Consider the following 56,170-nt stretch of genomic DNA (forward strand, 5'->3'; position numbering starts at 1 on the left):
AGCAGCTCCGCCAGCCCCTGCCCCAGCTCACCGTCGAGCCCGTCGAGAACCCGGGCGACGCCGTCGCGCTCCTCCTCGCTCAGCGCCTCGCCCAGCCACCCCCAGAGCACGGTCCGCAGCTTGTCCTGCACATGGAACGTCAGCCCGTGGTCCACGCCGTGGCGGTGGCCGCCGGGCATGGCGAGGATGTGGGCGCCCTTGCGGTCGGCGTTGTTGACGAGCACGTCGAACACCGCCATGCGGCGCAGCGCCGCCGAGTCCTCGTGGGCCAGGACCAGCCGATTCCCGCCCTCGTCCTCACCCTCCAGGACCGTGAGCCATCCCGAGGCCGGCACTTCGTCCGCCGGGAACAGGTCCACGGCGTCCTGCTCAGGATCCTGCTCCTGCCAGAGCTGCACCATGCCCTTACCGAACGGGCCGTCGCGCAGCCAGGTGCGCGGCACAATGTCCCACCCCAGCGCCTCGGACACCAGGGACGCGGCCACCTCCCGGCGGGCCAGGGTGCCCGCGGGGAAGTCCCACAGCGGGGCCTCGCCGGCCACCGGCTTGTAGACCACCGGGGTGTCACCGATCGCGCCGAGGAACGTGGCGTTGGACGCCGTCGTGATGCGGCCGGTGAGCGTCAGCTCCCCGGCCACCAGCTCGCCGGCGGGCACGTCCGCGGCGCTCATCAGGAGTCGGGGAGGGTGCAGTCGTGGCCGTCGGGGTCGATGGGCTGGCCGCAGTCCGAGCAGAACGGACGCCCGGCGTCCACGACCTCCCGGGTGCGCCGGGCGAACGCCCGGGCCGCGCCGACGGGCATGCGCACGCGCACGGCCTCGGCGTCCGCCTCGAGCGCCGGGTCGGCGTCGTCGTCGGAGAGGGGGTGCGCGTCGATGAGCACCTGCGCGGTGGTGGGGTCCCAGCCCAGGCCGATGGCCCCCACCCGGAACCACTCCTGCACCGGGTCCAGCGGATCGTTGTCCACGAGTTCCACGGGCGTGCTGGCCGGGACGCTGTGCGGGTTGCCCTCCAGCGCCATGAGATCGTCGAGGATCTCGTCGATCATCTCCGCCATCAGGGCCGACTGCTGCTTCTCCAGCGCCAGGCTCACCAGCCGGGGCCCGGTGCGCACCTGCAGGTAGAACGTGCGGGCGCCGGGACGCCCGAGCGTCCCGATCACGACCCGATCCGGCCAGTCGAACTCATGGGCGGGGGCAGGTGCATCAGTCATGCCACGATCCTAGGCGTCCGCTCGTCCACCGCACCGGTGCCCGTGCCTGCGCCGCCGCCCACCGGGGCGTCGTCGGACGGGCCGAGGGTCGCCAGCCAGGACAGGTCCCCGGCGTCGGTGTTCATCGCCCAGACCCGCGGGCGGGCCGGACCGTAGCTCACGATGGACACGGAGGCGGGCCCCACCTCGATCCGCTGGAACAGATCCAGGTGCGTGCCGAGCGCGTCGGCCAGGATCGACTTGATGACGTCCCCGTGGCTCACCGCCACCCACACCGCCCCGGGCCCGTGCTCGGCCTCGACCGCGGCGTCGTGCCGGCGGATCGCCGCCACCGCGCGGGCCTGCATGCCCGCCATGGACTCCCCACCGGGGAAGACGACGGCGGACGGCTGGGTCTGCACCGTCGCCCACAGGGACTCGGTGGCCAGGTCGCTGAGCGCGCGCCCCTGCCACTGGCCGTAGTCGCACTCGGTGAGGTCGTCGTCGACCAGCGAGGGCACCGTCCCCGGCTGGCGATCGAGGAGGGCGCGGGCCGTCTGCGCGCACCGCTCCAGGGGACTGGCCACCACCGCGGCCACGGGCACGGCCGCGATCCGGTCCGCGGTGCGGGCCGCCTGCTCCCGTCCGTGATCGTCCAGGCTGACCCCGGGGGTGCGGCCTGCCAGCAGTCCCGTCGCATTGGCCGTGGTGCGGCCGTGCCGCACGAGAAGTACCGTCGCCATCACTCCACCCTACCGACGGGGCGCGAGGGCCTCAGCGGGACGGGTCACGGGGCAGGGGAGTCCACCGCAGGGTGAGGCCCCCGACGGCGGCCAGCGCCGCGTGGGCGTCGTCCGCGGCGTCCTCCAGCCCGTCCGCCACGTCTTCACCCGCCGAGGTGAGCAGCAGGACGGCGTGGTCGTCCGCGCCGGGCTGCTCGCCCGGGTCGGCACGCCAGCCGCCCCTGCCCCGCACGCCGTCCTCGCCCCCGGGCAGGGAGCCCAGCCACGCGGCGGCCGCCCGGGCCGCCCCGGGGCCGACGACGTCCAGCCGCAGGGTCGCGGGGGAGCCGTCGTTGCCCGGCGGGGTGCCCCACAGCCAGTCCAGGTCAACCTGCCACGGCGGGGCGCCCGCGGGGCCGCCCGGGGACGGAGGCTGCATCACGCCTCGGCGTCCGACTGCTCGGAGGTCCAGCCACCCTCACCGATCCACCGCAGGGCGCTGAGCGAGGGCATGAAGAGGTACTCGCCCCCGGCCATCCGGTTGAAGGTGGTGATGCCGTCGATGCGCTTGCGGGCCGGCTCGGCGGGGATGGTGAACCGTCCCTGCGTCGGGTCGTCCTCGTGCAGACCGACGATCGGATCCCGCTCGGAGCCGAGGTCGACGAAGTTGCCTCCGTTGATCCACTCCTGCTGCATGAACTCGATCGTGTCGAAGGCCCGGGCGCTGATGAAGATGAAGTAGATCCCGCGGTCCTCCTTCGCGTCGTCGGCCGAGGTCACCTCCGGCGACCACCCGGGACCGTAGGTCGAGGAGCGCCGGATGATCCGCTTGATGTTCACGTCCGTCATGATCGACAGGTCGCTGTCCCGCGGGTTGAGGCGACGCATGTGGCTGGAGTGCGGGCACATCAGGCCCTTCGGGTCGTCCTCGAAGGTGAAGTCGTTGCGCCGCTCCGGGTCGTTGCCCAGCTCCTCGTCGTCGTGGTCCGGGGAGAGCACCAGCGGGGCGCCGCTGCGCCACCGGCCGAACATCTTCGCGGCGATCCGGTGCTGCTCCTCCGGGTCCGGGCTCTGCGAGGCCAGGTACTCGTTGAAGGCGCCCACCCGACTGGCGAACTTGCGCAGCACCACGTAGGTCCCGTTGCGGCCCAGCACATCCGGCTGCGGCACGGCCAGCGGGGAGCCGGTCTCGCTGTTCTCGCCCAGGATGAACTCGCCGGCGGAGATGGAGCGCTCCTGGCCCGGCTGTGGCCGCACCCCGCTGCCGGCCACCGTCGGCTGCGAGATGGAGTCCCGGAAGCCGAAGGGGTTCTTGTTCAGCTCGTCCACCCCGAAGCGGTGGGTGGCCACCAGGGTCACTCCGGTGGAGTGCTCCAGCACCTTCTCCGCCTGGTCCAGGGCGGCGTCCAGGGCATCGGCGTCGGCCGCGTAGATCGTCAGCGCGATGTGACAGGCGTCCTGGGTGAACGCCTCGTCCCAGTGCTCCGGGGCGTTCGGCCCGGTGTCCATGAGCTGCTGAGCGCGGGCGGCCATCCCCTGCTGGTAGGGCAGCGGGAAGCTGGACAGGGAGTCCTCGGGCAGCCCCAGGGCGCGCAGGCCGGCATAGCTGATCGCCACGCCGGTCCAGGACTGCAGGTCGTCGGCCCAGTCCTGCGCGGAGGTCACGTACTCGGCCAGGCGACGGACGAAGTCCCGACCGCCTTCGGCCTCCTCCACGGTCAGCATGGCGTGGGCGCCGACGTAGGGCTCAGGCCGCGACCGCAGCACCAGGCCCTGGATGTCGTCCAGGTCCAGCTCGACCCGCTCCCGATCGAAACGTTCCTTCAGGTCCTTGAGCACGCCCATCTCAGTAGTCCACCGCCTCGGGGGTGGAGATCGTGTCGGTGAGCTGCTTCAGGGCGGCCGCGGTGTCCTCGTCCAGGTCGGTGCGCCCGGCCATCTGGTCCAGGAAGGTGTTCACCGCGTCCTCGGTGCGCTGCAGTCGACGCGTGTCCACCACGGTGACCTGCGGGTTCGCCACGAACCACCCGGAGGCGGTGATCTGGTGGTCGGCGATGAAGTCCTTCACGGTCGGGCTGTCGATGCCCGGCCACCCCTCCACGTTCTGGAAGAGGAGGTCCATCAGCTCGGGGATCTTGGTGGCGAAGTCGTTGATGTACGCATCCCAGTCGCCGTCGTAGGCCGTGGCGAAGAGGATCCGGGTGTTGTCGTCGAAGAAGACGAAGCGCATGTCGTGCAGCGTGGACACGCGCTGGGCGCCGTCCATGTTGCCGCGGGTCAGGTCGAAGATGCGCTGCAGCCGTTCGGCGCCGCCCGGCTTGAGGCGGGCGATCGCGGTCAGCTCCGAGACCTTGCCCGAGCGCATCCCCACGCGGCCGGCGGAGTCGGCCGTGCCGGACAGGTCCGGGTTGTGCTCGCGGATCATCGCCTCGAGGGCGATCTTGGCCAGCGTGGGGGCGTCCTGGGCGACGTCCTCGACGGCGCGCTTGACGGCGTCGAGACGGCTCTCGTCCTGGAGCCGGGGGTCTGAGCGGTCAGTCATGAGGTCCTCCTTCGAGAATCCTTTGGGGTGAATGGTGAGGGGTGGGGCCGGGATCAGTCCGGGATGTCGTCGAGCGACGACGGCTCGGGGGCCGGGCGGTCGTTGAACTCGTGGCGGAAGCGAGTGGACTGCTCATAGGCGCGCTTGCGGACGCGCATGATGGAGCCCAACGGCTGGTGCTCGACCACGCCGTTCCAGGGGTTGAAGGTGAGGGCGTCGTCGCCGTAGACGCGGCGGGGATGGCTGTAGCTCTCCTGCGCCTCGATGCGCAGGGTGGCGACGGGCTGGTGCGGGGCCTCCTCCTCGTCCCACAGGACGGAGGCGTCCTCCACCGGCATGCGCTCCGGGTCGGTCGCCAGCTGCGCCCGCAGGACGTACTCTGCGCTCTCACGCGAGAAGAAGTCGGCGACGATCTCGCTGATCGAGGAGAAGTCCTCCACCTTCATGTCCTGACCGGTCAGGGCGCGCACGTTCTCGGACGCCGGGGCCAGCGAGATCTTCGCGACGTGGTCCCCGTAGCGCAGGGCGCCCTGGGTGAAGTACGTCTCGCCGAGGACGTGGGCGTTGTCCCGCCCCAGGCCCTCCAGGGTGGCGCTGGGGGTCCCCCCGACGGTCTCCACCGCACCCCGGACCACGCGCGCGGCGCCCGTCGTCAGGCGCTGCAGCAGCTCGGGGGACTGGGAGTTCTTCTCCAGCAGGCTCAACATCTCCTTGTAGCGGGCCACGGTGCCGAAGGCGAGCGTCGGGAAGTTCACCATGAGGAAGTCCTGATTGTGGCTGTCCAGGTCCGGCAGCAGCCGCTTGCCCTCCACCCCCAGCACCTTCAAGGCCCAGCCCCGCGGGGCGGGAGTGCGGTCGGTGTGGATGTCCCCGGGTGCGGAGGAGAGCCGCGCCACCGCCTCGTAGGTGCCCGGACGGGCGAAGATGCCCTGCGCCAGCTCGGGAGCCAGGCCCTCATGGACCTCCAGCGTGGCCTTGAGGACGGCGTGGCTCTTGGCGTGGGCGTCGCGGTGGGCGTGCTTGTGCTCTCCCGCCGCGCGGCGCTGTGCCGCGCCCATCTGGGCCAGGATCTCGCGGGTCAGGTCCTCCTCGCGGTCGACCGAATGCTCGATGTCGGGCGTGTACTTCACCGGTTCAGTCATCAGTGCTCTGCCTTCTCTCTGGAGCGCCGTGTGCGCCGCGCGGAGCCGCGCACCTGACCCTGGCGACGCTATGACCCTCCCCATGTCAGGGCAAGGAAGGAAGCGCGCCGCAGGTCTGGGAGTCGGGGCCCGGGGGCGGTGCCCCGGGGGATCTGTGACAGTGTGGCGGTGACCCGCCCCAGGGAAGCGCACTCGAGCCAGGAGAAGCATGACCGCCACCCTCGTCGCCTCCGGCCTGGCCGGCGGCCACGGCCATCGCACGCTGTTCGACGCGCTCGACCTCACCGTCGCGCCGGGGGACGTCGTCGGCGTCGTGGGGGCCAACGGCGCAGGCAAGTCCACGCTGCTGCGCATCCTCGGCGGGGACCTGGCCCCGCAGGCCGGCACCGTGTCCCTCGCCCCCTCGGACGCCTTCGTCGGCTGGCTCCCGCAGGAGCACAAGCGCGTGTCGGGGGAGACGGTGGCCGGGTACATCGCCCGCCGCACCGGCTGCGCCGAGGCCACCCGCGAGATGGACGCCTCTGCCGAGGCACTGGCCGACCCGGACGTCACCGACGCCGCCGCGGACCGCTACAACACCGCCCTCACCCGCTGGCTGGCCTCCGGCGCCGCGGACCTGGAGGAGCGCATCCCCGCCGTCCTGGCCGACCTCGGCCTGGACCTCTCCGCCTCCCCGGAACAGGTCCTCATGACCTCCCTCTCCGGTGGGCAGGCCGCCCGCGTCGGCCTCGCCGCGCTGCTGCTCTCCCGCTTCGACGTCGTGCTCCTGGACGAGCCCACCAACGACCTGGACCTCGACGGTCTGACCCGCCTGGAGGCCTTCGTGCAGGAGCTGCGCGGCGGCGTCGTGCTGGTGAGCCACGACCGCGAGTTCCTCGCCCGCAGCGTCACCCGCGTCCTGGAGCTCGACCTCGCCCAGCGCACCAACCGCGTCTACGGCGGCGGCTACGAGGCCTACCTCGAGGAGCGGGCCACCCTGCGCCGCCAGGCCCGGGAGAAGTACGAGGAGTTCGCCGAGCAGAAGCAGGACCTCGTCTCCCGCGCCCGCGTGCAGCGGGAGTGGTCCAGCCAGGGCGTGCGCAACGCGATGAAGAAGTCTCCGGACAACGACAAGCTGCGCCGCAAGGCCAACAGTGAGTCGAGCGAGAAGCAGGCCCAGAAGGTCCGGCAGATGGAGAGCCGCATCGCGCGCCTGGAGGAGGTGGAGGAGCCACGCAAGGAGTGGAGGCTGGAGTTCACCATCGGCGCGGCGCCGCGCTCCAGCTCCGTGGTCGCCACCCTCAACGATGCCGTGTTCCGGCTGGGTGGCTTCACGCTCGGCCCGGTGTCCCTCCAGGTCAACGCGGGAGAGCGGATCGGCATCACCGGGCCCAACGGGGCCGGCAAGTCCACCCTGCTGCGCGGGCTGCTGGGCCGCCAGGCCCCGGACGAGGGCACGGCCGCCCTGGGATCCAGCGTGCAGATCGGGGAGATCGACCAGGCGCGCTCACTGCTGGCCGGGACCGTCCCGCTCGCCGCGGCCGTCGAGGCGCTCGTGCCCGAGATGGCCTCCGGGGAGGTGCGCACCCTGCTGGCCAAGTTCGGCCTCAGGGCCGACCACGTGAACCGCCCCGTGGACGAGCTCTCGCCCGGCGAGCGCACCCGGGCATCCCTGGCCCTGCTCCAGGCCCGCGGGGTGAACGTCCTGGTGCTCGACGAGCCCACCAACCACCTGGACCTGGAGGCCATCGAGCAGCTCGAACAGGCCCTGGAGACCTATGAGGGCGCCCTGATGCTCGTCACCCACGACCGCCGCATGCTGGACACCGTCCGCACCGACCGCCGCTGGCAGGTCCAGGACGGGCGGGTGACGGAGCGCTGATGTCCTGGGCGCGGCGGCCGCGGCGTGAGGCCGGTGGGCACCGTCACCCTTGCCCGAGATTCGGTTGCGTACGACCATGAGAGTGCAGTCCCCACCGACGAAAGGCCCCCAGACATGTCCCGCATCCTGATGATCCTCACCTCGCACGACCAGCTGGGCGACACCGGCCGCAAGACCGGGTTCTGGCTCGAGGAGTTCGCCTCGCCCTACTACGTCTTCACGGACGCCGGCCACGAGGTCACCCTCGCCTCGCCCCGCGGCGGCCAGCCGCCCATCGACCCGACGAGCTCGCAGCCGGAGATGCAGACCGACGCCACCCGCCGGTTCGACCAGGACGAGGAGGCCAAGGCCGCCCTGGCCCACACCACGCCCCTGGCCCAGGTGGACGTGGACGGGTTCGACGCCGTCTTCTACCCGGGCGGTCACGGCCCGCTGTGGGACCTGGTGTCCGACGCCGACTCCACGCGGATCATCCTCGACAGCGACGCGGCCGGGCGCCCGCTCGGCCTCGTCTGCCACGCGCCCGGGATCCTGCACCCGATCACCGCCGCCGACGGCACCCCGTTCGTGCGCGGCCGTCAGGTCACCGGGTTCACCAACGGCGAGGAGGAGGCCGCCCAGCTGACGGACGTCGTCCCGTTCCTCGTCGAGGACGCGCTGATCGCCGCCGGAGCGGACTACCGCAAGGGCCCGGACGGGGAGAGCTTCGTGGTCACGGACGGCACCCTGGTGACCGGTCAGAACCCGGCCTCCTCCGCCGACGCCGCCCGCCGCGTCCTCGACCTGCTCGCGCGCTGACCCCCCTCCGCCGAGCCCACCACTTCGACCCCGAGGAGACCACTCGATGAGCACCCCCACCCACACGCGCGAGATCCACCTCGCCTCCCGCCCCCACGGCGCCCCGACGCCGGAGAACTTCCGCCTCACCGAGGTCGAGCTCCCCGAGCTCACCGAGGGCCAGGTCCTCGTGCGCAACACCGTGATGTCCGTGGACCCGTACATGCGCGGCCGCATGAACGACGTCGAGTCCTATGTGCCTCCGTTCCAGCTCGACGCCCCCCTCGACGGCGGCGCGGTGGGCACCGTGATCGCCTCGCGCCACGCGGACGTGCCGGAGGGCACGTCCGTGCTCCACGGCCTCGGCTGGCGCGAGCACGCCGTCCTCGACGGCGACGCCGTCCAGGCCGTGGACACCTCCCAGTTCTCGGACAGCACCTACCTGGGCGTGCTGGGCATGACGGGTCTGACCGCCTACACCGGCCTCGTGCACGTGGCCGAGATGCAGGAGGGCGACGCCGTCTTCATCTCGGGCGCCGCGGGGGCCGTCGGCTCGGTCGCCGGCCAGATCGCCCGCCTGCTGGGCGCCTCGCGCGTGGTCGGCTCGGCGGGCACGCCCGAGAAGGTGGCGCGGGTGAAGGAGCTGGGCTTCGACGCCGCGTTCGACTACCACGACGGCTCGCCCACCGATCTGCTGGCCGAGGCGGCGCCGGAGGGCATCGACGTCTACTTCGACAACGTGGGCGGCGACCACCTCGAGGCCGCCATCGCCGCGATGCGGGTCGACGGCCGCGTGGCGATGTGCGGCGCGATCGCCCAGTACAACTCGACGGAGCCGCCGGCCGCCCCGCGCAACCTCGCCCTGGCGATCGGCAAGTGCCTGACCCTGCGCGGCTTCGTCCTGCAGAAGTACGCAGCGCAGGTCCGCCCCGAGTTCCTGGAGCGCGTGGGCCCGTGGGTCGCCGCCGGGAAGATCCAGTGGGACGAGACCGTCCGGGAGGGTCTGGAGAACGCACCCCAGGCGTTCATCGACCTGCTCGAGGGTGCCAACACGGGGAAGATGCTCGTCCGGCTGTGACGGGCGACGGCGCACTCGGGGGCGGCATGGACACCTTCCGGCATCAGGGCCTGACCTTCGATGTCCGCGACGGCGGGCCGGCCGAGGGGGAGGTGGTCCTGCTGCTGCACGGCTTCCCGCAGGACGCCACGTCCTGGAGGCACGTCGAGCCGCTGCTGCACGCCGCGGGGCTGCGCACCCTCGCGCCGGACCAGCGCGGCTACTCCCCGGGGGCCGCGCCGCGGGCGACGGCGGCCTACCGCCTCCCGGCGCTCGTGGGGGACGCCGTCGCGCTGGCGGACGCGGCGGGGGCGCGGCGCGTCCACGTCGTGGGCCATGACTGGGGCGGCGCCGTCGCCTGGGCACTGGCCACCGCGCACCCCGAGCGCGTCGCGTCCCTGACCGTCCTGTCCACGCCGCACCCGGCCGCCCTGGCCCGCGCCCTGCGCGGCCCGGACCAGCTGCGCCGCAGCTGGTACATCGCCGCCTTCCAGGCACCGTCCCTCCCCGAACGGATCCTCGCGCGACGGCTGGGCTCCCTGCTGCAGCGGGGGCAGGTCCCCGGGGCGGAGCACTACGCCCGCCGGTTCTCCACCCCGCAGAGCCTGCGCGGTCCGGTGAACTGGTATCGGGCGAACCCGGATCTGGTGACCACCACGCGCAGCGCGCCCGTGTCGGTCCCCACCACGTACGTGTGGGGCACCCGGGACGCGGCCCTGGGGCCGCGGGCCGCCGAGCTCACGGCCGGGCAGGTGGCGGGGGAGTACCGGTTCGTGAAGCTCGACGCGGACCACTGGCTGCCCGAGCGCGAGGCGGACGCCGTCGCCCGGGCGATCCTGGACCGGGTGCGCTGACCGCGCTCCGCGCGCGGGCCGCTCCCGCCGTCTCAGCGCGGCCCGACGGCCTCGGTGATTCGGTTCAGCTGGTCCATGAGGACCTGGCGCTCGGCGACGTCGAGGGGGATCCGGGTGAGGGCGTCCACCGGGACCGTCCGGGCGGACGCCCGCAGCGCCCGCCCCTCGTCCGTCAGCCGCACCAGCACGCGCCGCTCGTCGCGGACGTCGCGCTCCCGCGTGACGAGCCCCATGCCGGCCAGGCGCCGCACCAGAGGCGTGATGGTGCCGTTGTCCATGCCGAGCCTGTCCCGCAGCGCGCCGACCCCCAGTGCCCCGGCGGTCTTCGGCGTCGACGCATCCGTCTCGGCCGAGGCGTCACCCTCCGCCTGCCACAGGGTGAGCATCACGAGGTACTGCGGGTAGGTGAGGCCGAGGCGGGACAGCAGGGGGCCGTAGCCGCGCGTGACGGCGCGCGCCGCCCGGTGCAGGGCGAAGCAGAGCTGGTCCTCGAGGGCGAGGCTGGGGGTCGGCGCGGCATCCATGGGAGCGATTCTAGTGGTCGCTGGGGAGCGACTTGGTTGCGCGCGACCTAACAGGGTGGCAGGCTGGAGCCGACTCGTCCCGCACGGGGCGGGCGGATGAAAGGACCTCCCATGGAGACCATCTACACCGCCGAGGCGCTCAGCACCGGCGCCGGCCGCGACGGCCATGTCCGCACCACCGACGGGCGGGTCGACCTCGACCTCGCCGTGCCCACCGAAATGGGCGGCTCCGGCCAGGGCACCAACCCCGAGCAGTTGTTCGCCGCCGGCTACGCCGCGTGCTTCCACTCGGCCCTGCAGATGGTCGCCCGTGCCTCCCGTGCCGACATCACCGACTCCTCCGTCGGCGCGCGCGTGGGCATCGGTCGCCAGGGTGAGGGCTTCGGCCTGGAGGTCACCCTCGAGGTCGTGCTGCCCCATGTCCCCGCGGACCAGGCCCGCGCCCTCATGGAGCAGGCGCACCAGGTGTGCCCCTATTCGAACGCCACCCGGGGCAACATCGACGTCGTCCTCGAGCTCGGGGAGGCGTGATGACGAAGCGTCGGCAGTCCGTCCCCCTCTCGCAGACCGCCGCCCGCCTCGGCCTCGGCGGGTTCATGACCGCCGCAGGGCTGTCCCACCTCACCGTGGCGCGCCGTGAGTTCCGCGCCCAGGTGCCCTCGTGGGTCCCGCTCCCGGCGGACCTCGTGGTGCTCGGATCCGGCGTGGCCGAGATCGGCCTCGGGGCCGCTCTGCTGGCGCTCCCCGGGCAGCGCCGCCTGACCGGCACCGCCCTGGCGGCCTTCTACACCGCGATCTACCCCGGGAACATCGGGCAGTACGCCGAGCGCAAGGACGGCTTCGGGCTGGACACGGACGGTCGCCGCCTGGCGCGGCTGTTCGGCCAGCCCGCCCTCATCGCGGCCGCCCTGTGGGCCGCGGGAATCCCCGAGCGGGAGCAGGGCGGGCGCGGCTGACGCCGTCGCCGGCCCCGCGGGCCTGTGCCGGCTCCGGGCACGTGCCCGGAGCCGGCGTGATCTCACCCCGCCGCGAGGCGCGGCCCACTGTAGGGTGTCCCGTCGCAGGTGTACCGCAGGTGCCCGGTCCGGCGGGCCGTCAGCCTTGACGCATCGTCCCGGTCTCGAGGAAGCGCTGGTGCCAGGACAGGGCCTCGCCCAACAGGTGCGGGGTGTGCAGGCCGTCCGACTCGCGCATCGCGCGGTCGAAGTAGTCCCGCAGCTGCTCCCTGTAGTCCGGGTGCGCGCACGTGTCGATGATCGTGCGGGCGCGCTGCTTGGGGGAGAGGCCGCGCAGGTCGGCCAGCCCCTGCTCGGTGACCACCACGTGCACGTCGTGCTCGGTGTGGTCCACGTGCGAGACCATCGGCACGATGCAGGAGATGTCCCCGCCCTTGGCCGTGGACGGGGTGAGGAAGAACGAGGTGAACGCGTTGCGGGCGAAGTCGCCGGAGCCGCCGAGGCCGTTCATCATCTTCGTGCCCATCAGGTGCGTGGAGTTCACGTTGCCGTACAGGTCGGCCTCGAGCATGCCGTTCATGGCGAGGATGCCGAGGCGGCGCACGAGCTCGGGGTGGTTGGAGATCTCCTGAGTGCGCAGGATCAGCTTGTCCCGATACTTCGCGGCGTTGTCGTTGAACCGTTCGGCGGCCTCGGTGGACAGGGAGAACGCGGTCGCGGACGCGGTCGCCAGCGTGCCGGAGTCCAGGGCGTCGAGCATGCCGTCCTGCACCACCTCGGTGAACGCGGACAGGCCCGTGAACCGGGACTTCACCAGCTCGGACATCACCGCGTTCGCGATGTTGCCCACGCCCGACTGCAGCGGCAGCAGCCGCTCGTCGTACCGGCCCTGGGCCACCTCGTGCTCGAAGAACTCCACGAGGTGCTGGGCGATCGCGATCGAGTCCGCGTCGGCGGGTTTGAAGGCAGAGTTCCGGTCCGGGGCGTGGGTCTCGACGACGGCCACCACCTTGGCCGGATCGCACCGCAGGTACGTCTCACCGATGCGGTCCGCGGGGTGGGTGAGCATGATCGGCGTGCGATGCGGTGGCAGCGCGGTGCCGTAGTAGACGTCATGCAGACCCTCGAGGTCCTCGCTCTGCCACGAGTTGACCTCGAGGATCACCTGATCCGCCAGGTCGATCCAGGACTTGTTGTTGCCCACGGAGGAGCTGGGGACGAGACGGCCGTCCTCGCGGATCCCGGACACCTCGATCACCGCGGTGGTCATGGGCCCGTAGAAGCCGTTCCACACGGTCTGCGCCAGGTGGGACAGGTGCGTGTCGATGTACTCGATCGCGCCCGCGTTGATCTTGGCGCGCATCGTCGGGTCCGACTGGAACGGGGTGCGCAGCGCGACGGCGTCCGCCTCGGCCAGCGCACCGTCCATCTCCGCGGAGGTGGACGCCCCCGTGTGGAGGTTGATGCGGAACTCCTCGCCGCGCGCGTGCAGCTCCTTGGCCCGCTCGGCCAGCGCCATCGGCACGGCCTTCGGGTAGCCGGACCCCGTGAACCCGCTCATGCCCACGGTGGTGCCGTGCTGGATGAACGCCGCCGCCTCCGCGGCGGACATCACCTTCGACCGGAGGCCGGGGTGGTGGATGCGGGACGACATGGGTGAGGCCTCCGTGCGGGTGAGACGAGTCGAGCGAGAGCGCTGTGACGTGGAACAGCGATCAGCGTACCCGCGTCACGGGTGGCCGTGGGGATGATCACGCCGGAGGTCGCCGAGCCCGACCTGCGTGATCGACGACGGCGAACAGGGCTCGGCACTCCGGGGCGGCGCGCCTAGGCTCGGCGGCATGCGAGCACTCGTCCTCCAGTCCTACGGCGGCCGAGAGGCCATGGCCCTCACCGACGTCCCCGCCCCCACGGCCGGCGCCGGCGAGGTGCTGATCCGCACCCGCGCGGTCGGCCTCAACCCCGTCGACGCGATGCATCGCGAAGGCGACTTCAAGGCCATCGCCCCCGACGACTTCCCCACGGTCGCCGGCAACGAGCTCAGCGGCATCGTCGAGACCGTGGGCGCCGGGGTGACCGCGTTCGCCCCGGGTGACGCGGTGATCACCCGCGTGGACCCCTCCGGCCACGGGGCATTCGCCGAGCTGGCCGCGGTGCGCGCGGACTGGGTGGCCGCCGCGCCCGCCCGCATGCCCCTGACGGACGCGGCCGGCCTGCCGCTCGCCGGCCTGACCGCTCAGCAGGCACTCGGCCCGGAGCACCTGGACCTGCAGCCCGGGGAGCGGCTGCTGATCACCGGGGCCGCCGGCGGCGTCGGGCTGATCGCCACGCGCCTGGCACACCTGCGCGGCGCGCACGTGACCGTGACCGCCTCCGCGGCGGGTGAGCCGTACGTCCGCGAGGCCGGCGCCGACGCGGTGATCGACTATCGCGCCCGCACCGTCGCAGAGGGGGGCGAACGCTTCGACAAGGTGTTCGACCTCATCGGCGGTGATCAGATGGCCGAGCTGCTCGGCTCGATCGAGCCCGGCGGCCGGCTGGTGACCATCGCGGGCCCGCCGAGCCCCGGCAGCCTTCGTGAGACCGCGCGCCCGTCGCGTCGGCCGCTGGCCGCCGTCGTCTCCCGGGTGGCCAGTGCGAAGGTGCGCCGGGCCGCGAAGAAGGCCGGGGTGACCTACGAGTTCTTCCTCATGCATCCGGACGGGGCGGGCCTGGCCGAGCTCGTCCGGCTCGTGGACGCCGGCGAGCTGGCCGTGACCGTGGACAGCCGCTACCCCCTGGCCGACTGGGAGCAGGCGTTCGAGCGTCTCGAATCCCACCATGCCAAGGGCAAGGTGCTGCTCGAGTTCTGACCGGCGGGCACCTGGCCGCCGGTCTGCCCGGGCCGGCACCGCCTCGTATCCTGGCCTCGTGCACCCGTCTGTGAGCGAGCCCCTCACCCGACTGCCGGACGGCACCGTCAAGCAGCGCAACCCCTTCACCGGCACCGAGGTCTGGACCGTGCCGGGCCGCGGCCACCGCCCGCTCGGCCTCGTCCGGCCCGCCCCGCAGCCGCTCGACCCCGCCCAGCACGGCCGGCACTGCGCCTTCTGCGAGCACCGCCTGCTGGAGACGCCGCCGGAGAAGTCACGCATCGTCTCCACGAGGGCCGACGACGTCGCCCCGGCCTGGCAGATCCTGCGGCACCCGGCCGTGGAGCGGCTCGGGGAGACGACCCCGGCCTTCCGCCGGGTCCCCAACCTCTTCGAGATCCTCAGCTACGACTACTGGCGTCTCAACCACGGCTACGAACTCCCCCCGGACGCGCGCCGCCGACGTGACGAGTACCTGGCCACCGAGGCCGGCCGCGCCCACGTGCGCGCCGTCGTCGCCGCGAAGCTGCGCGCCTCCGGCCGCTCTGCGGAGGAGGCGGCGGCGATGTCCGAGGCGGAGCTGATCGCGGCGTCGGCCGCATTCTTCGGCGGCACGCACGACGTCGTGATCGCCCGGCGGCACTTCGTCGACGGGGCCGTGGACGACCACCAGCTGGCCTCCTCGGGCACCCTGACCCCGGACGAGCACCACGCGTTCCTGGCCCTGACCGCCGACGCGATGCGGGACCTCTACGCGACCACGCCCGCCGTGCGGTACGTCTCCGTGTTCCAGAACTGGCTCAAGCCCGCCGGCGCCTCCTTCGACCACCTGCACAAGCAGCTCGTGGCCATCGACGAGGTCGGCGCGCAGAACGCGGCCGCCCTGGACCGGCTGCGCGAGGACCCGCAGGTGTTCAACCACGCCGCGCTGGACGTGGCCGTGGCGCACGACCTGATGATCGCCGCGAACGAGCACGCCGTGATGTTCGCCGGCTTCGGCCACCGGTACCCGACGGTCGAGGTCTACTCCACGAGCCCGGTGGGGCAGCCGTGGCGGCAGTCCGCGGCCGAGCTGCGCGCCGTCTCCGACCTGCTGCACGCCGCCCACGCGGCCACCGGGCCCGACGTCCCCTCCAACGAGGAATGGCACACCCGCCCGCCCGGCGTCGCGTCCCCGATGCCCTGGCGCGTGATGCTCAAGTGGCGCGTCTCCACACTCGCCGGCTTCGAGGGCGCCACCAAGATCAACGTCAACACGCTCAGCCCGTGGGACGTGCGGGACCGGGTGCTGGCGCGGCTGCGGGAGCTGCGGGCGGCGGGCGCGCTCGCAGACGGGGTGCGGATCGGGGCCGACGCGCGGGTCCGGCCGGGCGCCCTGCGGTACGCCGACGGAGCGGCGAGGCTCACCCCTCCGCGCGGTCGGTAGCGTGGGCGTCATGGCCCTCCACCTGCAGCGCTACCGCGAGATCGCCCACGTCATGGCCCGCAACGGCCTCAGGGCCACGGCCGTGCAGGCCGGGCTCTCCCGGTGGCTGCCCCTCGAGGAGGGGGAGCCGCACCTGGGCATCGACGCCGAGGCCCGCCCCGAGCTGTTCGTGCGCACGTTCGAGGAGCTGGGCGTCACCTTCGTGAAGCTCGGGCAGCTGATCTCGGCACGACCGGACCTGTTCCCCGAGGCCTACTGCGCGGCGTTCGCCCGCCTCACGGACAGCACGACGGCGGTGCCCTTCGAGGCCGTCGCCCGGACGGTCGAGGAGGACCTCGGCGCCGACGTCGACGCACTGTTCGCCTGGTTCGACCGCGCGCCACTGGCCACCGCCTCCATCGGTCAGGCCCACCGTGCGCGCCTGCATGACGGGCGCGCCGTCGTCGTGAAGGTCCGCAAGCCCGGTGTGGTGGAGCAGGCCCAGGCGGACCTGGAGATCCTGCGGACGCTGGCGGCCACGTGGTCGCGGGCCTCGCGGACCTTCGCCGATCTGGACGTGCCGACCATGGTGGATGAGTTCGACCGCTCCCTGCGCGCCGAGCTCGACTACGTGGTGGAGGCGCGGGCCTGCGAGGAGATCGCCGCCGGCTTCCGGGACACCCCGGGCGTGCGGTTCCCGTGGATCGAGTGGGACCTGACCACCTCGCGCGTGCTGACCATGCAGGAGCTCTCCGGGCTGCGCGTGGACGATCTGGCCGGACTCGACGCCGCCGGCATCGACCGGGAGGAACTGGCGTACCGGGCCGCCGACGTGCTGCTGGCCATGGTGTTCGAGCACGGCGTGTTCCACGCGGACCCGCACGCGGGCAACCTGTTCATCGAGCCGGACGGGACCGTCGGGTTCATCGACTTCGGCTCCGTCGGGAGGATCTCCCCGTCCCTCCGGCGCCGGTTCGCGGGCCTGGCCATGGCGCTGGCCCGGCAGGACACCGACGGGCTGGTGCGGGCCCTGCTGGACATTGCCCCGCCGCGCGGCCCGGTGGACCGCCGTCGGCTCCGACTGGAGGTGGCCCGGATCATCGGCCGCCTCGAGGGGCGCGAGCTCGAGGACATCCGCGTGGGGCAGCTGGTCTCGGAGATCTTCGCCCTCGTGCGGCGCCACCGGCTGTCCCTGCCGCCCGAGCTCGTGCAGCTGCTGCGGATGCTGATCATCGTGGACGGCATCGGCCGCCGCCTGCACCCGGGCTTCGACTACACCCGCGTGCTCGACCCCTTCGCCCTGCGCCTCGTGGGGGAGCACCTCGACCCCCGGCGGGTGGCGGGCCGGATCGGCCGGGCCACGATCGCGGCGGCCGAGCTCGGCATCGACCTGCCGGAGTACGCCCGCAAGGTGATGGAACGCATCGACGACGGCGGGATCGACGTCACCGTCCGCGCGAGCGAGCTCGAGCCGCTCGTGACGCGCCTCGAGCGGACGGGCGACCGGGTGGTGGCCGCCATGGTGGTGGCCGCGATGATCACCGGCGGCACGAACGTGCTCGTGGCGTACAAGGACCGGCTCGGCCGCTTCGCCGGGCCGGTGGTGGCCGCCGGCGGCGCCGCCCTGACCGGTGGCAGCGCCTATCTGGCCTGGATCAGCCGCCCCCGGCGTCGCCCCCGCTGAGGGCCGCGGGCGCGTTCCGTCGTCGGGATCATGCCCGCACCAGGCCGGCCGCAGCGCAGGCCGTCTCGAAGTCGTCGAGGCCGAACGCCTGGATCGGGCTGACGACGCCGGCCTCGCGGGCCCGGCCTGCGGCGAGCTGACGGGCGCCCCAGGCCATGAGGTCCCCGGTCAACGTGTAGGCGTTGGGGCCGCGCAGGTGCACGTCCGCCACGACGCGGCCGGCCGCGTCCCGCGCGATCGCCCCGACCCGGGAGCCCGTGCGGGCCCGGTCTGCGGCGTCGGGGCCACCCGGGTCCCCGGCCAAGGGCCGCAGCAGGGCCTGCACGCCGCGGGCGACGCCGGGGAGCCACCCCACCGCGCCGAGGGCGGCGGCGCCGATCTGCGTGGGCCGGGCCGGGAACCAGCCGTTGAAGACCTCGACCTCATCCAGGCCGGGCTGCATCCGCGGCAGGAACAGGGACTCCGTGCCGCCGAACAGCACGCCGCGGCGGTCCTGCCCGTCGACCCGGAAGACGGCCGACCGGCTGGCCGGGCCCGTGGTCGCCAGCCGCCCGCCGCGCCACGTGATCGTCCGCTCGGTGAGGGCGCCCACCATCGTCTGGCGCGTCCCGTGGCTGAGGTCGACGCGCGGGTCCAGCTCGCCGTCGGCGAAGTAGCCGATCTGCAGGGACCGTGCGCGTCCACCGGCCTCCGCCAGCGCGAGCCCGCCCGCGAGCATGCCCGGCGCGTAGTCGAAGCCGAGGGCGGGCAGCAGGGTGGCGCCCGTGCGTCGGGCGGTGGCGTCCAGGTCCGCCTTGAGGTCCTTCACGAAGCCGACCTCACCGGTCGAGTCCACGTAGTGCGCGCCCCGCTCCGCGGCGGCGCGGGCGACCGGTCGGCCGTAGCGTTCGAAGGGGCCGACCGTGGAGACCAGCACATCGCCCTCCGTGACCAGGGCCCTCAGCGAGGCGGGGTCCCCGGCGTCGGCGACGGCGACCTCCAGCCCGTCGTGCCGCCTCGCCGCGTGCTGGAGCGAGTCCCGGTTCCGGCCCGCCAGCACGGGCCGTGCGCCCTGGGCCACGAGGGCGTCCACGACGAGGGATCCGGCGTAGCCCGTCGCGCCGAGCACGATGATGCGGGGGGCGTCGGGGCGGTCGAGGTGCAGGGGAGAATCCGTCATGGTCCCACGCTAGGCCGCGCACGCGGAGACCTCACGGGCTCGGCGACGCCGATCCGCGTGGACCCCATCTCGCGCTCCCGGACCGGCGGACCCGGACATGGCGAGCCTGGCCCGGCACCCGCCTGCAGGGGCAGACTCGGGGGATGACCCGCACCCCGCCCGCCGTCGCCCCGCCCGCTCACTCCGCCTCGCCCGCCGCCGAGACCGGCGGCGAGAGCCTGCTGACCGTCCTGATCGCCCTCGGCGTGAACACGGTGATCGCCGTCGTCAAGTCGATCGTGGGCGCGGTCACCGGCTCAGCTGCGATGGTGGCGGAGGCCGCGCACTCCTGGGCCGACGCCGGCAATGAGGTCTTCCTGCTGTTGGCGGAGCGTCGGGCCGGCCGAGCCCCCGACGCGCGGCACCCGCTGGGCTACGGGCGCGCGGCCTACGTGTGGTCGATGGTCGCGGCCTTCGGCCTGTTCGCGGTGGGCTCGGCGGTCTCGGTCTGGCACGGGATCACGGCCTGGTCCGCCCCCGAGGAGGAGGCGGAGTACACGATCGCGTACATCGTGCTGGCCGTCGCGTTCGTGCTCGAGGGCATCTCGTTCCTGAACGCGCACCGGCGCCTCCGCCGCGACGCGGAGCGGCGGCACATCAGCGATGCCACGTTCCTGCGCCAGACCTCGGACCCCACCCTGCGCGCCGTGTGGGTGGAGGACGCCTCGGCCCTGATCGGCCTGGTCATCGCGGCGGCCGCCCTCGCCCTGCACCAGCTCACCGGGGACCCCCGGTGGGACGCCGCCGGCTCGATCCTCGTGGGCGTGCTGCTCGGGGTCGTCGCGATCTTCCTGCTCTCGCGGAACATGGCGTTCCTCGTCGGCGAGGTCGCCGACCCGGCGGTCCGGACCCGGGTGCTGCGCTGGCTGCTGGAGCGGCCCGAGGTGCTCTCCGTGAGCTACCTGCACCTCGAGTACGTCGGCCCGGAGAAGCTCTTCGTCGTCGGGGCCGTGGACCTGGCCGGGGACGAGCGGGAGAGCGAGGCCGCGGTCCTGCTCCAGCGCGTGGAGGACGCCCTCCTCGAGCACCCGCGCGTGGCCGCCGTCGTGCTCTCCCTGTCCAACCCCGCCCACGCGCCCCTGGACCCGGAATCGCAGAACGCCCGCGCCTGAGCCCGCGCGGCCGGCGGGCGGGCGGCCTCAGTCGAGGCCGGGGCGGCGGCGCGTGCGCTTCACCTCGGAGCGACGGCGCTTGGCCTCCAGGCGGCGCCGCCGGGAGCCGCGCGTCGGCGTCGTGGCCCGCCGCGGCGTCGGCGGGGCCAGGGCCTCGCGCAGCAGCGCCGCGAGCCGCTCGCGGGCGGCCGCCCGGTTGCGCCGCTGGGCCCGGTGCTCCGCCACGCTGACGGTGAGCACCGTGCCGGCCAGCCGGGGAGCCAGCCGCGCGAGGACGCGGGCGCGCTGGACGTCGTCGAGGGCGGAGGTGGCCGCCAGGTCCAGGCTGAGCTGGACCCGCGAGTCCGCCGTGTTCACGCCCTGACCGCCCGGGCCGGAGGCGTGGGAGAAGCGCTCGACGAGTTCGCCCGCGGGGATGACCAGCCCGCGGGGTGCGCCGGGGCCGGGGGTGACGCGCACGTCGCCGGGGCGGGGCTCAGCCACGGGGGGCCGCCGTCCGTGGTCCGCGCAGGTCGGCGAGTGCGACGAGGAGCGCGAGGGCCATGCACCCGGCCACCAGCGCGAAGGCGGCCATGAACGCCCCGTCCCAGTCGGCACCGGAGGCGACGCCCAGGAACACCCCCACGATCACGGCGGTGCCGACGGCCGTGCCGACGCGCTGGCCGGTCTGCAGGACGCCGCCGGCCGTGCCGGAGTGCCGCGGTGGGACCTCGGCCAGGCTGAGGGTCTGGTTGGGGGAGACCACCAGCCCCTGCCCGGCACCCAAGAAGGCGAGGGTGAGCAGCAGCCACCATGGACTCAGGCCGAACTCCCGGTTGGCCCACGCCACCCCGATGGAGCCCACGACGGCGAGCAGCGCCAGCGCGATGCCGAGGACGACGATCTTCCGGCCCGTGCGCAGCACCACGCGACCGGCCACAGCGGACATCACGCTCGACATGACCGCCGAAGGCAGGCCGATCAGGGCGGCGTGCAGCGCCGGGTAGCCCAGTCCGTTCTGCATGAACATGGCGATCACCACGAACATGCTGGTCGAGCCGGTGAAGTAGATGGCGATCAGCAGGGCGCCGCACGCGAAGCTGCGGGTCTGGAACAGGCGCAGGTCCACCATCGGGGCGCGGCCCCGTCGGGCGTAGCGGGCCTCCCAGCGTGTCCAGAGGGCGGTCAGGCCGATGCCGACGGGCACGAGCACGAACCGCCACGGCCCGAGCTCACGGTCCAGGAACGGGAGCATGACGGCCACGAGGGCGCCCGCCAGCAGGACGACGCCGACCGGGTCCAGGTCCGGACGCCCCGTCCGCACGGGGGCGGTGCGCGGCAGCCACTGGCGGGCCACGACCAGGGCGCCGAGGGCGATGGGCACGTTCACCAGGAAGGTCGCGCGCCAGCCGAGGTCGCCGCCGAGCCACGCGATGAGCCCGCCGCTGAGCAGCGGCCCCACCGCCACGGACACCCCGACGACGGCGCCGAGCGCCCCGAACGCCCGGGCGCGGGAGGCGCCGGAGAACTCGCCCTGGATGAAGCCGGTGACCTGCGGATTGAGCAGGCCCGCGCCCACGCCCATGACCAGGCGCGCGAGCACGAGCAGGACGCCCGTGGGCGCCAGGCCGGACAGGAGCGCACCGAGCGCGAACACGCCGAGGCCCACCATGAACAGCCGGCGGCGGCCGAAGAGGTCACCCGCCCGGCCCGCCGGCACGAGCACCATGCCGAACACGAGGGTGTAGCCGGAGATGGCCCACTGCAGCTCCGCGTCGCTGGCGTCCAGGCCCCGCTGCAGGGCGGGCAGGGCCACGTTGATGCTGGACACGGCCAGCAGGGACATGAAGATCGGGATGAGGAGCACCGCGAGGATGCGCTGCTGGTGCGGGGTGAAGACCGAGGACGCGGCGCCGTCGGACGGACGCGGGGCGACGGGCAATGCGGTCTCCTTCTCGGGGGTGTCTCGGGCGCTCTCCAGGATCGGCCCTCGTCCCGCATCGTGCCAGGTCCCAGGGTCCTCGGCCCGGTGCGGCGCACGGAGGCCATGACCGCGGCCGACGCGCGGCCGCCCCGTCCCGCCGGCGTCGGGTGCGGGACAGAGGCACCTCGGGTCCCCGGTGGTGGAGAAGGCGAACTGAGGGGGCCCGGAACTGCTCCGTCAGGCCGTAGTCTTCACGCATGAGCGAGACGCACGACGAGATGCAGGTGTTCGCGGCAGACCAGGGCCTGCTGGTCTGGGGCCCGTCCCGGGCCCTCGATCTGCTGGACCAGGCCGAGGACGTGCGGGCCAAGGTGGTCACGCCGTCGCTCGTGGCCAAGCTGAGCACGCTGGTGCAGGGGATCTCCCAGGCGCAGCTGGAGGGGGCACGCTATCTCCGGCTGGACGACAAGTCCTACGAGACGGTCAAAGCCCTGGGCGTGAAGAACCTGAGTTCGGGGGTGCTGCGGCGCAAGGACGTCGCCGGCGGCTCCGGAGGCCAGATCGTGAAGCACCTCTCGTTCACGGCGACCCCGCTGGCCAACCCCGCGGCCGTGGCCGCGCTGGCGGCAGCCAACACCCAGCTGCAGATCATGGCCGCGCTCGATGACATCCAGGACTATCTGGCCGTCATCGACGAGAAGCTCGATCGCCTCCTGAAGCAGCGGAAGCTCGAGATCGCCGGTCAGCTGGGCGGCATCGTCTTCGCGATCGAAGAGGCCGAGGCCGTCCACGGATCGACCGGACGGGTCTCCGCCGTCACTTGGTCCAAGGTTCAGCAGAACTCGCTGCTGCTGCAGCAGGTGCAGGCAGAAGCCGTCTCGCAGCTGGCCGCCGTCGCGGACCGCGTCATCGCGTCCAAGGCAGACGTGGACAAGCTGGCCAAGGTCGTCGGCGCGGCCGAGGAGGACGTCCAGTTCTGGCTCGGCATGCTCGCCCGCTCGATGGCCGTCCAGGACCGACAGCAGCTGCTCGAGCTGGCGCGTGTGGAGGAGGACGAACCCGAGCTGCTGGCCGAGCACCGCGAGGGCCTCGTGGCCGCGCGGGTGCACCGCACCGCGCGGATCGCTGAGGCACTCCGGCGGATCAACGAGTCCCTCGTCGAGGCAGGAACCCTGAAGAACCTCGGTTACGTCGCCAACCCGATCAGCTCGCGCCGCGTCACCCGGGGGTCGAATGCCGTGACCGATCAGGTGGTCGAGTTCGTGACGCACACGGACATCGAGCTCGACGCCCTCGGGCGCGTCGCCGGGAAGCGGTGGTTGGAGGCCGCGCAGGGGTTCGCGGGTGAGGTGAAGACGGCTGTCGAGACCAACGCCGTGGACGCCAAGCAGGGCGCCAGCCGATTGGGTCGGACCCTGCAGGCCAAGCGCGAGGAGCGCATGCTCGCCAAGGCCGAGGAGATCCGAGCCCGGCGGGCGGAGATTGAGCCAGCCGACGACGGCGCCTGACCCCCCAACGCCCCTCACTTCGCGTCCGCGTACGACCCCACGCTGGAGACGGTGAGCGGGAAGTCCACGGGGGCGGGACCGAACAGCAGGCGGCCGGCGGCGCTCGCGGACTCCGCCACGACCGTCCGCACGGCCTCGGCCTCCGCGGCCGGGCCGTGCAGGACGACCTCGTCGTGGACGAAGAACACGAGTTCCGTGCGCATGCCGGCCGACCGCAGTCGACGGCGGATCTCGCCCATCCAGCACAGCGCCCACTCGGCCGCGGTGCCCTGCACCACGAAGTTCCGGGTGAAGCGGCCCTGGGAGCGCCGCCGTCGCCGGGCCGCGGACTCGGCGGCCTGGGTGCCGACGTCGGACACGGACTCCTGCCACTTCCGCCCCGGTGCGGGGGACCAGCGGCCCAGCCACGTGGACACCTGGCCGCCGCCCTCGCCGACGGTGGCCGCCCGCTCGAGCAGGCCGATCGCTCGGGGGTAGAGCCGGCGCAGGTGCGGCATGAGCGCCGCGGAGTCGCCCGTCGTCGAGCCGTACATCGCACCCAGCAGGGCGATCTTCGCGCGCCCGCGGTCGGCCAGCGCGGTGCCGGCCGCCCGGCCCTGCTCCGCGACCTCCCGGTACAGGTCGGGCGTGGTCCCGGCACGGGCCAGCGCCTCGTCGGCGGCCATCGCGGCGAGGATGCGCGGCTCCACCTGGGAGGCGTCGGCCACGGTCAGCGTCCACCCGGGGTCTGCGCGGACGGCGTCGCGTACCCCGGCTGGGATCTGCATGGCCCCACCGCCGTGGGCGGCCCACCGCCCGGTCACCACGCCGCCGACCAGGTAGGCGGCGTGGAACCGGCCGTCGTCGCCGATCCACTGGTCCAGCCAGTGCCAGCCATTGGCCGTCCACAGCCGGGCCAGGGCCTTGTACTCCAGCAGCGGCGCGAGCAGCGCGGCCCGCGCCTCGCGTTCCGCGCCGCCGGCGTCGATCCAGTGCTTCAGGTCCCACTGCCGCGTGGACTCCACGGCCACGCCTGCCGTCTGCAGCGCCCGCAGCAGGCTGGGCTGCGAGTCGGGGCTCAGCCCGGGGGAGCCCAGGACGTCGGCGATGCGTTCGGCCAGGGTCTGCAGGCGGGCGGGACGCTCGCCCGGTGCAGGCCGGGGGCCGAGCTGCTCGGCGAGGAGCGCCTCGTGCACGCCCCGGTCCCACGGCAGACCCGCCGCCCGGATCTCTGCGGCCACGAGTGCGCCCTGCGACTCCGCCGCCGCGAGCAGCCGCAGCCGGTGGGGGTGGGCCGAGCCCTCGACGGCCGCCCGCTGCGCGGCCAGCTCCGCCGCGAGCACGGTGACGTCCAGAGCGGGGCCGGCCTCGTCCGGCAGGTCGAAGAAGGACTCCTGACCGGCGGGCACCCGCGCCGGGCGCTCGGGCTCCGTCGGGTCGGCGACCTCGAGCTGCGCCACGGGCGTGTAACGCACCCCGCTGCCCGGCGCCGTTGCCGCGTGCCGCAGGATCCGCTGGACGAGGGCCAGGTCCCAGCACCGATCCACCCGCACCCCCGCCACCAGCCAGGCGGCGTACTCCGTCCCGACGTCGGCGAGCACCCAGCGGACCGTGCTCGGGTCCACGCCCAGGCGGGCGGGCAGACCGGCCACGAGCCCGGCCACGGACCCGGCGGCGCAGGAGCCCAGGGGAGTGGCGTCGTCGCCTTCCCCGTCCAGGGCCCACCAGGCGCCGGGGCTGCCGACGGAGGCGGGGGCGGGGCCCAGGACGACGAACATGGCCCTCATTCTGCCCCGTGCCCCGAGGCGCCGTCTGCCGCAGCCCTGTGCGGCAGACCTCCCGGCACGGCGGCGACCACGGCGGGCACAGCGGGCACGGTTCCCCCTGACGTCCCGCCGCCTCCTCGGGGGGCGGGGAGAAGGGCTGTGCGACTTGCACGCCCGCCGAGCGGAGAACACACTGTGCGGACGCACCGGCGCGCAGCGGGCCGTCGGGCGCCACCCAGAGAGGACCCACCATGACAGCGACCCGGTCCGGCGGCGCCGCGACGTCTCGCCTCAACGCCAAGGTGGTCGGCATCTCGGTCGCCGCCGCGCTCGGCGGCTTCCTGTTCGGCTTCGACACCTCCGTCATCAACGGTGCCGTGGACGCCCTCGCCGGGGAGTTCGGCCTCGGCGCCGGTCTGACGGGCTTCGCCGTCTCCTCGGCGCTGATCGGCTGCGCGCTCGGCGCCTGGTTCGCCGGGCCGATCGCCAACCGCCGCGGCCGCGTGCCCGTGATGGTGATCGCCGCGATCCTGTTCCTGGTCTCCGCCATCGGCTCGGGCCTGGCGTTCGGCGTCGTTGACCTGATCTTCTGGCGCATGGTCGGCGGCCTGGGCGTGGGCGCCGCGTCCGTGATCGCTCCGGCGTACATCGCGGAGGTCAGCCCGGCCCATGTGCGCGGTCGCCTCGGCTCGCTCCAGCAGCTGGCGATCGTCCTCGGCATCTTCGCCGCGCTGCTCACGGACGCGCTCTTCGCGACGATGGCCGGGGGAGCGGCGCAGCCGTTCTGGCTCGGTGTCGACGCCTGGCGCTGGATGTTCCTGGCCGAGGCCGTCCCGGCGGTGCTGTACGGCCTGTTCGCCCTGAAGCTGCCGGAGTCCCCGCGCTACCTGGTCGCCCGCGGTCGCACGGACGAGGCGGCCGAGGTCCTGCACGAGTTCACCGGCGTGGACCGGGTGAACCTGATGATCGAGGACATCCGGCGCTCGCTGGACTCGGAGCACCGCGAGTCGTTGGCGGACCTGCGCGGGCCGTCGGCGGGCCTGCAGCCGATCGTGTGGATCGGCATCCTGCTCTCCGTCTTCCAGCAGGCCGTGGGCATCAACGTGATCTTCTACTACTCCACCACCCTGTGGCGTTCGGTGGGCTTCGGGGAGTCGGACGCCCTCACGGTCACCGTGATCACCTCGGTCACGAACATCGCCGTCACCCTCATCGCGATCGCCCTGGTGGACCGCGTCGGCCGTCGCCCCATGCTGATCGCCGGCTCCGCCGGCATGACGGTCAGCCTCGGCCTGATGGCACTGGCCTTCTCCTTCGCGCAGACCGGCGGCGCCGAGTCCGTGTCCCTGCCGCAGCCGTGGTCCACCGTGGCGCTGGTGGCCGCGAACGCCTTCGTGGTGTTCTTCGGCGCCACCTGGGGTCCGCTGGTCTGGGTGCTGCTGGGCGAGATGTTCCCGAACCGCATCCGCGCCGGCGCGCTCGCCGTGGCCGCCGCCGCGCAGTGGGCGGCGAACTTCACCGTCTCCACCACGTTCCCGTGGCTGGCGGACATCGGCCTGACCCTCGCCTACGGCCTGTACGCGGTCATGGCGGCGCTGTCCCTGGCCTTCGTGGCGGCCTTCGTCCCCGAGACCAAGGGCAAGACGCTCGAGGAGATGAGCGACGTCGTCGTGCGCTCCCCGGGGCAGCGGCGCGCGGTGCGCGCCGAGGCCGAGCGGGGCCTGCGCGGCTGACACCGCCCGTCCCGACGACGGCCCCCTCCCAGAGCTTCTGACAGGGAGGGGGCCGTGGTGTGTGCGGGGCGGGTCAGCCGGCGTCGGCGCCGGTGGCGACCTCCTCGTCGTCGCGGTGATCCAGGCCCTCGTCCTCGGAGTCCTCGATGAGACGGTCCCCGGCGATCTTGTCGACGATCAGCGCGATGGCGGCGTCACCGGTCACGTTGGTGGCGGTGCCGAAGGAGTCGATGGCGATGTACGTGGCGACCATGAGCGCGACCTGCGGCTCGGTGAAGCCGAGCATCGAGGACAGCAGGCCCGAGGCCGCCACGATCGCGCCGCCGGGCACGCCGGGCGCCGCGACCATGGTAACGCCCAGCATGAAGATGAAGCCCACGAACACCGGGATGTCGATCGACTGGCCCGAGAGGAACAGCACTGCGATGGAGAACGAGACGATCTTCACCGTGGAGCCGGCCAGGTGGATCGTCGCGCACAGCGGCACGACGAACGAGGCGATCGGCCGGCGCACGCCGAGCAGCAGGGTCTGGCGCAGGGTCACCGGGATGGACGCCGCCGAGGACGAGGTGCCCAAGGCCGTCGCGTAGGCCGGCAGCATCGTCTTCAGGGCCGTGAACGGGTTGCGGCTCGCGATCGCGCCCGCGACGACGTACTGGACGAGCAGCAGCACCACGGTGAGGCCGAAGACCAGCAGGATCACACCGAGGAACGTGGTGATGACCTTGAAGACCTCACCGGCGGCGGTCATGTTCAGGAACACGCCGAAGATGTAGACGGGCAGCAGCGGCACGATCAGGCCCATGACGACCATCTCGATGATGGATCGCAGCTGGTCGAAGCCCTCGTGCAGGGCACCGCGCGGCAGCGTCGTCAGGCCGATGCCGAGCACGAACGCGAGCAGCAGGGCCGTCATCACGCCGAAGGGCGGGTCCATCTGCACCTCGAACAGCGGGCCGAGCAGCGCGTCCTCGGGGTTGGCCATCGCCTCGAAGGACCCGGGCGTGAGGATCAGCGGGAAGACGAGCAGGCAGACCAGCAGGGCGCCGAAGCCGCCGAACAGGGTGGAGCCGTAGGCGATGCCGCCGGTCAGGGCCAGCAGCTTCCCCGCACCCCGGCCGATGTCGCCGATCGCGGGGGCGACGAGCGCCAGGATCAGCACCGGGACGATGAAGCCCAGGAAGTTCGAGAACAGCCCGTTGAAGGTGGCGAAGGCCTGCACGAGCCAGGTCGGCGCGACCAGGCCGACGAGGACGCCGGCCACGATCGCGAGGAGGATGCGGGGCAGCAGGCCGACGCGGCGGCGGGGCGCGACGACGGCGCCCCCGGAGTCGGGGCCGGACGCGTCGAGGGCGTCGGAGTGGGAGCGAGACATGGCCGACACGCTAGCGCAGGCCGTCCTGCCCGTCGCCTGGGCGTCGGGCCATCCACGGCGGCGTCGGCGACCCCCGTCGTGGTGCAGAACACAGGGAGCGCCACCGTCTCGGGTAGCGTGCAAGAGCATGCCCGCCCCACCCGGACCGAAGGAGACGATGATGACGGTCCTGCCCCGCCCCGCAGACGCCCGGGCCGCCCAGGGGCGCGCTGCCGGCGTGGAGGCCGCATGAGCGAGTTCCTCGCCTCACGCTGGCCGGACATCCTCTTCCGGGCGTGGCAGCACGGGTGGCTCGTGCTGCAGGCGCTGGCCATCGCCACCGTGCTCGCCATCGCGCTGGCCGTGATCGCCACGCGGATCAAGGGCCTGACCCCGATCGCGAACGCCTTCACCGCCGTCGGGCTGACCCTGCCCTCCTTCGCGCTCATCGGCGTCCTGATCCCCCTGGTGGGCATCGGGACCGTCCCCGCCGTCGTGGTGGTGGTCTTCTATGCCCTGCTGCCCATCCTCCGCAACGCGCTCGTGGGTCTGCGCGGCGTGGACCCGGAGGTGCTGGAGGCCGCCCGGGGGATGGGCATGGGGCCGGTGGCGCTGTTCACCCGGGTGCGTCTGCCGCTGGCCTGGCCCGTGATCCTCACCGGCATCCGGGTCGCAGGCCAGCTCGGCATGGGCGTGGCCGCGGTCGCGGCCTACGTCCTGGGGCCCGGGCTGGGCTCGTACATCTTCACGGGGCTGGTCTCCCTGGGCGGCGCCAACGCGTTGAACTACGCCCTCGTGGGCACCCTCGGCATCGTCGTCGTCGCCCTCGTCCTGGACGGGCTGCTCGTGCTGCTCGGCCGGCTCACCATCTCGAAGGGACTGCGTGCATGAGCACCGACCGTGACGCCGGGGCCGAGATCCGTCTCGAGTCCCTGACGAAGCTCTATCCGGGGCAGGACCGTCCCGCCGTGGACGCCCTGGACCTCATCATCCCCGCGGGGGAGACCGTGGTGTTCGTCGGCCCGTCCGGCTGCGGCAAGACCACCTCGCTGAAGATGATCAACCGCCTCATCGAGCCCACCTCCGGACGGATCCTGATCGGTGGGGAGGACATCACACGCCGCGACCCCACCCGGCTGCGCCGTCAGATCGGCTACGTCGTGCAGGGCGGCGGGATGATGCCCCACCTGTCCGTCGCCGAGAACGTCGGCCTGGTGCCGCGCCTGCTCAAGTGGGACCGCCGGCGCATCGCCGACCGCGTGGACGAGCTGCTCGACCTCGTCGGCCTGGACCCGGCGATCTACCGAGACCGCTTCCCGCGCGAGCTGTCCGGCGGACAGCAGCAGCGCGTCGGCGTGGCGCGGGGCCTCGCGGCGGATCCTCCCGTGCTGCTCATGGACGAGCCCTTCGGCGCCGTGGACCCCCTCACCCGCCAGCGCCTGCAGCAGGAGATGCTCGACATCCAGGCCAGGGTGGGCAAGACCATCGTGATGGTCACCCACGACGTGGACGAGGCCGTGCTCCTGGGCGACCGGATCCTGGTGCTCGAACCCGGCGCGCACGTGGCCCAGTACGCCACCCCCGAAGAGGTCCTGGCGCGGCCGGCCACCGAGTTCGTGGCCGACTTCGTGGGGTCGGGGGCGGGGCTCAAGCGGCTGGGGCTGCGGTCGGTCGACTCGCTGCCGCTGCGCCCGATCGCACAGCACCCGACGGGCACGCTGCCGGGCGGGCCCGTGCTCGACGCGGCCACCCCGATCAGCGAGGCCCTCGCCGTGCTGGTCACGGCCCCGGCGGAGGAGATCGCCGTGGTCCGTGATGGCACGGTCATCGGTCTGCTCGACTATCCGACACTGCGCGCGCACGCCCGCGCCGGCGACGAGCAGGCTCGGCCGTGATCGCCCGGCTGCGTGCGGCCTCCGCCGAGGACCGCCTGCTCCTGATCGGCCTGCCGCTGCTGGTGGCCGCCCTGCTGATCGGGTGGACCGTCTGGGTGCGCGGAGCCGCCCTCGACGACGTCGAGGCCCGGCTGCTGACCTGGCCCACCGTCCTGCGCCTCACCGCCGAGCACCTGGCCCTCGTCGGCGTGTCCACCGTTCTGGTCGTGGCGACGGCCGTCCCGCTCGGCGTGCTGCTGAGCCGCCCCGCCGCCCGGCGGTTCACCCCCGTCGCCATGGGGCTGGCCAACGCCGGCCAGGCCGCTCCCGTGATCGGTGTGATCGTCCTGCTCGCCATGGCGTGGGGGTTCGGCTTCCGGGTCGCCGTCCTGGCCCTGTCCCTCTACGCGTTCCTGCCCGTGCTGGCCAACACGCTGGCCGGGCTGCGGGGTGTCGACCCCACCGTCGTCGAGGCGGCCCGCGGCATGGGCATGTCGCCGCTGCAGACCCTGCTCCGGGTGGAGCTGCCCTTGGCCCTGCCCGTGATCATGGCGGGTCTGCGGACCGCCCTGGTGCTGCTGGTGGGCACCGGGGCGTTCGCGACGTTCATCGACGCCGGCGGCCTCGGCCTGCTCATCCAGACCGGGATCGTCCTGTTCCGCTTCCCGCTGCTCGTCTCGGGGGCGATCCTCGTGGCCGCCCTCGCCCTGATGATCGAGTGGATCGGCCGCCTCGTCGAGACGCTGGCCACGCCGAGGGGGCTCGCATGACCACCCCGCGCGCGACCCTCCCGTCCCGCCGCCGCGGCCGGACCCCCGCTCGTGCCGCGCTCGCCGCGCTCGGCCTGGCGGCCTCCCTGGTCCTGTCCGGGTGCGGGCTGAGCACCGCCGGCGGCTACCTGCCCTCGGGCACGCCCGCCGGCGACGTCGCCGGGATCGACCTCGAGGGCGCCCACGTGGCGGTGGGCTCCAAGAACTTCAACGAGGGCGTCGTGCTCGGCAAGATCACCGCGATCCTGCTGCGCTCCGCGGGGGCCGACGTCGAGGATCTGACCAACATGCCGGGTTCGCTCAGTGCGCGCCAGGCCCAGGTCGCAGGCGTCGTGGACGTCGAGTGGGACTACACGGGGACGGCCTGGATCACGTACCTGGGCCACACCGATCCGATCCCGGACGCCCAGGCGCAGTGGGCCGCGGTCCGGGACGAGGACGCGCAGCAGGGCCTGGTGTGGCTGCCGCCGGCCGAACTCGACAACACCTACACCTTCTCCGTGCGCCAGGACCGGGCGGAGGAGCTCGGCCTGGAGACCCTCGCGGACATCAAGGACCTCCCCACGGAGGACCAGTCCTTCTGCGTGAGCGCCGAATTCGCCGCCCGCAACGACGGGTTCCTGCCCATGCTCGAGGCCTACGGGATCGAACGGCCCACCGGATCCCGGCTGCGCCAGATGGACATCGGGGCGGTGTTCGCCGCGGTGGCGGACGGGTCGTGCACCTTCGGGGAGGCGTACTCCACGGACGGGCGGATCGCCGCGCTGGACCTGACGACCCTGCAGGACCCGCTGAGCTTCTTCCCGAAGTACAACGCGGCCCCCATCGTGCGCGAGGAGGTCCTGGCCGAGCACCCCGAGATCGCCGACCTGCTGGCGCCCGTGACCGCGCGCCTGGACAACGCGACGGCCGCGCGCCTGAACGCCCGGGTGGACGTCGACGGCGAGGAGCCCACCCAGGTCGCGTGGGACTGGCTCCGCGAGGAGGGCCTGATCACCGACTGACGGTCCGCCGACGCCGCCGGCACGGCGGATCAGGCAGCCGTCAGCGTGCGCGAGTAGACCGTCCGGCCGACGGCGTTGATCAGACGCACCCGGAACTCGCGGCCGTCCTCGGGGATCTCGACGTGGCCGAAGTACTGGTGCTCGCCGGAGCGCGGCGAGCCCATGACCGGCCCGTGCGCCTCGAAGTCCAGGCGCGGGCCGAAGGTGCCGTCCAGCGTGTTCGGGCCGGACGATCCGGCGTTGATGGGGCCGGCCACGAACTCCCAGAACGGCTCGAAGTCGGTGAACGCCGCGCGCAGCCCGCGGATGAGCCACTGCAGCTGTTCCTCGCCCAGGATCGGGGTCTCGTGGGTCTCGAGACGCTGGGTGTTCTCGCCCTTGTGGGTGCGCATGTCCAGGGCGAACACGTCGAGCGTCGCGCCGCGGGGGATCCTGCGGTGGATGCGGGTGGGCGCGAGGCCGGAGCCGCGGTGCAGGGCCGTGGAGTCGGCGATCGGCATGTACTCCTGCCACGCTCGCCGGGCGCCGTCGTGAAGCGGGCCACGGCCGACTCGCCCAGGCGGCCGGCCTCGTCCTCGAACGCGTACGTCACCTCGAAGCGGGCGCCGGAGGGCAGCGTGTCCGCGAGGATCTTCGCGGTGTGGTCGGCGGCCCCGTCGACCCAGCCGGAGCGCAGGGTCAGCCCGCGAGCGAAGCGGCCGCGCAGCACCAGCCCGTCCTCGTCGACCGCGCGCAGCGTGGCGTGCAGGCGCGAACGGCCGGACTCGGCCAGGCCCCCGGGTGTGTGGCCTCGGGCTGACCCCCGGGTGAACGTCCGACGCCGGCCCCCGGCGGCATCGGGGTCGACCGGCCCGGGGCCGCTCAGCGCAGGGCGGTGACCGTCCGGACGGCGTCGACGATCGCGTCCGCCGCGGCGTCGAGCAGCGGGGCGTCGGCGTCCGGGCCGAACGTGCAGCGCAGGGCCGTGCGGGCCTCGTCCTCGCTGAGGCCCAGCGCGAGCAGGGCCGGGGACGGCTCGGCGTCGTGGGCCGAGCACGCGGACCCCGCCGAGGCCAGCACGCCCCGGCGGGCCGCCTCCTCCAGCACCGACTCGCCGTTCACGCCGGGCAGCACGAACGAGGCGTGACGCGGCAGCCGCCGCGCGGGATGGCCGGTCAGCCGCGCGTCGGGCACGAGCGCCCGGACGCCGTCGAGCACGCGCGCCGCGAACCGGTCCCGCAGCCCGGACCACGCGTCCGCGGCCGCGGTGCGCTCCGCCTCGGCCTCCTCGAAGGCCGCCGCGAACCCGGCGGCACCGGCCACGTTCTGCGTCCCGGACCGCCGGCCCCGCTCCTGGCCGCCGCCGGGCACGAGCGGTTCCAGGGCGTGACCCGGGCGCACCCACAGCGCGCCGACCCCCTTGGGCCCGCCGACCTTGTGCCCGGACAGCGCCACCAGATCCGCCCCGAGGGCGCGCACGTCCACCGGGATCTGCCCCGCGGCCTGCACCGCGTCCACGTGCAGCGGCACGCCCGCCTCCCGGGCGACGGCGGCCAGCTCGGCCACCGGCTGCACCGTGCCCACCTCGTTGTGGGCCAGGTGCACGCTGACCAGCGCGGTGTCCGGGCGCAGGCGGGCGGCGAGGTCGTCCGCACAGGTCAGGCCGTCACGGTCCAGCGCGAGGTGCTCGACCTCGACGCCGTGCAGCCGGGCCAGCTGGCCACAGGACTGCCGCACCGCGCTGTGCTCGATCCCCGTGGTCAGCACGTGGTTCGCCGGGCGGCCGGCGAGGATCCGGGCGCGCACCGTGCCGAGCACGGCGAGCGCGTCGGCCTCCGTGCCGCCCGAGGTGAACACGACCTGCCCGGCCCGGGCGCCGATCGCGCGGGCCACCCGCGCGCGGGCGTCCTCGAGCAGGGCCGCCGCCGCCCGGCCGGCCTCGTGCGCCGAGGACGGGTTGCCGTAGACGCCGGTGAGGGCGGGCCACATCGCCTCCAGCGCGCTGCGCCGGACGGGCGCGGTGGCCGCGTGGTCCAGGTCGAGGGTGGTGCTCATCGGCGCGGCGAGACCTCCTCGACCACGGCGTCCAGGCCCAGGTCCAGGGACTGGACGGTATGGGTCAGCGCTCCCACCGAGATCACGTCCACGCCCGTGGCCGCGATCGCCCCGATCGTCTCGAGGCTCACCCCGCCGGAGGCCTCGACGACGGCGCGGCCCGCCACGAGCTCGACGCCGGCCCGCAGCTCGGCCGGCGAGAAGTTGTCCAGCATGATCGTGTCGACCCCGGCGGCGAGCACCGCCGGGATCTGCTCGAGCCGGTCGACCTCCACCTCCACGTGGGTGGTGTGCGGCAGGCGGGCCATCCCGGCGCGCAGGGCCGCGGTGAGGGCCTCGCCCGGGTCGCCGGCACCGCCGAACCCCAGCGCGGCCAGGTGGTTGTCCTTGAGCATCACGGCATCCGAGAGGCTGAAGCGGTGGTTGTGCCCGCCTCCGTCCCGCACCGCCTGCCGTTCGAGCACGCGCAGACCCGGGGTGGTCTTGCGGGTGTCCACCACCCGCGCGTGCCCGCCGCCGGCGCGCACGGCGGCCACGTGGGCGGCCGTCGTCGTGGCGATCCCGGACAGCCGTTGGACGAGGTTCAGCGCCACGCGCTCGGCGCGCAGCACCGAGCGGGCGGGGCCCGCGACCTCGGCGACGACGGCGCCGGGGGACAGGTCGGCGCCGTCGGTCAGGTGCAGGGTGACGGACACGGCCGGGTCGACGAGCCGGAAGGCGGCCTCGAGGGCGTTCGTGCCGGAGAGCACCCCGGGCTCGCGGGCCACCACGCGCGCGGTGATCCGGGCCTGCTCCGGGACGAAGGCCTCCGAGGAGACATCACCCCAGGGCGCGTCCTCGGCGAGCGCGGCGGTCACGATCCGCTCCACGTCCGGCTGCGGGGCCGGCGTCGCCGGGGCGCGGTCGGCCGGGGTCACGTCCCGGCCCCGGCGGACTGCGCGGCCGACTGCTTCGGCGCGACGGCCAGCATCCGCTCGAGCGCGGTGCGGGCCGGCTCGGCGACGGACGCAGGCACGGTGATCCGGTTGACCACGCGGCCGGCCACGAGCTCCTCGAGCACCCACGCGAGGTAGCCGGGGTGGATGCGGTACATGGTGGAGCACGGGCAGATCACGGGGTCGAGGCAGAAGATCGTGTGCTCGGGGTGCTGGGCGGCCAGGCGCTGCACGAGGTTGATCTCGGTGCCGATCGCGAAGGTCGAGCCGGCCGGCGCCGCTTGGATCGCCTTGACGATGAAGTCGGTGGACCCGGAGGAGTCCGCGGCCTCCACCACGGGCAGGGGGCACTCGGGGTGCACGATCACCTGGACGTCCGGGTGCTCGGCGCGGGCCTGCTCGATCTGCGCGACCGTGAAGCGGCGGTGCACCGAGCAGAAGCCGTGCCACAGCAGGACCTTCGCGTCCCGCAGGGCGTCCTCGGAGTTCCCGCCCAGCGGCAGGCGGGGATTCCACGTCGGCATCTGCTCGAGCGGGATCCCCCTGGCGCGGCCCGTGTTCCGGCCCAGGTGCTGGTCCGGGAAGAACAGGACGCGCTGGGCACGCTCGAACGCCCAGTCCAGCACGGCCGAGGCGTTGGAGGACGTGCACACGATGCCGCCGCGCTCGCCGACGAAGCCCTTGAGGGCCGCGGAGGAGTTCATGTAGGTCACGGGCAGCAGGGGCACGCGCCCGTCGTCGTCCGGCTCGGTGCCGTAGACCGCCTCGAGCTGCTCCCACGCGTCCTCGACCGAGTCCAGGTCGGCCATGTCCGCCATGGAGCAGCCGGCGGCGAGGTTGGGTAGGATGACGGCCTGGTCCGGGGTGGAGAGAAGGTCCGCGGTCTCCGCCATGAAGTGCACGCCGCAGAACACGATCGCCTCCGCCCCGGGCCGGCCCTGGGAGGCCCGCGCGAGCTGGAAGGAGTCGCCCACGAAGTCGGCGTGCTGGACGACCTCGTCGCGCTGGTAGAAGTGGCCCAGCACGACGACGCGGTCGCCGAGTGTCTGCCGCGCGGCGCTGATCCGGGCGTGGAGCTCCTCGTCGGAGGCCCGCTGGTACTCCTCGGGGATGCGGCCCTGCACGGGGGCGTCGGCCGGGACGACGTCGTCCTGCGATGCGCCGGGGCCGTAGGCGGGCAGGCCGGCGTCGAACGCCCAGGGGCCGCGGGTCAGGTCGGGGGAACACGAGGAGCCGCGCGCGGCGTCCTTGTCGATCAGGGTCAGGGTGCGGGCCACCGAGGCGGTGGTTCCGGTCGGGGTGGTCATGGGTGACTCCTGGGTCGGGGCTGGTGGGTCAGCGGCGGGCGTCCGGCCCGGCGGGATCGGGGTCGGTCCCGGGCCCGGCGGGCCGGTACCGGTAGAGCTTGGGCGGGCGGTGCGGGGTGCCGCCGCGGACCTCGCCGGTCTCCTCGAGGGCCCCGGCGGCGAGGGTGGCGCGGCGGAAGTTGGCGGCGTCGAGGCCGCGGCCGAGGACGGCCTCGTGCACGGCGCGCAGCTCGGCGAGGGTGAAGGAGGGCCCCAGCAGCGCGTGCCCGACGCCGGCTCGCGGCAGGTCCGCGCGCAGGCGCGCCACGGCCGCCGCCAGGATCTGCGCGTGGTCGAACGCCAGCGCGGGCGGCGCGTCGGCCCGGTGCCAGCGCACATGGACCCCGATGGGCAGCCCGGCCACGTCCGGGTCCGGGCTGGACGCCGGGGCGGCGCCGTCGTCGTCCAGGGCGGGGCTGAGCGCCCAGTGGGCCACCGTGAGGACGCGTCCGGTGGGGGAACGGTCCACGGCGCCGAACGCCGCCAGCTGCTCGAGGCGACGGACGGGACCGGGCACGCACTCGGCGGCCACGCGTGCGGCGACGTCGGCCAGCTCCTCGTCCGCGCCGAGCCACGCGCCCGGCAGCGCCCACCGGTCCAGGAACGGCTCGCGCATCCGCGGGACGAGGGCGACACAGAGGCGGGGCACGCCGTGCGGGTCCGGGCGCACGCCGAAGACGGCCGTGGACACGGCCACGCTGACGCGGGCCTCAGCGACCGGCATGGGACCTCCCGGGGCGGACTGGCGGGGCTGTTCTGGTCAGTATGACACTGTTCGCGCCCATCTCAGAGGGTCGAGATGACTGTAAGGCGGGGGAGGCGCCGGCGCGGTCCCGCGCTAGCCTGAGTCGGGTGAACACGACCGCCGCCGCCTCCGACCCGTCCGACGCCCCCCTGGCCTCCACCCGCATCGGGGAGGGCCCGCGCCGCGTCGCGTTCCTGCACGGCCTCATGGGCCGGGGCCGGAACTTCACCGGCCCGGCCAAGGAGCTGGGCGACGACTTCACGGTGGAGCTGATCGATCTGCCGGACCACGGCGCCTCGCCCTGGACGGACCGGGTGGACTACCGCGAGATCGCGGACCGGGTGGCCGCCCACCTGCGCGCCGGCCTCGCCGCCGACGGGCCGGTCCACCTGCTGGGCCACTCGATGGGCGGCAAGGTCGCGATGGTGCTCGCCCTGCGGCACCCGGAGCTCGTGGACCGGCTGATCGTGGAGGACATCTCCCCGCGGCTCTCACCGCAGGCCACGGACGAGTTCGTGCACCTGCTGGGCACCATGCTGCGCATGGACCTGGACGCGTACGACTCGCGGGCCGAGGCCGACGCGGCCATGGCCGAGCACGTCCACGACGCGCGGGTGCGCGGCTTCCTGCTGCAGAACCTGCGGCGCACGGCCGGCCACTTCGCGTGGCAGCCCAACGTGGCCATGCTCTTCGAGCACCTGCGGGAGATCGGCTCGTTCCCGGACCCGGTGGTCCCCGAGGATCCGGAGCGCGTGTTCGACCATCCGGTCCTGTGGCTGGCCGGCGCCGAGTCGGACTACGTCCAGGATGAGGACGTGCCGCGGATGAAGGAGCTGTTCCCGCGCGTCGTGCGCGTGACCGTCCGTGACGCCGGCCACTGGCTGCACGCCGACCAGCCCGAGGCCTTCGTCTCCGCGGTGCGCACCTTCCTCACCGCCGACTGACGGGGCCCGTCGGGAGACGGAGACAGCGCCGAGGCCCGCAGACGCGCCGCCACGTTCCGTGCGTAGCGGCGCGTCTGCGGGCCTCAGCGTCGGGCGCGGGTGGGGGCGGACCCGTCAGCCGCCGCATCAGAGGGCGGGCGCGGCCTTCTTTCCGCGCAGGCGTCCGACGAGCAGGACCACCCCGAGCGCGACCGAGCCCCAGAGCAGGCCCCACACAGCCGATGTCGCGGTGTCCGTGAGCCAGCCGAGGAACGCGCCGGCGGCGTGCGTGACGGGCTCGACGATCCCGTGCTGCACGGCGTAGGGCCACGGAACGCCCAGCGCGTCCAGCTCCACGAGGGCGATGTGGCCGCCCACCCAGAGCATCGCCACGGTGCCGATGACGGTCACCACGCGCAGCACGTGCGGCATGGCCTTGACCAGCCCGGCGCCGAATGAGCGGCCGCCGGAGGTCGAGGCGTTCTGGTGCAGGTGCAGGCCGACGTCGTCCATCTTCACGATCAGCCCCACGGCCCCATACACGCCCACGGTGATGAGGACGGCCACCACCGCCAGGACCGCCGCCTGCATCCAGAAGCCCAGGTCGGCCACCTCGTTCATGGAGATGACCATGATCTCCAGGGACAGGATGAAGTCCGTGGTGATGGCCCCGCGCACCACGGTGTCCTCGGCCTCCGGACCCCGCTCGACGGCGGGCTCTTCGTCGTCGGCATGCCCGTGGCCGGTGAGCTTGCCCCACACCTTGTGCGCGCCCTCATAGGACAGGTAGGTGCCGCCGGCCAGCAGCAGCCACGGCAGGATCCAGGGGGCGAGCCAGTCGAGCAGCAGCAGCGCGGGCAGGATGAACACGAGCTTGTTGCGCAGGGAGCCCTTGGTGATCCGCCAGATCATCGGCAGCTCGCGGGCCGCGGCCGCGCCGGCCATGTACTGCGGGGTCACCGCGGCGTCGTCGACCACCACGCCCGCCGCCTTGGCCGCGGCTCGTCCCGCTCCGGCGGCCACGTCGTCCACGCTCGCGGCGGCGAGGCGGGCGAGGGCGGCGACGTCGTCGAGCAGGGCTACGAGTCCGACCATGGTTCCTCCTGGGGTGGGTCCGACGGGCGCGCCGGTGCGCGGGCAGGGCGCAGGTTGAGCATAGCGGCGAGGACGGACACGCACCGGCCCGGTCCCGTGGGGGACCGGGCCGGTGCGTGCGCGGCCGACGAGGCCGCCGGTGGGCTCAGGCGTCGTTCTCGGTGGTCTCCACGGGACGGGAGCCCAGGCGACCGTCGATGCGGAGCAGGCCCGAGCCGTCGTCGCCGACGAGCTCGAGCTGGCCCACGATCTCGGAGACGGTGGCCTCCTCCTCGATCTGCTCGTCCAGGAACCAGTTCAGCAGCGGGCGCGAGTTGAGGTCGCCCGCGGACTCGGTGGCCCGGTACAGCTCGCGGATCGCCTCGGAGACCTTCTGCTCGTGCGCGAGCGCGGCCCGGAAGATCTCCAGGGCCGACAGGCCGGCCTGCACGGGCGGGGCCGGGATGGCGCCGATCGTCGGGAAGCTGTCCCGGTCGGCGACGTGGTCGATGAACTTGTTCGCGTGGACGATCTCCTCGTCCGCCTGGTGCCGCAGCCACGCGGCCATCCCGGACAGGTCCAGGTCGTCGGCGGCGATCGCGAGCTGGCGGTAGACCATGGACGCCTCGAACTCGAGGGTGATCTGGTCGTTGAACTTCTGCAGCAGGTCATCGGTGAGCTTCATGCCTCGAACTCTAGGCAGGCGGCCGGGGCGCGGTGAAGGCGCGCCCGCCCCGTGGCCGAGGCACGACGACGGCGGGCGGCCGGTTCCGCCGGATTCGGCGCCCGGCGGTGCCAGCCCTAGGCTGGGCGCCGTGTCCGAGACCCGCCGCGCCCGCCCGGGCGTCGACCCCGCGTCGACGCCGCCCTCCGACGTGCCGCGGGGCCCGGGAGGCCGGGACGCGCTCGTGCGCCGCCGCGTGTTCCGGACGCCCCTGCTGCGCCGCGTGGTCTACGCGGTGGTCTTCGAGCTGCTCGCCATCCTCTTCACCACCGTGATCCTGGCGGCGCTCGGCAACGGCGGCGGGCCCTCACTCGCCGTGGCGGTCGTGTCCTCGACCGTGGCCCTGCTGTGGAACATCGTGTTCAACTCGGTGTTCGAGACCCTCGAACGCCGCCTCGGGATCACGGGCCGGCCCTGGTGGGTGCGCGTGGCCCACGCCGTCGGCTTCGAGGGCGGGCTGATCGTGTTCCTCGTGCCCGCGGTGGCGCTGATCCTCGGCATCGGGCTGGGGGAGGCGTTCCTCATCGAGGCCGGCCTGCTCGTGTTCTTCCTCGTCTACGCCGCGGTGTACGCCTACGCGTTCGACTCGGTGTTCGGCCTGCCGGACTCGGCCGCCCGCGCCGAGGCCTGACCCGCCGATCGGATCAGGCGCGGCTCAACGGGACGTCGGCAGCCCCAGGAACGCGCGGATCGCGGGCATCTCGCGGCGCACCTGGTCCAGGCCGAGCTCGTGGGCGGCGGCCAGCTTGGCCACGGACCGCTCGCCGTTGGCGATGGGCATGGTCTCGGGCGCGAACAGATAGGCCCGTCCCTGCCGCTCCATCTCGAACAGGCGCTCGCGGGTCGCGTTGTACCGGCGCCAGCGCGTGAGCAGGGCGTCCGCGACGGCGGGGTAGCGCCGGAAGGTGCGCTGGTAGAACGAGGGGAACCGTTCGGGCCGTTTCACGTACCCGCGCTCCCGGGTCAGGACCACGAGGACCTTCTCGAACCCCGCGTCCTCCGCCGCGGTCAGCGGGATCCCGCCGTCCACGCCGAGGGCGCCGTCCACGAACACGGTGCCCTCGGCGTGCACGGGGGGCATGAGGACCGGCATCGTGGACGACGCGCGGACGCGGACCATCAGGTCGGTCAGGGTGGTCATGTCGGAGCGGTCCCACCAGCGCGTCTCGCCGCTCGCGGCGTCGAACCCGCCCAGCACGAGCCGGGCGGGGTTCGCGCGGAACGTGGCGAAGTCGTAGGGCAGGTCCGCCTCGGGCAGGCCGGCGTGCTCGTAGATGTACTCGGCGTTGAACAGGCCCTTGCCGCGCAGGAAGCTCAGCCAGTTGCCGAACCGAGGATCGTCGGCGAAGTCCACGAACGAGCGCCGCGCACGGGCCGGGTCGCGGGACAGGTAGTTCACGGCGTTGGACGAGCCCGCCGAGATGCCGGCCACGAAGTCCACGTGGATCCGCTCGCGCAGCAGCTCCGCCACCACGGCCGAGGTGAGCGCGGCGCGCATCCCCCCGCCCTCGAACAGCAGCGCCGTGTCGGTGACGTTGGACGTTATGGGCTCGGTCATGGTCGGTCCCTCCGTGTTCGCCGTCCGCCGAGCAGGGCGCGGGGCGCTCCCGTCCGGCCGCGCCCATCCTAGGCTGTCCCCATGGCGACGACCCACATGAAGAGCACCCCCGTCCACACCGTCGGTGGGCTGCCCCAGGTGGGTGCCCCCGCCCCCGACTTCACCCTCACCGGGGCGGACCTGTCCCCGGTGACCCTGCGGGAGCTGCGCGGCCGTCGCGTGATCCTGAACATCTTCCCGTCCCTGGACACCGGCGTGTGCGCCGCCTCCGTCCGCGAGTTCGACTCCCGCGTCGCGGACCTCGGGGACACCACCGTCGTGGCCGTGTCCGCGGACCTGCCGTTCGCCGCCGCGCGCTTCTGCTCGGTCGAGGGCATCGACCACGTCCGCAGCGGCTCTGTGTTCCGCTCGTCGTTCGGCGACGACTACGGCGTGCGCATGACCGACGGTCCGCTCGAGGGCCTGCTGGCCCGCGCCGTCGTCGTGGTCGATGCCGACGGCGTGGTCCGTCATGCCCAGCTCGTCCCCGAGATCTCCGAGGAGCCGGACTACGAGGCCGCCCTGGCGGCCGCCCGGGGCTGAGCGTGACGCCGCCGGGCTGGCCGCCGCGCGCACGACGCTCGCCCCTGGCGTTCGTCATCGCGCTGTTCGGCGTGCTCGGCGCGCTGGTCCTGGCCGGGGGCCTCACCGCCCTCCTCGCCGGCCGGATGGTCGACGTCGCCGCGGACTCCGCCCCGACCGTGCCCGCCGCCGAGGCCCCCGCCCGGGAGGCGGGCGAGCTCGCGGCGGGCCTGACCCACATCCACGACGGTGTGGCGGTGGACTGGTCCGCATCGGCCCACGACGGATCGTCCCTGGACCCGGGCCAGCCGGTCGCGGACGCCCCGGGCATCCTCCTCGTGGAGACCGCCCTCGGCGCCCGCACCGGCACGGGGACGGGCATGGTGCTCTCCCCGGACGGGCTGGCGGTGACCAACTACCACGTGGTCGAGGACTCCTCGGAGGTGCACGTGGTGGTCGCGGACACCGGCGCGCGGCACACGGCCACGGTGCTCGGGCGCGATGCCGAGCACGACATCGCGGTGCTCGACGTCGAGGGCGTCTCAGACCTGCCGGTGGCCAGCGTCTCGCTGGACCCGGTGCGGCGCGGGGACCAGGTGGCCGCCGTCGGCAACGGCGGAGGCCAGGGTTATCTGACGGCCGTGCGCGGCACCGTGCTCGGCACGGACCGCTCGATCATGGCCGCGGCCGAGGGCACCGATCAGTACGCGCGCCTGTCCGGCCTGATCCAGACGGACGCGGACGTCGTGCCCGGCTACTCCGGCGGCCCGGTGGTGGACGACGCCGGCCAGGTGGTCGGCGTGACCGTGGCGGCCAGCGACGGGACCACCGCAGACGAGGTGGACGGCTTCGCGATCCCGCTGGAGGTGGCCTTCGACGTGGCGGACCAGGTCCTCTCGGGCGAGGAGACGGACACCGTGAGCATCGGTGCGGACGGCGCCCTGGGCATCATGGTCGGCGCGGATCCCGACGTCGGCGTCGTGGTCATGCAGGTGGACGCGGGCTCCGCCGCCGAGCAGATCGGCCTGGTCGAGGGCGATGTCATCCTCGAGATCGAGGGGCGGACCGTCGGCGACGACGCCTCCCGGATGTCCCGCCTGGTCAACGACCACAACGTGGGGGACCGGATCACCGTCCAGTGGCGCACCGCCGACGGCGAGGTGCGCGAGGCCGAGGCGGTCCTGCAGCCGGCCCTCGTGAACTGACCGGCCCCCCGGCGCTCAGGAGAGCAGGTCCAGTGAGAGGGCCATCGCGGCCACGCCCAGCAGCACGCCGCCCAGCGCCGCGGCGCGGCCCCCGGCCGCCCGGGCGGCGGGCAGCAGCGCGTCGAGGCTCACGGTCACCATCACGCCCGCCACGGCCGCGAAGACGGCGGCCAGGAGCGCGGGTGTGAGGAACGGGGCCAGCAGCAGCCAGCCGATCAGCGCGCCCAGCGGCTCCGCGATCCCCGTGAACGCGGCCCACGCGAAGGCCTTGCGCCGCGATCCGGTGGCCTGCCGCACGGGCACGGCCACGGCCACGCCCTCGGGAACGTTGTGCACGGCCATCGCGACGGCCAGCGCGAGGCCCACCGACGGATCCTGCAGGGTGCCGGCGAAGGTGACGAAGCCCTCCGGCAGATTGTGCAGGCCGATCGCCAGGGCCGTCACCGTGCCCAGGCGCAGCATCCGCCGCCGGTCCAGGCCGGCCGGGTCGTCGACGTCGCCCGGCATCTCCGAGACGGGGTCGGGGACGGCGCGCTCGAGCAGCACGTAGGAGCCTGCGCCGAGGATCAGGGCGGCCACCGCGACGGCGGTCGCCGCGGGGCCGACCGCCCCGCCCAGCCCCTCGACGGCGGCCGGCAGCATCTCCAGGAAGGAGACCGCGAGCATGACGCCCGCGGCGAGGCCGAGGGCGGCCCCCAGCCCGCGGCCCGAGGGCGCGCGTCCGACGATCGCCAGGACGCCGCCCAGCACCGTGGCCAGCCCGGCGAACGTCGTGAGAGCGAGCGCGGTCCAGAACGGGTCCACGGGGGAGGGCCTCCTGACGGGCGGCGGGCGGGGTGCGACCATCCTAGGGACCACAGGAGGAGACCATGACCGAAACCGCCACCGGCCCCGGATTCGCCCTACCCCGGGGCGTCGAGCCGGGCCGCGCCGTCGTCGTGGGCGCCGGACCCAACGGCCTGACCGCCGCCGCCCTGCTGGCCCGCGAGGGCTGGGAGGTGGACGTGTTCGAGCGGGCCCCGGTGCCCGGCGGTGCGTGCGCGTCCGCGCCGGTGCTGGGGGAGGGGACCGTGGTGGACCTCGGGGCGGCGGGCCATCCGTTCGGCGTCGCCAGCCCCGTGTTCCGGGAGCTGGGGCTGACGGACCACGGTCTCGCCTGGCTGCACCCGGCCGTGCCGATGGGACATCCGCTGCCGGACGGGCCGGCCGCCCTCCTGCACCGGGACCTCGAGGCCACCGCCGCGGGTCTCGGCGTCGACGCGCGGGCCTGGCGGGCCGTGCACGGGGCCCTGGTCGACCACGTCGACGAGATCCTGGCGGGCGCGCTCGGCCCGGTGCTGCGACCCCCGCCCCATCCGGTGGCGATGGCCCGCTTCGGCCTGCGCGCCCCGTGGCCGGCCGATCTGCTGGGCCGGGCGATGTTCCGCACCGAGGCCGCCCGTGCCCTGTTCACGGGCTCGGCGGCCCACGCGATCCTGCCCTCGAGCCGGCCCCTGACGGCGGCGTTCGGTGCGCTCTTCGGCGCGCTCGGGATGAGCTCGGGCTGGCCGGTGGCGCGCGGCGGGTCGGGGGCGATCGTCGAGTCGCTCGTGGCGGTGCTGCGGGCGCACGGCGGGCGGCTGCACCTGGGTCACGAGGTCACGGACCTGCGCGCGCTGCCCGCCGCGGACGCCGTCGTGCTGGACCTGACCCCGCGCCAGGTGCTGCGCGTCGCCGGCACGGGCCTGCCGCCGCGCTACGCCGCGGCCCTGCGCCGGTGGCGCCCCGGGCCGTCCGTGTCCAAGGTCGACTTCCTGCTCGACGGGCCGATCCCGTGGCGCGACGCCCGGCTCGCGGGCGCGGGGACGGTGCACCTGGGCGGGACCGCCGCCGAGATCCGGCGGGCCGAGGACGACGTCGCGGCCGGCCGGATGCCGGCGCGGCCCTTCGTCATGCTCTGTCAGCAGCAGGCGGCGGACCCCACACGGGCCACCGGGCCCGCCCGGGGGCACACGGTCGTCTGGTCCTACGCCCATGTGCCCCACGGCCACCCCGGCGACGTCCGTCCGCTGATCGAGGCGGAGGTGGAGCGGCACGCACCCGGTTCCCGGGACCGGATCCAGGCCGCGGTCGCGATGCGCCCGGCCGATCTGGAGGCGTGGAACCCGAACCTCGTGGGCGGCGACATCGCGGGGGGATCGCTCGCGGGAGCGCGCGCGCTCCTGCGCCCCACTGCGTCGCCCCGGCCGCACCGGGCGGGTCGGACCGGGCTGTATCTGGCCTCCGCCTCCACCCCGCCGGGCGCCGGCGTCCATGGCATGGGCGGGGCGTGGGCCGTGCGGACTCTGCTGGCGGACCGTCGTCGCTGACCGCGCCGGCACCCGGGTGCAGCGGCGCCGGGCCGGGGCCTGCCGGGGTGTCGGCGACCGCTGTGCGACACGGCTGAGACGGATCCGGATCCGGACTTTCGCGAATCGGAATGTGCCCGCTACAGTGTGGTCCATCTCACGGAACGTCCCGTCTCGACGGAACGGCCCGGGGGTCGTCTCGCACCACCAGCTCCCCACAGGGACGCGGGCGCGCGACGTCCTTGCACCTCTCATGAACGGAAGCACCTTCCATGAAGTACACGAAGCTCTCCGCTGCCGCGGCCCTGGCCGCCGGCTCGGCCCTCATCCTCTCCGCGTGCGCCCCGGGCGGCGGCAACGCAGGCGACTCCAGCAGCAACGGCTCCGGCGCCAGCCAGGGCGGCGACTCGGGCGCCGGCAACGTCATCGAAGGGGACAAGGGCCAGAAGCTCACCGCCGAGGCCTCCGGGCCGGAGCTGGCCGACCTGGGCGACGTCGAGACCCAGGACGGCTCCATCGCCTACTCGGTGGGCGCCGATGACTTCCTGTCCTACAACGGCCTGCAGTCGAACACGTACACCACGTACAACTCGGCCGTCGTGGACCGCCTGTTCTCCTCCTTCTGGTACTTCGGCACCGACGGCTCGATCATCCCGAACAAGGACTTCGGCACGTACGAGAAGACCTCGGACGACCCGCTGACCGTGAAGTACACCATCAGCGACGACGCCAAGTGGTCCGACGGCACCCCCGTCACCGCGGGTGACTTCATCTTCCACTGGGCCGCGAACAACGACACGGTCAAGGCGGAGGGTTCCGAGACCCCGCTGTTCGACTCGATCTCCTTCGAGCAGGGCAAGTACATCCCGGAGGCGCCCGAGGGCGAGGCCGACGGCAAGGAGTTCACCGTCACCTACCCGGAGCCCTACGCGGACTGGGAGATCCTCATCAGCACCGCGCTGCCGGCGCACATCGTCGCCAAGGAGGCGGGCATGAGCTTCGAGGAGCTCGTCACCGCTGCGAAGGAGAAGGACGTCGAGGCGCTCACCCCGGCGGCCGAGTTCTGGAACGACGGCTGGGACTTCAGCCCCGGCGAGCTGCCGGACGCCTCGCTGGTGCCCTCCATGGGCCCCTACAAGTTCAAGGACGGCGGCTGGCAGGCCGGCCAGTCCATCACCCTCGAGGCCAACCCCGAGTACTGGGGCACCCCGCCGGCCACCAAGGAGCTCGTCCTCCGCTTCGCCGACCCGAAGACCCACGTGCAGGCCCTGCAGAACGGCGACCTCGACGTCATCGAGCCGCAGGCCACCGTGGACACCCTCCAGCAGCTCGAGGGCCTCGGCGACGACGTCAACGTCCAGACCGGTGACCAGCTGACCTGGGAGCACGTGGACTACAACCGCGGCGAGGGCTCGGTCTTCGCCGACTCCCCGGAGCTGCGCGAGGCCTTCGCCCTCTGCCTGCCCCGCCAGCAGATCGTGGACAACCTGATCAAGCCGATCTATGCGGACGCCCAGGTCATGAACCTGCGCGAGGTCTTCCCCTTCCAGGACAAGTACCAGGAGGTCGTGGACGAGGCCTACCCGAAGGAGATGGACGAGCCGAACATCGAGAAGGCGAAGGAGCTCGTCGAGAAGTCGGGCGTCTCCAAGCCCACGGTCCGCCTCGGCTACCAGGCCGGCAACCAGCGTCGTACCGAGACCGTCGCGCTCATCAAGAGCTCCTGCGACCAGGCCGGCTTCGACGTGCAGGACGCCAACTCGCCGGTGTTCTTCAAGGAGGTCATGCCGGCCGGTGACTACGACGCCGCCCTCTACGCCTGGGCCGGCTCGGGCCAGAAGGCCTCCGGCGCGAACATCTACCAGTCGGACGGTGCCCAGAACCAGCAGAGCTACAACAACCCCGAGGTGGACGCGGCCTGGGACAAGCTCGCCACCTCGCTGGACGAGAACGAGCAGCTGGAGCAGGTCAAGACCATCGAGAAGCTGCTCTGGGAGGACTTCCAGGCCATCCCGCTGTACGCGCACCCGGGTCTGGTCGGCCACAAGGCCGACGTCGCCAACGTGCGCGACACCGCCGCCCAGTCGGGTGCGCTGTGGAACGTGGAGCAGTGGGTCCGCGTCCAGGAGTGACACCCCGCTGACCTCTGACCCGGCGGTCCGCCTCCCGCGGACCGCCGGCGTCGGGATCGAGGACAGAGCCCGGCCGGGCACCGGCCGGGCTCTGGCCGTGAACCGCGGCGAACCCGCACCCCTCCCTTTCCCTTGCACTCGCACGGAAGGTCACCCCCTGTTGTGCTGAAATTCATCCTCAAGCGCCTCGGCAGCTCCCTCCTGGTGCTGTTCGGCGCGTCGATCCTGCTCTTCTTCCTCGTGGCCCACTCGGGTGACCCCCTCCAGGACCTGCGAGAGTCACAGAACCCCAACCGCGAGACACTCATCGCCGCCCGCACCGAATTCATGGGGCTGGACCAGCCCTGGTACGCCCGGTACTGGGACTGGCTCCAGGGCATCGGCGGCTGCGTCACCGGTCAGTGCGACCTCGGCCTCAGCCGGAACGGTCAGTCCGTCGCCGACCTGCTGAGCAACGCCGCGGCCTCCACGCTGCGCCTCGTGGTGCTCGCGACCGTCCTGGCGATCATCATCGGCATCGCGATCGGCATCGTCACCGCGATCCGCCAGTACTCCGGCCTCGACTACGTGGTCACGTTCCTGATCTTCCTCTTCTTCTCGCTGCCCGTGTTCTGGGCGGCCGTGCTCCTGAAGGAGTACATGGGGATCCGGTTCAACGACTGGATCCGCAGCCCCGAGCTGAACTGGCCCCTCCTCATCGGGGTCGCCGTCCTCGCGGGCCTGGTCCTGCAGGCCGTCATGGCGGGCGACCTCAGGCGGCGCGCCTTCACGTTCGGCGCCACCGCCGCGTTCATCCTGCTCGCCGGCTGGGTGCTGTTCGCCGTCGACTTCTGGCGGCATCCGCAGATGGGCCCGGTCGTGCAGCTGGTCATCGGCCTGGCCGCCGCCGTCGGCGCCACCGCGGTGATCTCCGGTCTGCGCAACCGATCGGTCCTCAAGGCGGCCCTGGTCACGGCCGCGATCGGCCTCGTCGCCTACTACGCCACCTACGGCCTGCTGTGGCGGACGCCGTCCGCACTGCTGCTGGCCGGCCTCGGCGTCATCCTCGTGCTGGTGGCCATCCTGGTGGGCCGCCTGCTCGGCGGCTTCTCCAAGGGCTCGGCCGTGTCCGCCTCGCTGGTGACCGCCCTGATCATGGGCGTGGCGATCGTGGCGGAACACCTGATGAACTACTGGCCGACCTTCCTGAAGGTCAAGCCGCGCCCGATCTCCACGATCGGCTCGGGCACCCCGAACCTGGACGCCCACTTCTGGGTGGTGTTCCTGGACCGCGGTGCGCAGCTTCTGCTGCCCACCATCCTGCTGACCATCATCTCGGTGGCCACGTACTCGCGGTACACGCGCTCCTCCATGCTCGAGGTCTCGCGTCAGGACTACATCCGCACCGCGCGCGCCAAGGGCCTGCCGGAGCGCCAGGTGATCCTGAAGCACGCGTTCCGCAACTCGCTGATCCCCATCACCACGATCATGGCCTTCGACTTCGCCGGCCTGATCGGCGGCGCCGTGATCACGGAGCAGGTGTTCGGCTGGAAGGGGATGGGCGAGCTGTTCGCCACCGGCCTGCACGACGTGGACCCCATGCCCGTGATGGCGTTCTTCCTCGTGACGGGCACCGCCGCCGTGCTGATGAACCTCGTGGCGGACGTGCTCTACGCCGTCCTCGACCCCCGGATTCGAGTGTGAGCCAGATGACCACCAACAACTCCTCGACGACGGGCGCGCAGCTCGACGAGAAGCAGATCTTCGACCTCGCGGAGGCGGAGGACGCCAAGCTCCGCGCCAAGGCCGGGAAGTCCTACTCCCAGGGCGCCCTGGTCCGCAAGCGGTTCTTCCGCCACAAGGCGGCGATGATCTCCCTGATCGTGCTGGTCTTCATCACGCTGATGGCGTTCTCCTCCATCGGCTTCGCCGGCATCCCCGGCTGGTGGGACAAGTCCTACACGGCCGCGGCCTCCGTGGTGAACGGCGGTCGCCCGACGCTGTCGGTCGTGCCGCAGGCCTTCGGGGGCGAGGGCCTCCGCTGGGGCGAGCACCCCTTCGGCCAGGACACCACGGGCAAGGACTACTTCGCCCTCGTGATGCGCGGGACCCAGCAGTCCATGATCATCGCGGCCATCGTGGGCCTGCTCTCCACCGTGATCGGCGCGATCGTCGGCGCCGTGTCCGGGTACTTCGGCGGCTGGGTCGACTCCGTCCTGATGCGCCTGACCGACCTGATCATCGTCATCCCGCTGCTCGTGCTCGCCGCGGTGCTCGGCCAGATGGCCAGCGGCATGAAGATGGGCATCCTCCCGCTCGCGGTGGTGCTCGGCCTCGTGTCCTGGACGTCCCTGGCCCGCCTCGTGCGCGGCGAGGTCCTGTCCCTGCGCGAGAAGGAGTTCGTGGCGGCCGCCGTCGCCATGGGCGCCAAGCCGGGCCGCCTGATCTTCAAGCACCTGCTGCCCAACACGATCGGCGTGATCGTCGTGAACGCGACGTTCGCGATCGCGGGCGCGGTGCTGCTGGAGACCTCGCTGTCCTTCCTCGGCTTCGGCGTGAAGGCGCCGGACTCGTCCCTGGGCCTGCTCATCTCCGACTACCAGAACGCGTTCACCACCCGTCCGTGGCTGTTCTGGTGGCCCGGCATGATCATCCTCGCGATCGCCCTGTCCGTGAACTTCCTCGGCGACGGCCTGCGCGACGCCTTCGACCCGCGCCAGGGCGCGGGCGCCCACCGCAGGCCCCGCTTCTTCGGCCGCCGCGCGGCCGCCACCGAGGCCGGTGCGACGACGGCGGGCGGTCTGGCCGCGGCCCCGACGGCCGGTCGGATCGAGGCCCCCGTGGAGGAGGCCGGCGGGTCCGCACGGATCTCCGACGCGGACGAGGACGGTCAGCGATGAGCGCGAACGACAAGAAAGGCCGATCCATGTTCGGCAAGAAGAACGAGAACGACGTGACCGCCGACGGGCAGGGCTCGCACGCGGCGTCGTCGGCAGACCTCGAGGCGCGCGGCGCCGCCGTGCCCGGCTCCTCCGGCGCCGGCGGCGTGCCTCCGGGCCCCGCGACGAGCGCGATGGGCGTCGTGGCCCGCCACGACGACCTGGGCGGCGAGCCGGTGCTCGCCTTCCGCGACGTGGACGTGAAGTTCGCGACCGAGTTCGGCGAGGTGCACGCGGTCAAGGGCGTGACGTTCGACGTCAAACCCGGCGAGGTCGTCGCCCTCGTGGGCGAGTCCGGCTCCGGCAAGTCCGTCACGAGCGCCACCGCCATGGGCCTGCTCCCGGGCAATGCGGACGTCACCGGCTCCGTGCAGCTGGCCGGCCGCGACGTGCTCACCATGACCCCGGGGCAGCTGCGCGACATCCGCGGCGACGAGGTGGCGATGGTGTTCCAGGAGCCCATGACGGCCCTGAACCCCGTCCTCACCGTGGGAGACCAGCTCACGGAGGCCCTCGAGCTGCACGGCATCGCCTACGGCACCGAGGCGGACAAGCGCGCCGTCGAGCTGCTCACCATGGTGGGCATCCCCGACGCCGCCACCCGGCTCAAGCAGTACCCCCACCAGTTCTCGGGCGGCCAGCGCCAGCGCATCGTCATCGCGATGGCGATCAGCTGCTCGCCGAAGGTGATCATCGCGGACGAGCCCACCACGGCGCTCGACGTGACGGTCCAGGCCGAGATCCTGGAGCTGCTGCGCTCCCTGAAGAACAAGATGAACACCGGCATCCTGCTCATCACGCACAACATGGGCGTGGTGGCGGACATGGCGGACCGGGTGTGCGTGATGCTCCACGGCGAGCTCGTGGAGCAGGGCTCGGTGCACCAGGTGCTCCAGCACGCCCGGCACCCGTACACCCAGAAGTTGCTCTCGGCGGTGCCGCGCCTCGGCGAGCCCCTCGAGGTGGCAGAGCCGGAGCCGGTCACGGCCACGCAGACGCAGGCCCGGTACGCGATCGAGGCGGAGAACCTCCACCTCGAGTACGACCACCGCGGCAAGAAGAACCGCGTGGTCCACGACGTCAGCTTCCAGGTGGCCCCGGGCGAGATCCTGGGCCTGGTGGGCGAGTCCGGCTCGGGCAAGTCCACCATCGCCAAGTCGGTCCTCGGCCTGCTCACCATCGCGGAGGGCTCGCTGCGCATCCAGGGCCACGACCTGGCGACGATGCCCAAGGCCGAGCAGCGCGCCCTGCGCAAGAACATCGGCGTGGTCTTCCAGGACCCGGCGGCCTCGCTGGACCCGCGGTTCCCGATCGGCGACATCATCACCGAGCCGATGGTCGTGCACAAGGTGGGGGACCGGCGCTCGCGCCTCGCCCGCGCCGAGGAGCTGCTGGACGCGGTGCGTCTGCCGCGCTCCGTGGTGAACCGGTACCCGCACGAGCTCTCCGGCGGTCAGCGCCAGCGCATCTCGATCGCCCGCGCCCTGACCCTGGACCCCCAGGTGCTCATCGCGGACGAGCCGACCTCGGCCCTCGACGTGTCCGTCCAGGCCGCCGTGCTGGACATGTTCGCGGAGCTGCAGCAGCGCTACGAGTTCGCGTGCCTGTTCGTGTCCCACGACCTCGCGGTGGTGGACATGCTGGCCCACAAGGTGCTCGTCCTCAAGGACGGCCGCCAGGTGGAGCAGGGCCCCACGGAGGAGGTGCTCCACCGTCCGAAGGAGGAGTACACCCGTCGCCTCCTGGCGGCGGCGCCCGTGCCGGACCCGGACCAGCAGGCGGAGCGTCGCCAGGAGCGCCGCGAGTTCCTCGCCTCCCTCGGCGAGGGCGTCTACTGACCGCGCGGGTCGGCGGCGGGCGCGTCCCGCCGCCGGCCCCGGGCCAACCGGCCCGCCTGTCCACGGCGGCCCCTGCGCGTACAATCGCACGGGGGCCGCCGTCGTCGTGCGCCTCCACCCCTTTGATGTCGAACCGGACAGGACGCCCATGACCTCGACCGAAACCCGCCGCTCCGATCTGCGCAACGTGGCCATCGTGGCCCACGTGGACCATGGCAAGACCACGATGGTGGACGCCATGCTGCGCCAGACCGGTGCCTTCAACACGCACGGCGACGTCGCCGAGCGGGTCATGGACTCCGGGGACCTGGAGAAGGAGAAGGGGATCACGATCCTCGCCAAGAACACCACGGTGTTCTACTCCGGCCCGTCCGCCCCCGAGGGCGAGACCGTCACCATCAACGTGATCGACACCCCCGGCCACGCCGACTTCGGCGGCGAGGTGGAGCGCGGCCTGTCCATGGTGGACGGCGTCGTGCTGCTCGTGGACTCCTCCGAGGGCCCGCTGCCCCAGACCCGCTTCGTGCTCCGCAAGGCCCTCGCGGCCAAGCTGCCCGTGATCCTCGTGGTCAACAAGACGGACCGCCCGGACGCGCGCATCGACGGGGTCGTCTCCGACTCCATGGACCTGCTGCTCGGCCTGGCCTCGGACCTGGCCGAGGAGGACCCGGACCTGGACCTCGACTCGGTGTTGGACGTCCCCGTCGTCTACGCCTCGGGCAAGGCCGGCCGCGCCTCCCTGACCCAGCCCGCCGACGGCGCCCTGCCGGAGGCCGAGGACCTCGAGGCCCTCTTCAACGTGATCATGGAGCACATCCCGGCCCCGTCCTACACCGAGGGCGAGGTCCTCCAGGCGCACGTCACCAACCTGGACGCCTCCCCGTTCCTCGGCCGCCTCGCGCTGCTGCGCATCTTCAACGGCACCCTCCGCAAGGGCCAGCAGGTCGCGTGGGCCCGCCAGGACGGCGCCCTGAAGACCGTGAAGATCACCGAGCTGCTGGCCACCAAGGGCCTCGAGCGCGTGCCCGCGGAGGAGGCCGGCCCGGGCGAGATCGTCGCCGTCGCCGGCATCGAGGACATCATGATCGGCGAGACCCTCACCGACGCGGAGAACCCGAAGCCGCTGCCGCTGATCACGGTGGACGACCCGGCCATCTCCATGACCGTGGGCATCAACACCTCCCCGCTGGCCGGCCGCGTCAAGGGCGCCAAGGTCACGGCCCGCCAGGTGAAGGACCGCCTGGACAAGGAGCTGATCGGCAACGTCTCGCTCAAGGTGCTCCCCACCGAGCGCCCGGATGCGTGGGAGGTGCAGGGCCGCGGCGAGCTCGCCCTGGCCATCCTCGTGGAGCAGATGCGCCGCGAGGGCTTCGAGCTCACCGTGGGCAAGCCGCAGGTGGTCACCCGGACCGTGGACGGCAAGGTCCACGAGCCGATGGAGCGCATGACCATCGACATCCCCGAGGAGTTCATGGGCGCGGTCACGCAGCTCATGGCCGCCCGCAAGGGCCGCATGCAGGAGATGTCCAACCACGGCACGGGCTGGATCCGCATGGAGTTCCTGGTCCCGGCCCGCGGTCTGATCGGGTTCCGCACCCGCTTCCTCACCGAGACCCGCGGCGCAGGCATCGCCTCCTCCTACGCGGCCGGCTACGAGCCGTGGACCGGCGAGATCGAGTACCGCACCAACGGCTCCCTCGTGGCCGACCGGGCGGGCACCGCCACGCCGTTCGCCATGATCAACCTGCAGGAGCGCGGCACCTTCTTCGTGCAGCCCGGCGCCGAGGTGTACGAGGGCATGATCGTGGGCGAGAACTCGCGCGCCGACGACATGGACGTGAACATCACCAAGGAGAAGAAGCTCACCAACATGCGTGCGGCCTCCTCCGAGTCGTTCGAGGGCCTGACGCCCCCGCGCCGGCTCACCCTCGAGGAGTCCCTCGAGTTCGCCCGTGAGGACGAGTGCGTGGAGATCACCCCCGAGGACATCCGCATCCGCAAGGTCGTCCTGGACGCCAATGAGCGCCTGAAGGCCGCGCGCGCCCGCGCCCGTGCCTGAGCGTCCCCGCCGCCGCGCCCGGCCCGCCGACGTGGTGGGCGGGGCGTTGCTCGGCGTCGTCGCCGGCGCGCTCGGCACCGCCGTCCATCTGAACCTGGCCTCCCTGCCGGGCGGCTGGACCCTGCCCTGGGGTGCGGTGCTGGCGCTCGTGCTCGTGGGCTCGACACAGCGCTGGTGGATGGTCCGACGCGCGGGCCGCGGCGGGCGCGCCCTGCCGGCGGGGGCCGCGGTCGTCGCCGGCGCGTTCACCGCCGTCCTGGCCCTGCAGCGCCTGCCGGTGGACGACGCCCTGGGGTTGTCCTGGACGGCCGGCCTGTGGGCGGCGGCGCCGGGCGCCGTCGTCGCCTCCGTGGCCTGGAACGTCGGCCAGCCGGTGCTCGGTATGGTCCTGTTGGCCGCGGGCCGGCGGCTGGACCGCCGACCCGCGGAGGCCGCCGAGGCCGCCACGCGCCCCCGCCGGGCCACTGTGACCGCCCGCGAAACGCGTCCGGGGGAGCGAGTACCCTGGACCGCAGCCCCGCAACCCCGTGCCCAGAGAGAGGTGGACGGTCAGCCATGACCTACGTGATCGCGTTGCCGTGTGTGGACGTCAAGGACAAGGCGTGCATCGACGAATGCCCCGTGGACTGCATCTACGAGGGTGAGCGCATGCTCTACATCCACCCGGACGAGTGCGTCGACTGCGGTGCGTGCGAGCCGGTGTGCCCCGTCGAGGCCATCTACTATGAGGACGACACCCCCGACGAGTGGGCCGAGTACTACAAGGCCAACGTCGAGTTCTTCGACGACCTGGGCTCCCCGGGCGGCGCCGCCAAGCTGGGCATGATCGCCAAGGACCACCCGATCATCTCCGCCCTGCCCCTGCAGAACGCCGACGCCTGAGCCCCATGCTGACGCTGCCGGACTACCCGTGGGACACGCTCACCCCCTACCGTGAGCGTGCCGCCGCCCACCCGGACGGCGTCGCGGACCTGTCCATCGGAACGCCGGTGGATCCGACGCCGGCGCTGATCCGCCGGGCCCTGACCGAGGCCGCCGACGCGCACGGCTACCCGACGACGCACGGCACGGACGCCCTGCGCCGCGCGGTCGTCGACTGGTACGCCCGGCGCCGCGGGGTGTCCGGGCTGGACCCGGCGGCCGTGGTGCCCACGGTCGGGTCCAAGGAGTTCATCGCGTGGCTGCCCACGCTGCTCGGGCTCGGCGCAGGCGACGTCGTCGTCCACCCCGAGGCCGCCTACCCCACCTATGCGGTGGGCGCGCTGCTGGCCGGGGCGGAGGCCGTGGCCGCGGACGACCTCGACGCGCTGGCGCCCGAGGTGCGTGAGCGGGTGCGCCTCGTGTGGACCAACTCGCCGGCCAACCCCACCGGTGCCGTGCTGGACGCCGCGGCGCTGCGCCGCACGGTCGACGCCGCCCGTGGCGTGGGCGCCGTGGTGTGCGGGGACGAGTGCTACGCCGAGCTCGGCTGGGACGCGTGGGACGGGGCCGTCGTGCCCTGCATCCTCTCCGACGAGGTCTCCGGCGGCGACCTGACGGGCCTGCTGAGCGTCTACTCGCTGTCCAAGCAGTCCAACCTCGCCGGCTACCGCGCCGCGTTCGCCGCGGGGGATCCGCAGCTCGTGGCGACCCTGGTCAACACCCGCAAGCACGCGGGCATGATCGTGCCGGCCCCGGTGCAGCATGCGATGGCCGTGGCCCTGGCCGACGACGCGCACGTCGCGGAGCAGAAGGACCGCTACCGCCGCCGTCGGGACGCGCTGCGCACCGCCCTGGAGGCCTCCGGCCACACGGTGGACCACTCCGAGGCGGGGCTGTACCTGTGGACCCGGCGGGCGGACCTGGATCCGGCCGACGCCACGGCGCAGGACTCGTGGGACCTGCTGGGCGAACTGGCGGACCTGGGCATCATCGCCGGGCCCGGCGTGTTCTACGGTGCCGGCGGCGACGGCTACGTCCGCGTGGCGATCACCGCCACGGACGAGGCGGTCGCCCGGGCCGCGGCGAGACTCACCGCCCGCG

52 protein-coding genes (2 of these 52 running past the window's edge) are annotated in these 56,170 nt (G+C 73.3%); 29 read left to right on the forward strand and 23 right to left on the reverse strand.

Annotation, left to right across the window (positions count from 1 at the left end):
* The 7 genes in view from HDA34_RS10310 to HDA34_RS10340 are tightly spaced (at most 53 nt apart) and all read right to left on the reverse strand, a layout consistent with a single transcriptional unit that may run on beyond the window.
* Positions 1-671, reverse strand: partial view of an Rv2133c family protein gene (locus HDA34_RS10310; RefSeq protein ID WP_134377053.1) — the 5' portion only. 112 nt of this gene lie to the left of the window's left edge; the window shows 671 of its 783 coding nt (coding positions 1-671); it begins with the start codon at positions 669-671; the stop codon falls past the left edge of the window.
* A complete protein-coding gene (locus HDA34_RS10315) occupies positions 671-1,213 on the reverse strand; it encodes an Rv2134c family protein (RefSeq protein ID WP_049145873.1) in 543 nt (180 codons plus the stop codon). Before HDA34_RS10315 ends, HDA34_RS10310 begins: the two co-directional genes overlap by 1 nt.
* Entirely contained in the window at positions 1,210-1,935 is a 726-nt protein-coding gene (locus HDA34_RS10320) for a histidine phosphatase family protein (protein WP_178329127.1), read from the reverse strand. Before HDA34_RS10320 ends, HDA34_RS10315 begins: the two co-directional genes overlap by 4 nt.
* 31 nt (positions 1,936-1,966) lie before the next feature.
* Complete coding sequence (locus HDA34_RS10325) at positions 1,967-2,353, reverse strand: hypothetical protein (protein WP_020624987.1); 387 nt, start codon at positions 2,351-2,353, stop codon at positions 1,967-1,969.
* Positions 2,353-3,759: a Dyp-type peroxidase gene (locus HDA34_RS10330; RefSeq protein ID WP_060973483.1), complete on the reverse strand. Its 1,407-nt coding sequence runs from the start codon at positions 3,757-3,759 to the stop codon at positions 2,353-2,355. The genes HDA34_RS10325 and HDA34_RS10330 overlap by 1 nt, the downstream gene beginning before the upstream one ends.
* A 1-nt stretch (position 3,760) precedes the next feature.
* Positions 3,761-4,456 (reverse strand): hypothetical protein, encoded by a 696-nt coding sequence (locus HDA34_RS10335; protein ID WP_044659971.1) that lies wholly within the window; start codon positions 4,454-4,456, stop codon positions 3,761-3,763.
* A 53-nt stretch (positions 4,457-4,509) separates the two neighbouring features.
* On the reverse strand, positions 4,510-5,598 hold the full coding sequence (locus HDA34_RS10340) for a catalase family protein (RefSeq protein WP_172717669.1): 1,089 nt from the start codon (positions 5,596-5,598) through the stop codon (positions 4,510-4,512).
* 208 nt (positions 5,599-5,806) lie between these two features.
* Between HDA34_RS10340 and HDA34_RS10345 the strand changes: the two genes are divergently transcribed.
* The 4 genes from HDA34_RS10345 (at position 5,807) to HDA34_RS10360 (ending at position 10,147) form a co-directional block, all read left to right on the forward strand.
* Entirely contained in the window at positions 5,807-7,459 is a 1,653-nt protein-coding gene (locus HDA34_RS10345; RefSeq protein WP_049145880.1) for an ABC-F family ATP-binding cassette domain-containing protein, read from the forward strand.
* Positions 7,460-7,573: 114 nt separating this feature from the next.
* Positions 7,574-8,257 carry a type 1 glutamine amidotransferase domain-containing protein gene (locus tag HDA34_RS10350; protein WP_134377051.1) on the forward strand — a complete coding sequence of 228 codons (684 nt, stop codon included), beginning with the start codon at positions 7,574-7,576 and terminating at the stop codon, positions 8,255-8,257.
* A gap of 46 nt (positions 8,258-8,303) precedes the next feature.
* Positions 8,304-9,314, forward strand: a complete 1,011-nt coding sequence (locus tag HDA34_RS10355) for an NADP-dependent oxidoreductase (RefSeq protein WP_134377050.1) — start codon at positions 8,304-8,306, stop codon at positions 9,312-9,314.
* A gap of 26 nt (positions 9,315-9,340) precedes the next feature.
* Positions 9,341-10,147 carry an alpha/beta fold hydrolase gene (locus HDA34_RS10360; RefSeq protein ID WP_060973487.1) on the forward strand — a complete coding sequence of 269 codons (807 nt, stop codon included), beginning with the start codon at positions 9,341-9,343 and terminating at the stop codon, positions 10,145-10,147.
* 32 nt (positions 10,148-10,179) lie between these two features.
* On the opposite strand, the gene HDA34_RS10365 is transcribed toward HDA34_RS10360, so the two are convergent.
* Complete coding sequence (locus HDA34_RS10365) at positions 10,180-10,671, reverse strand: MarR family winged helix-turn-helix transcriptional regulator (RefSeq protein ID WP_041103948.1); 492 nt, start codon at positions 10,669-10,671, stop codon at positions 10,180-10,182.
* A gap of 111 nt (positions 10,672-10,782) precedes the next feature.
* Between HDA34_RS10365 and HDA34_RS10370 the strand changes: the two genes are divergently transcribed.
* Together HDA34_RS10370 and HDA34_RS10375 are read left to right on the forward strand one after the other, a co-directional pair.
* Positions 10,783-11,202: an organic hydroperoxide resistance protein gene (locus tag HDA34_RS10370; protein WP_017487949.1), complete on the forward strand. Its 420-nt coding sequence runs from the start codon at positions 10,783-10,785 to the stop codon at positions 11,200-11,202.
* A complete protein-coding gene (locus HDA34_RS10375; protein WP_010080504.1) occupies positions 11,202-11,627 on the forward strand; it encodes a DoxX family protein in 426 nt (141 codons plus the stop codon). The genes HDA34_RS10370 and HDA34_RS10375 overlap by 1 nt, the downstream gene beginning before the upstream one ends.
* A gap of 139 nt (positions 11,628-11,766) precedes the next feature.
* Here the strand turns inward: HDA34_RS10375 and scpC are convergent, their stop codons facing one another.
* A complete protein-coding gene (scpC, locus tag HDA34_RS10380) occupies positions 11,767-13,281 on the reverse strand; it encodes a succinyl-CoA:acetate CoA-transferase ScpC (protein WP_049145895.1) in 1,515 nt (504 codons plus the stop codon).
* Between the two features lie 187 nt (positions 13,282-13,468).
* Between scpC and HDA34_RS10385 the strand changes: the two genes are divergently transcribed.
* From HDA34_RS10385 to HDA34_RS10395, 3 genes are all read left to right on the forward strand, one after another.
* On the forward strand, positions 13,469-14,479 hold the full coding sequence (locus tag HDA34_RS10385) for an NADP-dependent oxidoreductase (RefSeq protein WP_036338689.1): 1,011 nt from the start codon (positions 13,469-13,471) through the stop codon (positions 14,477-14,479).
* Positions 14,480-14,549: 70 nt separating this feature from the next.
* Entirely contained in the window at positions 14,550-15,905 is a 1,356-nt protein-coding gene (locus HDA34_RS10390) for a DUF4921 family protein (protein WP_182496720.1), read from the forward strand.
* Positions 15,906-15,915: 10 nt separating this feature from the next.
* Entirely contained in the window at positions 15,916-17,568 is a 1,653-nt protein-coding gene (locus tag HDA34_RS10395; RefSeq protein WP_044659988.1) for an ABC1 kinase family protein, read from the forward strand.
* A 28-nt stretch (positions 17,569-17,596) separates the two neighbouring features.
* Here HDA34_RS10395 and HDA34_RS10400 read toward each other — a convergent pair whose 3' ends face one another.
* A complete protein-coding gene (locus HDA34_RS10400) occupies positions 17,597-18,727 on the reverse strand; it encodes a saccharopine dehydrogenase family protein (RefSeq protein ID WP_060973638.1) in 1,131 nt (376 codons plus the stop codon).
* Positions 18,728-18,870: 143 nt separating this feature from the next.
* On the opposite strand from HDA34_RS10400, the gene HDA34_RS10405 reads away from it, so the two are divergent.
* The gene (locus HDA34_RS10405; protein ID WP_060973637.1) at positions 18,871-19,878 is read left to right on the forward strand and encodes a cation diffusion facilitator family transporter; all 1,008 of its coding nucleotides are present in this window, start codon (positions 18,871-18,873) and stop codon (positions 19,876-19,878) included.
* Positions 19,879-19,905: 27 nt separating this feature from the next.
* Here the strand turns inward: HDA34_RS10405 and arfB are convergent, their stop codons facing one another.
* Both arfB and HDA34_RS10415 read right to left on the reverse strand, forming a co-directional pair.
* Entirely contained in the window at positions 19,906-20,361 is a 456-nt protein-coding gene (arfB, locus tag HDA34_RS10410; RefSeq protein WP_134377049.1) for an alternative ribosome rescue aminoacyl-tRNA hydrolase ArfB, read from the reverse strand.
* Positions 20,354-21,799, reverse strand: a complete 1,446-nt coding sequence (locus HDA34_RS10415; protein WP_134377048.1) for an MFS transporter — start codon at positions 21,797-21,799, stop codon at positions 20,354-20,356. Before HDA34_RS10415 ends, arfB begins: the two co-directional genes overlap by 8 nt.
* 239 nt (positions 21,800-22,038) lie before the next feature.
* Between HDA34_RS10415 and HDA34_RS10420 the strand changes: the two genes are divergently transcribed.
* The gene (locus tag HDA34_RS10420; protein ID WP_041104976.1) at positions 22,039-23,289 is read left to right on the forward strand and encodes a hypothetical protein; all 1,251 of its coding nucleotides are present in this window, start codon (positions 22,039-22,041) and stop codon (positions 23,287-23,289) included.
* 14 nt (positions 23,290-23,303) lie between these two features.
* Here HDA34_RS10420 and HDA34_RS10425 read toward each other — a convergent pair whose 3' ends face one another.
* Positions 23,304-25,046 carry a bifunctional 3'-5' exonuclease/DNA polymerase gene (locus HDA34_RS10425; RefSeq protein WP_134377047.1) on the reverse strand — a complete coding sequence of 581 codons (1,743 nt, stop codon included), beginning with the start codon at positions 25,044-25,046 and terminating at the stop codon, positions 23,304-23,306.
* Positions 25,047-25,285: 239 nt separating this feature from the next.
* Here HDA34_RS10425 and HDA34_RS10430 point away from each other — a divergent pair, with 239 nt between their 5' ends.
* Positions 25,286-26,767 (forward strand): sugar porter family MFS transporter, encoded by a 1,482-nt coding sequence (locus HDA34_RS10430; RefSeq protein ID WP_134377046.1) that lies wholly within the window; start codon positions 25,286-25,288, stop codon positions 26,765-26,767.
* Positions 26,768-26,840: 73 nt separating this feature from the next.
* Here the strand turns inward: HDA34_RS10430 and HDA34_RS10435 are convergent, their stop codons facing one another.
* On the reverse strand, positions 26,841-28,142 hold the full coding sequence (locus HDA34_RS10435) for a dicarboxylate/amino acid:cation symporter (protein WP_041104968.1): 1,302 nt from the start codon (positions 28,140-28,142) through the stop codon (positions 26,841-26,843).
* A 228-nt stretch (positions 28,143-28,370) separates the two neighbouring features.
* On the opposite strand from HDA34_RS10435, the gene HDA34_RS10440 reads away from it, so the two are divergent.
* The 4 genes from HDA34_RS10440 to HDA34_RS10455 are packed head-to-tail and all read left to right on the forward strand — an operon-like array spanning position 28,371 to position 31,769.
* Positions 28,371-29,012 (forward strand): ABC transporter permease, encoded by a 642-nt coding sequence (locus HDA34_RS10440; RefSeq protein WP_060973551.1) that lies wholly within the window; start codon positions 28,371-28,373, stop codon positions 29,010-29,012.
* Positions 29,009-30,016 carry an ABC transporter ATP-binding protein gene (locus HDA34_RS10445; RefSeq protein ID WP_049145928.1) on the forward strand — a complete coding sequence of 336 codons (1,008 nt, stop codon included), beginning with the start codon at positions 29,009-29,011 and terminating at the stop codon, positions 30,014-30,016. The genes HDA34_RS10440 and HDA34_RS10445 overlap by 4 nt, the downstream gene beginning before the upstream one ends.
* On the forward strand, positions 30,013-30,765 hold the full coding sequence (locus HDA34_RS10450; protein WP_036316433.1) for an ABC transporter permease: 753 nt from the start codon (positions 30,013-30,015) through the stop codon (positions 30,763-30,765). The genes HDA34_RS10445 and HDA34_RS10450 overlap by 4 nt, the downstream gene beginning before the upstream one ends.
* Positions 30,762-31,769, forward strand: a complete 1,008-nt coding sequence (locus HDA34_RS10455; RefSeq protein WP_041104962.1) for a glycine betaine ABC transporter substrate-binding protein — start codon at positions 30,762-30,764, stop codon at positions 31,767-31,769. The genes HDA34_RS10450 and HDA34_RS10455 overlap by 4 nt, the downstream gene beginning before the upstream one ends.
* 29 nt (positions 31,770-31,798) lie before the next feature.
* Here HDA34_RS10455 and HDA34_RS12060 read toward each other — a convergent pair whose 3' ends face one another.
* The 5 genes from HDA34_RS12060 to HDA34_RS10480 form a co-directional block, all read right to left on the reverse strand.
* Positions 31,799-32,269, reverse strand: a complete 471-nt coding sequence (locus tag HDA34_RS12060) for an alkaline phosphatase D family protein (RefSeq protein ID WP_060973549.1) — start codon at positions 32,267-32,269, stop codon at positions 31,799-31,801.
* 361 nt (positions 32,270-32,630) lie between these two features.
* Complete coding sequence (locus HDA34_RS10465) at positions 32,631-33,803, reverse strand: cysteine desulfurase family protein (RefSeq protein WP_134377045.1); 1,173 nt, start codon at positions 33,801-33,803, stop codon at positions 32,631-32,633.
* A complete protein-coding gene (gene nadC / locus HDA34_RS10470; protein ID WP_134377044.1) occupies positions 33,800-34,720 on the reverse strand; it encodes a carboxylating nicotinate-nucleotide diphosphorylase in 921 nt (306 codons plus the stop codon). The genes HDA34_RS10465 and nadC overlap by 4 nt, the downstream gene beginning before the upstream one ends.
* Positions 34,717-36,045 carry a quinolinate synthase NadA gene (gene nadA, locus HDA34_RS10475; protein WP_134377043.1) on the reverse strand — a complete coding sequence of 443 codons (1,329 nt, stop codon included), beginning with the start codon at positions 36,043-36,045 and terminating at the stop codon, positions 34,717-34,719. The genes nadC and nadA overlap by 4 nt, the downstream gene beginning before the upstream one ends.
* A gap of 28 nt (positions 36,046-36,073) precedes the next feature.
* Complete coding sequence (locus HDA34_RS10480; protein ID WP_036316445.1) at positions 36,074-36,808, reverse strand: NUDIX hydrolase; 735 nt, start codon at positions 36,806-36,808, stop codon at positions 36,074-36,076.
* A 128-nt stretch (positions 36,809-36,936) separates the two neighbouring features.
* Here HDA34_RS10480 and HDA34_RS10485 point away from each other — a divergent pair, with 128 nt between their 5' ends.
* Positions 36,937-37,773, forward strand: coding sequence for an alpha/beta fold hydrolase (locus HDA34_RS10485; RefSeq protein ID WP_049145941.1), 837 nt, complete (start codon positions 36,937-36,939; stop codon positions 37,771-37,773).
* Positions 37,774-37,899: 126 nt separating this feature from the next.
* Here the strand turns inward: HDA34_RS10485 and HDA34_RS10490 are convergent, their stop codons facing one another.
* Both HDA34_RS10490 and HDA34_RS10495 read right to left on the reverse strand, forming a co-directional pair.
* A complete protein-coding gene (locus tag HDA34_RS10490; RefSeq protein WP_134377042.1) occupies positions 37,900-38,847 on the reverse strand; it encodes a DUF808 domain-containing protein in 948 nt (315 codons plus the stop codon).
* A gap of 145 nt (positions 38,848-38,992) precedes the next feature.
* Positions 38,993-39,511, reverse strand: a complete 519-nt coding sequence (locus tag HDA34_RS10495; protein ID WP_020626453.1) for a ferritin — start codon at positions 39,509-39,511, stop codon at positions 38,993-38,995.
* A gap of 130 nt (positions 39,512-39,641) precedes the next feature.
* Between HDA34_RS10495 and HDA34_RS10500 the strand changes: the two genes are divergently transcribed.
* Positions 39,642-40,181, forward strand: coding sequence for a PACE efflux transporter (locus HDA34_RS10500; protein ID WP_098092251.1), 540 nt, complete (start codon positions 39,642-39,644; stop codon positions 40,179-40,181).
* A gap of 24 nt (positions 40,182-40,205) precedes the next feature.
* Here HDA34_RS10500 and HDA34_RS10505 read toward each other — a convergent pair whose 3' ends face one another.
* The gene (locus tag HDA34_RS10505; RefSeq protein WP_134377041.1) at positions 40,206-41,108 is read right to left on the reverse strand and encodes a patatin-like phospholipase family protein; all 903 of its coding nucleotides are present in this window, start codon (positions 41,106-41,108) and stop codon (positions 40,206-40,208) included.
* A gap of 81 nt (positions 41,109-41,189) precedes the next feature.
* On the opposite strand from HDA34_RS10505, the gene tpx reads away from it, so the two are divergent.
* On the forward strand, positions 41,190-41,690 hold the full coding sequence (gene tpx / locus HDA34_RS10510; RefSeq protein ID WP_049147477.1) for a thiol peroxidase: 501 nt from the start codon (positions 41,190-41,192) through the stop codon (positions 41,688-41,690).
* A 2-nt stretch (positions 41,691-41,692) separates the two neighbouring features.
* The gene (locus HDA34_RS10515; protein ID WP_060973541.1) at positions 41,693-42,874 is read left to right on the forward strand and encodes a S1C family serine protease; all 1,182 of its coding nucleotides are present in this window, start codon (positions 41,693-41,695) and stop codon (positions 42,872-42,874) included.
* 15 nt (positions 42,875-42,889) lie between these two features.
* Here the strand turns inward: HDA34_RS10515 and zupT are convergent, their stop codons facing one another.
* The gene (gene zupT / locus HDA34_RS10520) at positions 42,890-43,678 is read right to left on the reverse strand and encodes a zinc transporter ZupT (RefSeq protein ID WP_044659390.1); all 789 of its coding nucleotides are present in this window, start codon (positions 43,676-43,678) and stop codon (positions 42,890-42,892) included.
* A 65-nt stretch (positions 43,679-43,743) separates the two neighbouring features.
* Here zupT and HDA34_RS10525 point away from each other — a divergent pair, with 65 nt between their 5' ends.
* The 9 genes from HDA34_RS10525 to dapC all read left to right on the forward strand — a co-directional run.
* Positions 43,744-45,222, forward strand: coding sequence for a phytoene desaturase family protein (locus HDA34_RS10525; RefSeq protein WP_134377040.1), 1,479 nt, complete (start codon positions 43,744-43,746; stop codon positions 45,220-45,222).
* A 251-nt stretch (positions 45,223-45,473) separates the two neighbouring features.
* On the forward strand, positions 45,474-47,333 hold the full coding sequence (locus HDA34_RS10530; protein ID WP_049147575.1) for an ABC transporter family substrate-binding protein: 1,860 nt from the start codon (positions 45,474-45,476) through the stop codon (positions 47,331-47,333).
* A gap of 162 nt (positions 47,334-47,495) precedes the next feature.
* Entirely contained in the window at positions 47,496-49,016 is a 1,521-nt protein-coding gene (locus HDA34_RS10535) for an ABC transporter permease (protein WP_049147577.1), read from the forward strand.
* A 5-nt stretch (positions 49,017-49,021) separates the two neighbouring features.
* The gene (locus tag HDA34_RS10540) at positions 49,022-50,212 is read left to right on the forward strand and encodes an ABC transporter permease (RefSeq protein WP_049147579.1); all 1,191 of its coding nucleotides are present in this window, start codon (positions 49,022-49,024) and stop codon (positions 50,210-50,212) included.
* The gene (locus HDA34_RS10545; protein WP_095353687.1) at positions 50,209-52,089 is read left to right on the forward strand and encodes an ABC transporter ATP-binding protein; all 1,881 of its coding nucleotides are present in this window, start codon (positions 50,209-50,211) and stop codon (positions 52,087-52,089) included. The genes HDA34_RS10540 and HDA34_RS10545 overlap by 4 nt, the downstream gene beginning before the upstream one ends.
* Positions 52,090-52,237: 148 nt before the next feature.
* Entirely contained in the window at positions 52,238-54,148 is a 1,911-nt protein-coding gene (typA, locus tag HDA34_RS10550) for a translational GTPase TypA (protein WP_036316461.1), read from the forward strand.
* On the forward strand, positions 54,141-54,707 hold the full coding sequence (locus HDA34_RS10555; RefSeq protein WP_036316464.1) for a hypothetical protein: 567 nt from the start codon (positions 54,141-54,143) through the stop codon (positions 54,705-54,707). The genes typA and HDA34_RS10555 overlap by 8 nt, the downstream gene beginning before the upstream one ends.
* The gene (fdxA, locus tag HDA34_RS10560; RefSeq protein WP_002855160.1) at positions 54,704-55,030 is read left to right on the forward strand and encodes a ferredoxin; all 327 of its coding nucleotides are present in this window, start codon (positions 54,704-54,706) and stop codon (positions 55,028-55,030) included. Before HDA34_RS10555 ends, fdxA begins: the two co-directional genes overlap by 4 nt.
* A gap of 5 nt (positions 55,031-55,035) precedes the next feature.
* A protein-coding gene (dapC, locus tag HDA34_RS10565; protein WP_044659396.1) for a succinyldiaminopimelate transaminase crosses the window boundary here: on the forward strand, positions 55,036-56,170 show its 5' portion. The gene runs 17 nt beyond the window's last position; only the first 1,135 of its 1,152 coding nucleotides appear in the window; its start codon is at positions 55,036-55,038; its stop codon lies off the right edge, out of view.

The organism is Micrococcus luteus (genome assembly GCF_014138885.1).
In the GTDB taxonomy this organism is placed as follows: domain Bacteria; phylum Actinomycetota; class Actinomycetes; order Actinomycetales; family Micrococcaceae; genus Micrococcus; species Micrococcus luteus.

Excerpts from the sequence above, each read along its gene's own strand:
- HDA34_RS10315 (WP_049145873.1), bottom strand. The coding sequence starts at position 1,213 with ATGACTGATGCACCTGCCCCCGCCCATGAGTTCGACTGGCCGGATCGG.
- HDA34_RS10320 (WP_178329127.1), bottom strand. The coding sequence starts at position 1,935 with ATGGCGACGGTACTTCTCGTGCGGCACGGCCGCACCACGGCCAATGCG.
- HDA34_RS10325 (WP_020624987.1), bottom strand. The coding sequence starts at position 2,353 with ATGCAGCCTCCGTCCCCGGGCGGCCCCGCGGGCGCCCCGCCGTGGCAG.
- HDA34_RS10330 (WP_060973483.1), bottom strand. The coding sequence starts at position 3,759 with ATGGGCGTGCTCAAGGACCTGAAGGAACGTTTCGATCGGGAGCGGGTC.
- HDA34_RS10335 (WP_044659971.1), bottom strand. The coding sequence starts at position 4,456 with ATGACTGACCGCTCAGACCCCCGGCTCCAGGACGAGAGCCGTCTCGAC.
- HDA34_RS10340 (WP_172717669.1), bottom strand. The coding sequence starts at position 5,598 with ATGACTGAACCGGTGAAGTACACGCCCGACATCGAGCATTCGGTCGAC.
- HDA34_RS10345 (WP_049145880.1), top strand. The coding sequence starts at position 5,807 with ATGACCGCCACCCTCGTCGCCTCCGGCCTGGCCGGCGGCCACGGCCAT.
- HDA34_RS10350 (WP_134377051.1), top strand. The coding sequence starts at position 7,574 with ATGTCCCGCATCCTGATGATCCTCACCTCGCACGACCAGCTGGGCGAC.
- HDA34_RS10355 (WP_134377050.1), top strand. The coding sequence starts at position 8,304 with ATGAGCACCCCCACCCACACGCGCGAGATCCACCTCGCCTCCCGCCCC.
- HDA34_RS10360 (WP_060973487.1), top strand. The coding sequence starts at position 9,341 with ATGGACACCTTCCGGCATCAGGGCCTGACCTTCGATGTCCGCGACGGC.
- HDA34_RS10365 (WP_041103948.1), bottom strand. The coding sequence starts at position 10,671 with ATGGATGCCGCGCCGACCCCCAGCCTCGCCCTCGAGGACCAGCTCTGC.
- HDA34_RS10370 (WP_017487949.1), top strand. The coding sequence starts at position 10,783 with ATGGAGACCATCTACACCGCCGAGGCGCTCAGCACCGGCGCCGGCCGC.
- HDA34_RS10375 (WP_010080504.1), top strand. The coding sequence starts at position 11,202 with ATGACGAAGCGTCGGCAGTCCGTCCCCCTCTCGCAGACCGCCGCCCGC.
- scpC (WP_049145895.1), bottom strand. The coding sequence starts at position 13,281 with ATGTCGTCCCGCATCCACCACCCCGGCCTCCGGTCGAAGGTGATGTCC.
- HDA34_RS10385 (WP_036338689.1), top strand. The coding sequence starts at position 13,469 with ATGCGAGCACTCGTCCTCCAGTCCTACGGCGGCCGAGAGGCCATGGCC.
- HDA34_RS10395 (WP_044659988.1), top strand. The coding sequence starts at position 15,916 with ATGGCCCTCCACCTGCAGCGCTACCGCGAGATCGCCCACGTCATGGCC.
- HDA34_RS10400 (WP_060973638.1), bottom strand. The coding sequence starts at position 18,727 with ATGACGGATTCTCCCCTGCACCTCGACCGCCCCGACGCCCCCCGCATC.
- HDA34_RS10405 (WP_060973637.1), top strand. The coding sequence starts at position 18,871 with ATGACCCGCACCCCGCCCGCCGTCGCCCCGCCCGCTCACTCCGCCTCG.
- HDA34_RS10420 (WP_041104976.1), top strand. The coding sequence starts at position 22,039 with ATGAGCGAGACGCACGACGAGATGCAGGTGTTCGCGGCAGACCAGGGC.
- HDA34_RS10425 (WP_134377047.1), bottom strand. The coding sequence starts at position 25,046 with ATGTTCGTCGTCCTGGGCCCCGCCCCCGCCTCCGTCGGCAGCCCCGGC.
- HDA34_RS10430 (WP_134377046.1), top strand. The coding sequence starts at position 25,286 with ATGACAGCGACCCGGTCCGGCGGCGCCGCGACGTCTCGCCTCAACGCC.
- HDA34_RS10435 (WP_041104968.1), bottom strand. The coding sequence starts at position 28,142 with ATGTCTCGCTCCCACTCCGACGCCCTCGACGCGTCCGGCCCCGACTCC.
- HDA34_RS10440 (WP_060973551.1), top strand. The coding sequence starts at position 28,371 with ATGAGCGAGTTCCTCGCCTCACGCTGGCCGGACATCCTCTTCCGGGCG.
- HDA34_RS10445 (WP_049145928.1), top strand. The coding sequence starts at position 29,009 with ATGAGCACCGACCGTGACGCCGGGGCCGAGATCCGTCTCGAGTCCCTG.
- HDA34_RS10455 (WP_041104962.1), top strand. The coding sequence starts at position 30,762 with ATGACCACCCCGCGCGCGACCCTCCCGTCCCGCCGCCGCGGCCGGACC.
- HDA34_RS12060 (WP_060973549.1), bottom strand. The coding sequence starts at position 32,269 with ATGCCGATCGCCGACTCCACGGCCCTGCACCGCGGCTCCGGCCTCGCG.
- HDA34_RS10465 (WP_134377045.1), bottom strand. The coding sequence starts at position 33,803 with ATGAGCACCACCCTCGACCTGGACCACGCGGCCACCGCGCCCGTCCGG.
- nadA (WP_134377043.1), bottom strand. The coding sequence starts at position 36,045 with ATGACCACCCCGACCGGAACCACCGCCTCGGTGGCCCGCACCCTGACC.
- HDA34_RS10480 (WP_036316445.1), bottom strand. The coding sequence starts at position 36,808 with ATGCCGGTCGCTGAGGCCCGCGTCAGCGTGGCCGTGTCCACGGCCGTC.
- HDA34_RS10490 (WP_134377042.1), bottom strand. The coding sequence starts at position 38,847 with ATGGTCGGACTCGTAGCCCTGCTCGACGACGTCGCCGCCCTCGCCCGC.
- HDA34_RS10495 (WP_020626453.1), bottom strand. The coding sequence starts at position 39,511 with ATGAAGCTCACCGATGACCTGCTGCAGAAGTTCAACGACCAGATCACC.
- HDA34_RS10505 (WP_134377041.1), bottom strand. The coding sequence starts at position 41,108 with ATGACCGAGCCCATAACGTCCAACGTCACCGACACGGCGCTGCTGTTC.
- tpx (WP_049147477.1), top strand. The coding sequence starts at position 41,190 with ATGGCGACGACCCACATGAAGAGCACCCCCGTCCACACCGTCGGTGGG.
- HDA34_RS10525 (WP_134377040.1), top strand. The coding sequence starts at position 43,744 with ATGACCGAAACCGCCACCGGCCCCGGATTCGCCCTACCCCGGGGCGTC.
- HDA34_RS10530 (WP_049147575.1), top strand. The coding sequence starts at position 45,474 with ATGAAGTACACGAAGCTCTCCGCTGCCGCGGCCCTGGCCGCCGGCTCG.
- HDA34_RS10540 (WP_049147579.1), top strand. The coding sequence starts at position 49,022 with ATGACCACCAACAACTCCTCGACGACGGGCGCGCAGCTCGACGAGAAG.
- HDA34_RS10545 (WP_095353687.1), top strand. The coding sequence starts at position 50,209 with ATGAGCGCGAACGACAAGAAAGGCCGATCCATGTTCGGCAAGAAGAAC.
- typA (WP_036316461.1), top strand. The coding sequence starts at position 52,238 with ATGACCTCGACCGAAACCCGCCGCTCCGATCTGCGCAACGTGGCCATC.
- fdxA (WP_002855160.1), top strand. The coding sequence starts at position 54,704 with ATGACCTACGTGATCGCGTTGCCGTGTGTGGACGTCAAGGACAAGGCG.